Source organism: Ectopseudomonas guguanensis, assembly GCF_900104265.1.
In the GTDB taxonomy this organism is placed as follows: Bacteria; Pseudomonadota; Gammaproteobacteria; order Pseudomonadales; family Pseudomonadaceae; genus Aquipseudomonas; species Aquipseudomonas guguanensis.
This window is the reverse complement of sequence record NZ_FNJJ01000011.1, coordinates 55,922-113,592: the sequence shown is the minus strand read 5'-3', so window position 1 is coordinate 113,592 and position 57,671 is coordinate 55,922. Positions and strand designations below refer to the sequence as shown.

The 57,671-nt window shown below is 64.6% G+C and carries 45 protein-coding genes (2 of these 45 running past the window's edge); 39 read left to right on the top strand and 6 right to left on the bottom strand.

Translation table 11 applies throughout. The features are described 5' to 3' along the window. The 9 genes from BLS61_RS16630 to fhuF form a co-directional block, all read left to right on the top strand. Window positions 1–10,166, top strand: partial view of a non-ribosomal peptide synthetase gene (locus BLS61_RS16630; protein WP_090432701.1) — the 3' portion only. It extends 5,818 nt beyond the left edge of the window; 10,166 of the gene's 15,984 nt are visible here — the last part of the coding sequence; its start codon lies off the left edge, out of view; its stop codon occupies window positions 10,164–10,166. After that, window positions 10,156–11,577, top strand: coding sequence for an aspartate aminotransferase family protein (locus BLS61_RS16625; RefSeq protein ID WP_090432698.1), 1,422 nt, complete (start codon window positions 10,156–10,158; stop codon window positions 11,575–11,577). The genes BLS61_RS16630 and BLS61_RS16625 overlap by 11 nt, the downstream gene beginning before the upstream one ends. Window positions 11,578–11,920: 343 nt before the next feature. Beyond that, window positions 11,921–14,032 (top strand): TonB-dependent siderophore receptor, encoded by a 2,112-nt coding sequence (locus BLS61_RS16620; RefSeq protein WP_090432854.1) that lies wholly within the window; start codon window positions 11,921–11,923, stop codon window positions 14,030–14,032. A 70-nt stretch (window positions 14,033–14,102) separates the two neighbouring features. Continuing rightward, on the top strand, window positions 14,103–16,139 hold the full coding sequence (gene fhuB / locus BLS61_RS16615) for a Fe(3+)-hydroxamate ABC transporter permease FhuB (protein WP_090432696.1): 2,037 nt from the start codon (window positions 14,103–14,105) through the stop codon (window positions 16,137–16,139). A 10-nt stretch (window positions 16,140–16,149) separates the two neighbouring features. Further along, window positions 16,150–17,061 (top strand): iron-siderophore ABC transporter substrate-binding protein, encoded by a 912-nt coding sequence (locus tag BLS61_RS16610; RefSeq protein ID WP_090432694.1) that lies wholly within the window; start codon window positions 16,150–16,152, stop codon window positions 17,059–17,061. 88 nt (window positions 17,062–17,149) lie between these two features. After that, window positions 17,150–17,350 (top strand): MbtH family protein, encoded by a 201-nt coding sequence (locus BLS61_RS16605; protein ID WP_003247048.1) that lies wholly within the window; start codon window positions 17,150–17,152, stop codon window positions 17,348–17,350. A 25-nt stretch (window positions 17,351–17,375) separates the two neighbouring features. Beyond that, on the top strand, window positions 17,376–18,362 hold the full coding sequence (locus BLS61_RS16600; protein ID WP_090432692.1) for a TauD/TfdA family dioxygenase: 987 nt from the start codon (window positions 17,376–17,378) through the stop codon (window positions 18,360–18,362). Further along, window positions 18,359–19,345, top strand: a complete 987-nt coding sequence (locus tag BLS61_RS16595) for a GNAT family N-acetyltransferase (RefSeq protein ID WP_090432690.1) — start codon at window positions 18,359–18,361, stop codon at window positions 19,343–19,345. Before BLS61_RS16600 ends, BLS61_RS16595 begins: the two co-directional genes overlap by 4 nt. 21 nt (window positions 19,346–19,366) lie before the next feature. Beyond that, window positions 19,367–20,110: a siderophore-iron reductase FhuF gene (gene fhuF / locus BLS61_RS16590; RefSeq protein WP_090432688.1), complete on the top strand. Its 744-nt coding sequence runs from the start codon at window positions 19,367–19,369 to the stop codon at window positions 20,108–20,110. A 10-nt stretch (window positions 20,111–20,120) separates the two neighbouring features. Here the strand turns inward: fhuF and BLS61_RS16585 are convergent, their stop codons facing one another. After that, the gene (locus BLS61_RS16585) at window positions 20,121–20,888 is read right to left on the bottom strand and encodes an ATP-binding cassette domain-containing protein (RefSeq protein ID WP_090432685.1); all 768 of its coding nucleotides are present in this window, start codon (window positions 20,886–20,888) and stop codon (window positions 20,121–20,123) included. Window positions 20,889–21,044: 156 nt separating this feature from the next. Then, a complete protein-coding gene (sstT, locus tag BLS61_RS16580; protein ID WP_090432683.1) occupies window positions 21,045–22,268 on the bottom strand; it encodes a serine/threonine transporter SstT in 1,224 nt (407 codons plus the stop codon). Between the two features lie 167 nt (window positions 22,269–22,435). Between sstT and BLS61_RS23515 the strand changes: the two genes are divergently transcribed. After that, on the top strand, window positions 22,436–22,660 hold the full coding sequence (locus tag BLS61_RS23515; protein ID WP_096826195.1) for a hypothetical protein: 225 nt from the start codon (window positions 22,436–22,438) through the stop codon (window positions 22,658–22,660). A gap of 124 nt (window positions 22,661–22,784) precedes the next feature. After that, window positions 22,785–24,101, top strand: a complete 1,317-nt coding sequence (locus BLS61_RS16575) for an MFS transporter (RefSeq protein WP_090432681.1) — start codon at window positions 22,785–22,787, stop codon at window positions 24,099–24,101. A gap of 19 nt (window positions 24,102–24,120) precedes the next feature. Here BLS61_RS16575 and BLS61_RS16570 read toward each other — a convergent pair whose 3' ends face one another. The 4 genes from BLS61_RS16570 to flgA form a co-directional block, all read right to left on the bottom strand. Continuing rightward, window positions 24,121–24,870, bottom strand: coding sequence for a flagellar brake protein (locus BLS61_RS16570; RefSeq protein ID WP_090432679.1), 750 nt, complete (start codon window positions 24,868–24,870; stop codon window positions 24,121–24,123). Between the two features lie 93 nt (window positions 24,871–24,963). Then, window positions 24,964–25,431 (bottom strand): flagella synthesis protein FlgN, encoded by a 468-nt coding sequence (locus BLS61_RS16565; RefSeq protein ID WP_090432678.1) that lies wholly within the window; start codon window positions 25,429–25,431, stop codon window positions 24,964–24,966. 50 nt (window positions 25,432–25,481) lie between these two features. Continuing rightward, the gene (gene flgM / locus BLS61_RS16560) at window positions 25,482–25,817 is read right to left on the bottom strand and encodes a flagellar biosynthesis anti-sigma factor FlgM (protein WP_090432676.1); all 336 of its coding nucleotides are present in this window, start codon (window positions 25,815–25,817) and stop codon (window positions 25,482–25,484) included. 135 nt (window positions 25,818–25,952) lie between these two features. Continuing rightward, complete coding sequence (gene flgA / locus BLS61_RS16555) at window positions 25,953–26,711, bottom strand: flagellar basal body P-ring formation chaperone FlgA (protein ID WP_090432674.1); 759 nt, start codon at window positions 26,709–26,711, stop codon at window positions 25,953–25,955. A gap of 78 nt (window positions 26,712–26,789) precedes the next feature. Between flgA and BLS61_RS16550 the strand changes: the two genes are divergently transcribed. From BLS61_RS16550 to BLS61_RS16415, 28 genes are all read left to right on the top strand, one after another. Further along, window positions 26,790–27,722 carry a chemotaxis protein CheV gene (locus BLS61_RS16550; protein WP_090432672.1) on the top strand — a complete coding sequence of 311 codons (933 nt, stop codon included), beginning with the start codon at window positions 26,790–26,792 and terminating at the stop codon, window positions 27,720–27,722. A 44-nt stretch (window positions 27,723–27,766) separates the two neighbouring features. Beyond that, on the top strand, window positions 27,767–28,594 hold the full coding sequence (gene cheR, locus BLS61_RS16545) for a protein-glutamate O-methyltransferase CheR (RefSeq protein WP_090432670.1): 828 nt from the start codon (window positions 27,767–27,769) through the stop codon (window positions 28,592–28,594). 322 nt (window positions 28,595–28,916) lie between these two features. Continuing rightward, on the top strand, window positions 28,917–29,324 hold the full coding sequence (gene flgB, locus BLS61_RS16540; RefSeq protein ID WP_090432668.1) for a flagellar basal body rod protein FlgB: 408 nt from the start codon (window positions 28,917–28,919) through the stop codon (window positions 29,322–29,324). Between the two features lie 11 nt (window positions 29,325–29,335). Next, window positions 29,336–29,779, top strand: coding sequence for a flagellar basal body rod protein FlgC (gene flgC, locus BLS61_RS16535; RefSeq protein ID WP_090432666.1), 444 nt, complete (start codon window positions 29,336–29,338; stop codon window positions 29,777–29,779). 19 nt (window positions 29,780–29,798) lie between these two features. Further along, window positions 29,799–30,464 (top strand): flagellar hook assembly protein FlgD, encoded by a 666-nt coding sequence (gene flgD / locus BLS61_RS16530; RefSeq protein ID WP_090432664.1) that lies wholly within the window; start codon window positions 29,799–29,801, stop codon window positions 30,462–30,464. A 36-nt stretch (window positions 30,465–30,500) separates the two neighbouring features. Beyond that, window positions 30,501–31,817: a flagellar hook protein FlgE gene (gene flgE, locus BLS61_RS16525; protein ID WP_090432662.1), complete on the top strand. Its 1,317-nt coding sequence runs from the start codon at window positions 30,501–30,503 to the stop codon at window positions 31,815–31,817. Window positions 31,818–32,029: 212 nt separating this feature from the next. After that, entirely contained in the window at window positions 32,030–32,770 is a 741-nt protein-coding gene (locus BLS61_RS16520) for a flagellar basal body rod protein FlgF (RefSeq protein ID WP_090432660.1), read from the top strand. Window positions 32,771–32,816: 46 nt separating this feature from the next. Further along, window positions 32,817–33,602, top strand: a complete 786-nt coding sequence (flgG, locus tag BLS61_RS16515; RefSeq protein ID WP_024307671.1) for a flagellar basal-body rod protein FlgG — start codon at window positions 32,817–32,819, stop codon at window positions 33,600–33,602. Window positions 33,603–33,642: 40 nt separating this feature from the next. Beyond that, on the top strand, window positions 33,643–34,365 hold the full coding sequence (flgH, locus tag BLS61_RS16510; protein ID WP_090432658.1) for a flagellar basal body L-ring protein FlgH: 723 nt from the start codon (window positions 33,643–33,645) through the stop codon (window positions 34,363–34,365). A 286-nt stretch (window positions 34,366–34,651) separates the two neighbouring features. Beyond that, window positions 34,652–35,719: a flagellar basal body P-ring protein FlgI gene (locus tag BLS61_RS16505; protein ID WP_244157972.1), complete on the top strand. Its 1,068-nt coding sequence runs from the start codon at window positions 34,652–34,654 to the stop codon at window positions 35,717–35,719. Between the two features lie 12 nt (window positions 35,720–35,731). After that, entirely contained in the window at window positions 35,732–36,916 is a 1,185-nt protein-coding gene (gene flgJ, locus BLS61_RS16500) for a flagellar assembly peptidoglycan hydrolase FlgJ (RefSeq protein ID WP_090432656.1), read from the top strand. Window positions 36,917–36,925: 9 nt separating this feature from the next. Continuing rightward, window positions 36,926–38,971 (top strand): flagellar hook-associated protein FlgK, encoded by a 2,046-nt coding sequence (flgK, locus tag BLS61_RS16495; RefSeq protein WP_090432654.1) that lies wholly within the window; start codon window positions 36,926–36,928, stop codon window positions 38,969–38,971. A 68-nt stretch (window positions 38,972–39,039) separates the two neighbouring features. Next, window positions 39,040–40,728, top strand: a complete 1,689-nt coding sequence (locus BLS61_RS16490; RefSeq protein ID WP_090432652.1) for a flagellar hook-associated protein 3 — start codon at window positions 39,040–39,042, stop codon at window positions 40,726–40,728. A gap of 205 nt (window positions 40,729–40,933) precedes the next feature. Then, window positions 40,934–41,704: a glucose-1-phosphate cytidylyltransferase gene (gene rfbF, locus BLS61_RS16485; protein WP_090432650.1), complete on the top strand. Its 771-nt coding sequence runs from the start codon at window positions 40,934–40,936 to the stop codon at window positions 41,702–41,704. Further along, the gene (gene rfbG, locus BLS61_RS16480; RefSeq protein WP_090432648.1) at window positions 41,695–42,762 is read left to right on the top strand and encodes a CDP-glucose 4,6-dehydratase; all 1,068 of its coding nucleotides are present in this window, start codon (window positions 41,695–41,697) and stop codon (window positions 42,760–42,762) included. Before rfbF ends, rfbG begins: the two co-directional genes overlap by 10 nt. Beyond that, on the top strand, window positions 42,755–44,077 hold the full coding sequence (rfbH, locus tag BLS61_RS16475; RefSeq protein ID WP_090432646.1) for a lipopolysaccharide biosynthesis protein RfbH: 1,323 nt from the start codon (window positions 42,755–42,757) through the stop codon (window positions 44,075–44,077). Before rfbG ends, rfbH begins: the two co-directional genes overlap by 8 nt. Next, complete coding sequence (locus BLS61_RS16470) at window positions 44,077–44,763, top strand: sugar phosphate nucleotidyltransferase (protein WP_090432644.1); 687 nt, start codon at window positions 44,077–44,079, stop codon at window positions 44,761–44,763. Before rfbH ends, BLS61_RS16470 begins: the two co-directional genes overlap by 1 nt. A 2-nt stretch (window positions 44,764–44,765) precedes the next feature. Then, window positions 44,766–46,130, top strand: coding sequence for a GHMP family kinase ATP-binding protein (locus tag BLS61_RS16465; RefSeq protein WP_090432642.1), 1,365 nt, complete (start codon window positions 44,766–44,768; stop codon window positions 46,128–46,130). Beyond that, window positions 46,127–48,022, top strand: a complete 1,896-nt coding sequence (locus tag BLS61_RS16460; protein ID WP_090432639.1) for an N-acetylneuraminate synthase family protein — start codon at window positions 46,127–46,129, stop codon at window positions 48,020–48,022. The genes BLS61_RS16465 and BLS61_RS16460 overlap by 4 nt, the downstream gene beginning before the upstream one ends. A 10-nt stretch (window positions 48,023–48,032) precedes the next feature. Next, complete coding sequence (locus BLS61_RS16455) at window positions 48,033–49,229, top strand: FkbM family methyltransferase (RefSeq protein WP_090432637.1); 1,197 nt, start codon at window positions 48,033–48,035, stop codon at window positions 49,227–49,229. Window positions 49,230–49,232: 3 nt separating this feature from the next. Next, the gene (locus tag BLS61_RS16450) at window positions 49,233–51,023 is read left to right on the top strand and encodes a thiamine pyrophosphate-binding protein (protein WP_090432634.1); all 1,791 of its coding nucleotides are present in this window, start codon (window positions 49,233–49,235) and stop codon (window positions 51,021–51,023) included. Window positions 51,024–51,025: 2 nt separating this feature from the next. After that, the gene (locus BLS61_RS16445) at window positions 51,026–51,907 is read left to right on the top strand and encodes a sugar phosphate isomerase/epimerase family protein (protein WP_208598813.1); all 882 of its coding nucleotides are present in this window, start codon (window positions 51,026–51,028) and stop codon (window positions 51,905–51,907) included. Then, the gene (locus tag BLS61_RS16440; RefSeq protein WP_090432629.1) at window positions 51,904–52,959 is read left to right on the top strand and encodes a Gfo/Idh/MocA family protein; all 1,056 of its coding nucleotides are present in this window, start codon (window positions 51,904–51,906) and stop codon (window positions 52,957–52,959) included. Before BLS61_RS16445 ends, BLS61_RS16440 begins: the two co-directional genes overlap by 4 nt. Beyond that, window positions 52,952–53,782, top strand: a complete 831-nt coding sequence (locus tag BLS61_RS16435; protein WP_090432626.1) for an SDR family oxidoreductase — start codon at window positions 52,952–52,954, stop codon at window positions 53,780–53,782. Before BLS61_RS16440 ends, BLS61_RS16435 begins: the two co-directional genes overlap by 8 nt. Next, complete coding sequence (locus tag BLS61_RS16430; RefSeq protein ID WP_090432623.1) at window positions 53,776–54,645, top strand: class I SAM-dependent methyltransferase; 870 nt, start codon at window positions 53,776–53,778, stop codon at window positions 54,643–54,645. The genes BLS61_RS16435 and BLS61_RS16430 overlap by 7 nt, the downstream gene beginning before the upstream one ends. 10 nt (window positions 54,646–54,655) lie before the next feature. Next, window positions 54,656–55,699, top strand: coding sequence for an NAD-dependent epimerase/dehydratase family protein (locus BLS61_RS16425; protein WP_167358744.1), 1,044 nt, complete (start codon window positions 54,656–54,658; stop codon window positions 55,697–55,699). Between the two features lie 13 nt (window positions 55,700–55,712). Beyond that, window positions 55,713–56,675: an FkbM family methyltransferase gene (locus tag BLS61_RS16420; RefSeq protein WP_090432619.1), complete on the top strand. Its 963-nt coding sequence runs from the start codon at window positions 55,713–55,715 to the stop codon at window positions 56,673–56,675. 11 nt (window positions 56,676–56,686) lie between these two features. Next, a protein-coding gene (locus BLS61_RS16415) for a polysaccharide pyruvyl transferase family protein (protein ID WP_090432617.1) crosses the window boundary here: on the top strand, window positions 56,687–57,671 show its 5' portion. Its footprint extends 320 nt past the window's final position; 985 of the gene's 1,305 nt are visible here — the first part of the coding sequence; it begins with the start codon at window positions 56,687–56,689; its stop codon lies off the right edge, out of view.

The following is a 57,671-nucleotide window of genomic DNA, read 5'->3' as shown; positions in this document are numbered from 1 at the left end:
GCTGCATCGGTGAACTGCCCTTGCTGGATGAAAGCGAGGTGGCCGAGGTCGAGGACTGGAATGATGCTTCTCCAGCTCCCGATACCATCCAGCTCTTGCCACAGTGCATCGCCGAACAGGCGCGTCTGCGCCCAACGGCCATTGCCCTGGTGCATGGCCAGCAGTGCCTGAGCTTCGCCGAGCTGGAAGCCCGCGCCAATCGCCTGGCCCATCAGCTGACCGCCCGTGGCGTCGGCGCCGAGGTGCGCGTCGGTGTAGCGCTGGAACGTGGCATCGAGCTGTTCGTTGCCCTGCTGGCAGTGCTCAAGGCCGGCGGTGCCTACGTGCCGCTGGACCCGGACTATCCCGGCGAACGCTTGCGCTACATGCTCGAAGACGCCGGGGTGAAGCTGCTGCTGAGCCACCAGGCGGCCCTGCCGCGCCTGCCCGACGTGGCCGGTATCGAGGTGCTCGACCTCAATCAGTTGGAACTGAGCGGCGAATCGTCAGAAGCGCCTGAGGTGGATATTCACCCCGAGCAACTGGCCTACCTGATTTACACCTCCGGCTCCACCGGCAAGCCCAAGGGCGTAGCGGTGACCCATGGTGCGATTGCCCTGCATTGCCAGGCCATTGGCGAGCGTTACGAACTGACCGCTGAGGATCGCGAACTCCATTTCCTCTCGGTCAGCTTCGACGGCGCCCACGAGCGCTGGCTGACGCCACTGAGCCATGGCGCGCGGGTGGTGATCCGCGACCAGCAACTGTGGAGCGTGCAGCAGACCTACGATTGCCTGATCGCGGAAGGCATCAGCGTGGTGGCCTTGCCACCGAGCTACCTGCGCCAGCTGGCCGAATGGGCCGAGCAATGCGGCAAAGCGCCTGGGGTGAAAACCTACTGCTTCGCCGGAGAAGCCTTCAGCCGCGAGCTATTGCAGCAGGTGATCCGCAGCCTGCAGCCGCAATGGATCATCAACGGCTACGGCCCGACCGAAACCGTGGTCACCCCGACCATTTGGCGAGTGCCGGCGGCCACGGCCGACTTCACCACGGCCTATGCACCGATTGGTGATCGCGTCGGCTCGCGCCAGGGCTATGTGCTCGATGCCGACCTCAACCTGTTGCCGGTCGGCGTGGCCGGCGAGCTGTACCTGGGTGGCCTGCTGGCGCGGGGTTACCTGGATCGACCGGCTGCTACCGCCGAACGCTTCGTGCCCAATCCGTATCGCCCCGGTGAGCGTCTGTATCGTACCGGCGACCGCGTGCGCCTGGGCACCGATGGCCAGCTGGAATACCTCGGTCGGCTGGATCAGCAGATCAAGCTGCGCGGTTTCCGCATCGAGATCGGTGAAGTCGAGGCGGCGCTGAAAGCCTGTGCCGGTGTGGGTGAAACGCTGGTGGTGGTCAAGGACAGTGCTGCCGGCAAGCGCCTGGTGGGCTACGTCAGCGGCCAGGGGCTGAGCGAGAGTGAGCTGAAAATGCAGCTCAAACAGCGCCTGCCGGCGCATATGGTGCCGAGCCATATCCTGGCGCTGGAGCGCCTGCCGCTACTGCCCAACGGCAAGCTGGACCGGCAGAGTCTGCCGGAGCCGCAGGTGGAGGCGGGCGAGTACCAGGCGCCGCGCACCGAGCAGGAACGACTGCTGGCCGAGCTGTGGAGCGAGCTGCTGGAGCAGCCGCGTATCGGCCGTGACGATCACTTCTTCGAATTGGGCGGCCACTCGCTGCTGGCGACGCAACTGATCTCCCGCCTGCGCCATGCGCACGGGCTGGATTTGCCGCTACGCGCCGTGTTCGAGGCGCCGCTGCTCAGCGATCTGGCCAGGCAGCTGGAGCAGGCCAATCGTGCCGTCGACCTGCCTCTGCAGGCCAGAGGCGAGCGGGCGCAGGCGCCACAGTCTTTCGCTCAGCAGCGCCTATGGTTCCTCCAGCAACTGGAGCCGAGCAGCAGTGCCTACCACCTGCCGGGCGTGCTGCGTCTGCGTGGCGAGGTGGACCGACAGGCGCTGCAGCAGGCCTTCGAAGCCCTGGCCGAGCGTCACTGGATTCTGCGTACCACCTTCACTCAGGACGCCGAAGGCCAGCCGCTGCAATGCATACAGCCGCAGGCGTCGGTGAATCTGGAGATGCTCCAGGCCAGGGGCGAGCATGCCTTCCAGGCCCTGGCGCGGGCATTTATGGAAAAGCCTTTCGATCTGCAGCAGTCGCCGCCCTGGCGTGTCGCCCTGGTGACCCTGGAGCCGGGCGAGCGGCGCCTGCTGTTGTGTTTGCATCACCTGCTGTCCGATGGCTGGTCCGTGCAGATTCTGCTGGCCGAATTCGCCGCGCTGTACAACGCCGCCTGCACTGGCGCGGCGGCTGCACTGCCGGCGCTGACCGTACAGTACGCCGATTACGCGGCCTGGCAGCGTGAGTGGCTGGCGGGCGGTGAAGGCGCGCGGCAACTGGCCTACTGGCGCGAGCAGCTGGGCGACGAGCAGCCGCTGCTGGAGCTACCTTGCGACCATCCACGACCGGCGCGGCAGAGTTTTCGCGGTGGGCGGGTGCATTTCCGTCTCGGCGCAGCCCTGGGCGAGCGCCTGCGCGACTTGGCCCAGGCGCAGAACGCGACGCCCTTCATGGTGTTGCTGGGCGCCTACAAGGTGCTGCTGCATCGCCTGAGCGGGCAGCGCGATTTGCGCGTCGGCGTGCCCATTGCCGGGCGTACGCGCGCCGAGGTCGAAGGGCTGATCGGCCTGTTCGTCAACACCCAGGTGCTGCGCAGCGAGGTTGCTCCGCAGCAGAGCTTCACGGCGCTGGTCGAGCAGATCAGGCGCACCAGCCTGGAGGCTCAGGCGCATCAGGAACTGCCTTTCGAGCAACTGGTCGAGGCGTTGCAGCCCGAGCGCAGCCTCAGCCACAACCCGCTGTTCCAGGTGGCCTATGACCATCAGCAGGTGCGCCACGAGGCGTTGGGGCAGTTGCAGGATCTGCACGCCGAGGTGCTGACCCTGGCCGATGGCGGCAGCCAGTTCGACTTGGCGCTCAACACCCAGGAAGATCGGCACGGCCGGTTCAGTGGCAACTGGAACTACGCCCTGGATCTGTTCGAGGCAGCCACGGTGGAGCGCCTGCACCAGCGCTTTATCCGCCTGTTGGAGCAGTTGCTGGAACAGCCGCAACTGGCCATTGGCGAGCATCGCCTGGACGATGATCAGGATCGTCTGGCCCTGACGAGCTTCAATGCCACCCGTGTCGATTACGGCGCGGTCGAGCCGGTGCACCGTCAGTTCGAACGTCACGTGCAGGCGCAGCCGCAGGCCATCGCCCTGGTGTTCGGCGAGCAGCGTTTGAGCTACGCCGAGCTGGACCTGCGCGCCAACCAGCTGGCCCACCATCTGCAAAAGCTCGGCGTGACTCGCGACACCTTGGTGGGTGTAGCGGCGCTGCGTTCGGTGGAAATGGTGGTGGCGCTGTACGCCATCCTCAAGGCCGGCGGCGCCTACGTGCCGATGGACCCGGAATATCCGGCCGAGCGTCTGCGCTACATGCTCGACGATGCCGGCGTCAGCCTGCTGCTGAGCCACGACGCGGTGATCGACAGCCTGCCGCAGGTGAGCGGTGTACAGGTGCTTAACCTCGATCATCTGGACGTCAGCGGCGAGCCGCAGACCGCGCCCGAGGTAGCGATTCACCCCGAGCAACTGGCCTACCTGATCTACACCTCCGGCTCCACCGGCAAGCCCAAGGGCGCCGGCAACAGCCATGCGGCGTTGTACAACCGCCTGGCCTGGATGCAGGAGGCTTACCAGCTCACAGCTAATGATCGGGTGCTGCAGAAAACCCCGTTCAGTTTCGACGTGTCGGTCTGGGAATTCTTCTGGCCGCTGATCACGGGCGCGCGCCTGGTCATGGCGCAGCCGGGCGATCACCGCGACCCAGCCAAGCTGGTCGAGCTGATCGCGCGCGAGAGCATCAGCACCTTGCACTTCGTGCCCTCGATGCTGGCGGCCTTTGTCGGTCATGGCGAGCTGCACGGCTGCGAGAGCCTACGACGTATCGTCTGCAGCGGTGAAGCGCTGCCGGCGGAACTGGCCAGCAGCACGCGGCAACTGCTGCCGCAGGCCGAGCTGTACAACCTGTATGGCCCGACCGAAGCGGCCATCGACGTGACCCACTGGCGCTGCACGGGCCAGGAGCGGCGCAGCGTGCCGATTGGTCGGCCAATCGCCAACCTGCAGATCCATATCCTCGACGAGCGCCTCAATCCGCAACCGATTGGCGTGGCGGGGGAGCTGTATATCGGTGGCATCGGCCTGGCGCGCGGTTACCACCGTCGTCCGGGGCTGACCGCCGAACGCTTCATCGCCAGCCCCTTTGGCGATGGCCAGCGCCTGTATCGCAGTGGCGACCTGGCGCGTTGGACCGAAGAGGGCGTGCTGGAGTACCTGGGCCGTATCGACCATCAGGTGAAGTTGCGCGGCCTGCGCATCGAGCTGGGCGAGATCGAGGCCGCACTGCTGGAACATCCGGCGCTACGCGAAGCGGTGGTGCTGGTGCGCGACCAGCAACTGGTGGCCTATGTGGTCGGTGGCGATTACGACGAGGTCGAGCTGCGGGCGCGTCTGAAACAGCGCCTGCCCGAGTTCATGGTGCCGAGCTACTTCGTCCCGCTCGAACGTCTGCCGCTGTCGCCCAATGGCAAGCTGGAGCGCAAGGCGCTGCCGGAACCGCAGCGCGTTCAGCGCGATTACCAGGCGCCGCGCCCCGGGCTGGAAAGCCAGCTCGCAAGCATCTGGCAGGAGCTGCTGGGTGTAGAACGGGTAGGGCGTGAGGATGACTTCTTCGCCCTCGGCGGTCATTCGCTGCTGGCCACGCAACTGGTGTCGCAGATTCGTCGCCAACTGCAGCGTGAGCTGCCGCTACGCGCCGCCTTCGAAGCCAGCTCTCTCAGTGCCCAGGCCTTGCAGCTGGCGGCCGCCGACGCCGCGCCTGGCTTCGGTCTGCAGGCTCGCCAGCGTGCAGCCCGCAGCCCGCAGTCCTTCGCTCAGCAGCGCCTGTGGTTCCTCGCCCAGCTGGAGCCCGACAGCCTGGCCTACCACCTGCACTGTGCCGTGCGCCTGACGGGGGCATTGGATATCCAGGCGCTGCAACGCAGCTTCGATACCCTGGCCCAGCGTCATGAAAGCCTGCGCACCACCTTCACCAGCGGCGAGGCGGGTGAGCCCCTGCAATGTGTGCAGCAGCCGACTGCGGTTGGCATCGAGCGCCTGCAGGCGCAGGACGAGGCGCAACTGCGGCAGCAGATCGATGGCGTCAATCGGCGCCCCTTCGATCTGGAACAGAGCCCGCCCTGGCGTGTGGCGCTGATCGAACTGGGCTCGCAGCAGCATGTGCTGGTGCTCTGCCTGCATCACATCATCGCCGACGGTTGGTCGATCCAGGTGCTGCTCGACGAGTTCGCCGCGCTCTATCGCGGCCATGCCGAAGGACAGCCGGTTGAGCTGGCGGCACTGCCGATCCAGTACGCCGACTACGCCCTGTGGCAGCGTGATCATCTCGCTGGCAGTCGCCTGGCCGAACAGGTGCAGTGGTGGCGCGAGCAGCTCGGCAGCGAACAGCCGCTGCTGGAGCTGCCGGCAGACCGGCCGCGTCCGGCCGTGCGTCTGGGGCAGGGGGCGCGGCATGCCTTCAGCGTGCCGGCCAGCCTGGCCGAGCGACTGCGTGAGCAGGCGCAACTGCACGAAGTGACGCCGTTCATGCTGATCCTGGCGGTCTACCAGAGCCTGCTGTATCGCCTGACCGGCCAGCACGACCTGCGTATTGGCGTGCCGGTGGCCGGGCGTACCCAGGGCGAGAGCGAGGGGCTGATCGGCCTGTTCGTCAACACCCTGGTGATTCGCGGTGAAGTGGATGCGCAGCATTCGTTCGTCGACCTGCTGCGTCAGGTCAAGGCGCGGGTGGTCGGTGCCCAGGCCCATCAGGACGTGCCTTTCGAGCAACTGGTCGACGCCCTGCAGCCGGAGCGCAGCCTGAGCCACAACCCGCTGTTCCAGGTGGCGTACAACCATCAACGGCAGGACCAGAGCGCACTGCAGACGTTGCCCGGCCTGCAGTGCGAAAACCTCGACTGCCAGGGGCAGAGCGCCCACTTCGACCTGGTGCTGGGCACCCTCGAACAGGCCGATGGCCGCATCGAGGCCTACCTGGATTACGCCACCGATCTGTTCGAGGCCGCGACGGTTGAGCGTTTGGCGGGGCAGTTCCTGCGTCTGCTCGATGGGGCGTGCCGTATGCCACAGGCGTCGCTGGCCGATCTGCCATTGTTGAGTGAATCGGAGATGGCCGAAGTCGAGGCCTGGAACGACCCAACACCCGTTCCGCACAGCATCCAGCTCTTGCCGGAGCGTCTCGCCGAGCAGGCGCGTCTGCGCCCAACGGCCATTGCTCTGGTACACGGCCAGCAGCGCCTGAGCTTCGCCGAGCTGGAAGCCCGCGCCAATCGTCTGGCCCATCAGTTGATCGCCTGTGGCGTTGGCGCCGAGGTGCGCGTCGGCGTGGCGCTGGAGCGCGGTATCGACCTGTTTGTCGCACTGCTGGCAGTGCTCAAGGCCGGCGGTGCCTACGTGCCGCTGGACCCGGACTATCCCGGCGAACGCTTGCGCTACATGCTCGAAGACGCCGGGGTGAAGCTGCTACTGAGCCACCAGGCGGCCCTGCCGCGCCTGCCCGAAGTGGCCGGTATCGAGGTGCTCGACCTCGATCATCTGCCGCTGAGCAATGAGCCTATTGCCGCTCCTGAGGTCGAGCTTCACCCCGAGCAACTGGCCTACCTGATCTACACCTCCGGCTCCACCGGCAAGCCCAAGGGCGTGGCCGTGGCCCATGGCGCGATTGCCCTGCATTGCCAGGCCATTGGCGAGCGTTACGAACTGACCGCCGAGGATCGCGAGCTGCATTTTCTCTCGGTCAGTTTCGACGGCGCCCACGAGCGCTGGCTCACGCCACTGAGCCATGGCGCGCGGGTGGTGATCCGTGACCAGCAACTGTGGAGCGTGCAGCAGACCTACGATTGCCTGATCGCAGAAGGCATCAGCGTGGTGGCCTTGCCGCCCAGCTACCTGCGTCAGTTGGCCGAGTGGGCCGAGCAATGCGGTCGAGCGCCTGGGGTGAAGACCTACTGCTTCGCCGGCGAAGCCTTCAGCCGCGAGCTGTTGCAGCAGGTGATTCGCAGCCTGCAACCGCAATGGATCATCAACGGCTACGGGCCGACCGAAACCGTGGTCACCCCGACCCTGTGGCGAGTGCCGGCGGCCACGGCCGACTTCACCACGGCCTATGCACCGATTGGTGATCGCGTCGGCGCGCGCCAGGGTTATGTGCTGGATGCCGACCTCAACCTGTTGCCGGTCGGCGTGGCCGGCGAGTTGTACCTGGGTGGCCTGCTGGCGCGGGGTTACCTGGATCGACCGGCTGCCACCGCCGAGCGCTTCGTGCCCAACCCGTATCGCCCCGGCGAGCGCCTGTACCGCACCGGCGACCGCGTGCGCCTCGGTGCTGACGGCCAGCTGGAATACCTGGGCCGGCTGGATCAGCAGATCAAGCTGCGCGGTTTTCGCATCGAGATCGGCGAAGTCGAGGCGGCGCTGAAAGCCTGCGCCGGTGTGGGTGAAGCGCTGGTGGTGGTCAAGGACAGTGCCGCAGGCAAGCGCCTGGTGGGCTACGTCAGCGGCCAGGGCTTGAGCGAAAGCGAACTGAAAGCGCAGCTCAAGCAGCGCCTGCCGGGGCATATGGTGCCGAGTCATATCCTGGCGCTGGAGCGCCTGCCGCTGCTGCCCAACGGCAAGCTGGATAGGCACAGCCTGCCGGAGCCGCAGGTGGAGGCGGGCGAGTACCAGGCGCCGCGCACCGAGCAGGAGCGATTGTTGGCCGAGTTGTGGCGCGAATTGCTCGGTATTGGCCAGATCAGCCGCGATGCCCAGTTCTTCGCCCTGGGTGGCGATTCGATCCAGTCCCTGAGCCTGGTCACGCGGCTGCGCAAGGTCGGCTGGGAGCTGACGCCCAAGGCGGTGTTCCAGCATCCGCGTCTGGCCGATCTCGCTGCGGCGATGACGCCGCTCGGCACCCAAGCCGTGGCGGTGCCGTGCGCCAGTGGCAAGCTGCCGCTGACGCCTATTCAGGCGCATTTCTTCTCCTTGCCCATGGCCAACCGTGCGCACTGCAACCAGGCCTTGCTGCTGGATGTGCGCCGACCGCTGCACGCCGCCCATTTGCTGAGCGCGCTGCAGGGGCTGATCGAGCATCACGATGCGCTGCGTCTGGCCTTCCGTCAGGATGGAACGGGCAACTGGCAGGCCTTCTACCGGGACGAGGAGCAGGCCGAGCGGCTGTTCCGGCAGCGCCGCATCGACTCGGACGTAGCCCTGCAGGCGCAATGCGAGGCAGCACAGCGCAGCCTGGATCTGCAGCACGGCCCGCTGCTGCGAGTGCTGCTCGCGGACATGGCGGATGGCAGCCAACGCCTGCTGCTCGCCGCTCATCACCTGATCATCGATGGCGTCTCCTGGCGCGTGCTGCTGGATGATCTGGCCCGCGCCTACCAGCAGGCTGTGGCCGGCCAACCGGTCGATCTCGGTGACAGGCCGGGCAGCTACCAGACCTGGGCCGAGCACCTGTGGCGCCACGCACAAGGCGCGCCACTGGCCAAGGAGATGGGCTACTGGCAGGCGCAGCGCGCCAGCCAGCGTGTGCCCGTGGATGACCCGGCCGGCGAAGCCAGCCATGCCCAGGTGCAGACCTGCACCTGGCAGCTGAGCGAAGTGCAGACCCGGCGTCTGCTGCGCGAGACCCTGAAACAGCAGGATGCGCGCATGGACGAAGTGCTGCTCGCCGCGTTGGCCGAAGGCTTGCGTCGCTGGAGTGGGCTGGACGACAGCCTGATCGCCCTGGAAGGCCATGGGCGTGAATGGCTCGACGAACAGGCTGAGCAGGATATCGGCCGGACGTTGGGCTGGTTCACCAGCCTCTACCCGCTGCGCCTGCAGGCGCAGGAGACCTTGCCGCAGACCCTGGCCAACGTGCGTCAGCGCCTGCGCAGCGTACCGAACAAGGGCCTGGGTTATGGCCTGCTGCGCTACCTGGGTAACGCCGAACAGCGGCGCCGCCTGGCCGAGTTGGGTGAGCCGGATATCGCCTTCAACTACCTGGGGCAGTTCGATGCGCAGCTTGGCGATGGTCACTTCATGCCCGCCAGTGGGTCGCCGGGCACTCTGGTCGACCCGGCCACGGCGCTGACCCGCGAGCTGGAGATCAACGGCCAGGTATTCGCCGGTCGTCTGAGCCTCAGCTGTCGATTCAGTGCGCAGCGCCATCGCGTGCAGCGTATCGAGGCGTTGCTGGCGGCGGTGGGTGATGCACTGCAAGCCCTGATCGACGGCACGCCGGAGGCGTCTGTTCCAAGCCAGCAAGTTACGACGACTGCCGCGCCCAGCCCCTTGCTGCGCCTGAACCAGGCGGATGCCGGACGGCCCACGCTGTTCTGCGTTCATCCGGTGAGCGGCACGCTGGTCGGCTACTACCCCTTGGCCCGCGCCCTGGCGCCGCACTGGCAGGTGTTCGGCCTGCAGAACCGGCAATTGCTGCAGCCGGCCTGGCGTGATCAGAGCCTGGAACAGATGGCCCGCGATTACGTCAGGGTGATGCTGGAAACCCAGCCGCAGGGACCGTATCACCTGCTCGGCTGGTCGATGGGCGGCGCCTTGGTGCTGGCCATGGCCCGTCTGCTGGAACGTCTGGGCAAGACGCTGGCCTTCGTCGGGCTGGTCGACGGTTACGTCCCCGGTGCCGGCCTGGCCCGCGCCCCACGCGCTGACGTGGCAGAGGCCTCGGCCACAGGCGACGACTGGCAACAGTTGCTTGCCTTGGAGCGGCACATGCACGCGCTGGCCGCGCAGCATCGGCATATCCAGCCGCTGCGCAGCCCGGTGCAGGCCTGGTGGGCCGCGCATTCGCCGGAGAACAACCGCAATGGTGAGGCGCTGCTACAGAGCGCCCTGGGCCGCGAGCTGCAGCTGTCGAGCTGGGTCCAGGCCGACCACCTGGGCATCGTCCGCGATCCGTCCTTCATCGAACACCTGCGCCGGCAACTGGCCGCGCTCGATCAATCGTCACGGCCGCTGGGCCTGGAGAGTCACGATTATGCAAATTGAACCGCATTACGATCCGCTGCCCATGCCTGTGGCGCTCGATCTCGGCCCGGAAGCGACGTTGCGTGGCGCCGACTACCGCTTCGCCAGCACGGCCAGGCTGCAGCACCAGAGCGAGGTGGAGTCCAATGCGCGCAGTTATCCGAGGCGCATCCCGCTGGAGCTGCGCCGCGCCGAGGGCATCCATGTGCAGGACAGCGAAGGGCGCTGGTTCATCGATTGCCTGGCCGGTGCCGGCACCCTGGCCCTGGGGCATAACCATCCCGTCGTTCTGCAGGCCATTCGCGGTCTGCTCGATGGCAAGCGACCGCTGCACACCCTGGACCTGATGACCGAAGCCAAGGACGAGTTCATCAACGAACTGTTCGCCTGCCTGCCGGGTGAGTTCGCCCGCGACGCGCGCATCCAGTTCTGCGGGCCGGCCGGCACCGATGCGGTGGAGGCGGCATTGAAGCTGGTGCGCACGGCCACCGGGCGCAACCAGATGCTGGCCTTCCACGGCGCCTATCACGGCATGACCCAGGGTGCCCTGAGTCTGATGGGCAGCCTGGGGCCCAAGCAGTATCTGGACGGCATGATCAGTGGCGTGCAGATGCTGCCGTACCCCTATGGCTACCGCTGCCCGTTCGGCCTGGGCGGTGCCGAGGGCGAACGGGTCGGTCTGCATTACATCGAGAACCAGCTAGGCGACCCGGAAAGCGGCGTGCTGCCGGCGGCCGGCATGATTCTCGAAACGGTACAGGGCGAGGGCGGGGTGATCGCTCCGTCCGCCGACTGGTTGCGCGGCATTCGGCGCATCACCCGCGAGGCTGGTGTACCGCTGATTCTTGATGAGGTGCAGTGCGGCATAGGGCGCACCGGCAAGCTGTTCGCCTTCGAGCATGCCGGCATCACGCCGGACGTGCTGGTGCTGTCCAAGGCCATCGGCGGCAGCCTGCCACTGGCGGTGGTGGTCTACCACAAGGATCTCGACCACTGGCAGCCGGGGGCGCATGCCGGCACCTTCCGTGGCAACCAGATGGCCATGGCGGCAGGCGCGGCCACCTTGCGGCTGATCCGCGAAGAGCGTCTGGATCAGCACGCCGCCGCCATGGGCGAACGCCTCTGCGCTCACCTGCAGGCCTTGCAGGCACGTTACCCGCAGATCGGTGAAGTGCGCGGCAGGGGGCTGATGCTCGGGGTGGAGATGGTCGATCCACAGGGCAGGACGGACGCCATGGGCCACGCACCGCACAACCGCGCACTGGCCTCTGCCGTGCAGCAGCAGTGCCTGCGCCGTGGCCTGATCCTGGAGGTGGGTGGGCGTCACTCCAGCGTTCTGCGTCTGCTGCCGCCGCTGATCATCGCGGCGGCGCAGGTGGATCAGGTAGCGGAAATCTTCGCCAGCGCGCTCGACGCTGCGGTCAACCATTAAGAACGCTTCACCGTCACTCCCGCGAAGGCGGGAGCCCATTCGATGTGGGCTGGCTCCCCGACTGAGCGGGGATGACGGCCATTTCAGCGGCTGCCTGATCAATCGCTAGCAGAACGTACCCCTTTGATGGGTGATGGCAAGGTTGTATCAAATTGCCATCTAAATGATAAAAATTACTATTTAGTTTTGCATTGATATTGGTTAGGCTAGCCAGCGTTTTTTTGACAGGCCAGCGGATTGGCTGGCGGTATCGGGGGAGAAGATGATGTCGAAAGCAGTGCAGGGTGCCGGACGTTTTCAACTGAAGTGCCTGGCCGTGGTGATTGCTGCCACATGCCACGGGATGGTTCAGGCGCAAGATGACCAGGTGACGCTGCCGTCGCAGACGGTCACCGGCGAGCTGGACCGCCCGCAAGGCCCGGACTACGGCTACAAGGCCGAGAAAAGCCTGACCGCCAGCAAGACCAGCACACCGCTGTCGGAGACGCCGCGTTCGGTGTCGGTGGTGACCCGCAAGCGCATCGAAGACCAGAAATCGCAGAGCCTCACCGATGTGCTGGGCTACGTGCCGGGTATCTTCGCGCCACCTTTCGCTGCCGGTGACGGCCTGGCCGGTGATCTGTTCTTCATTCGTGGTTTCAACGCCACCGACTACGGCTATGGCCTGCTGCGCGACGGTTTGCGCGTGCAGGGCAACCGCTACGACACCACCAGCGAGCCCTATGGCCTGGAGCGGGCAGAGGTATTCCGCGGGCCGACCTCGATTCTCTATGGCGAGAATGCACCGGGCGGTCTGGTCAACCTGGTCAGCAAGCGCCCGACCGCTGCTTCGCAGGGCGAAGTGCAACTGAGCTACGGCTCCAACGATCGTCGCCAGCTCAACCTGGATGTGTCCGGGCCGCTGAATGACAGCGGCAACGTGCTGGGCCGCGTGGTGATGGTCGGCCGCGAGGCCGATACCCAGGTCGATCACGTGCAGGACGATCGCATCTATATCGCCCCGTCCCTGACGCTTAACTTCGACGATTTCAACAGCCTGACGCTGTTGTCGACCTACCAGAAGGATCGCACCAAGCTGGAGCTGGGCTTGCCGGCAGCGGGCACGCTGCTGAAGAATCCCAACGGCAAGATCGACAAGGACACCTTCCTCGGTAACAAGGACTGGAACACCTTCGAGCGTGAAGTCTGGACCCTGGGTTACGAGTTCACCCATCGCTTCAACGATGATTGGCAGTTCCGCCAGAACTCGCGTTACATGCAGTCGCGCATCCAGCGTAACGAGATCTGGCCGGGCGCACTGAACAACGCGGGCTTCGGCACCAACGTCAGCTCGCAGGCGTACGACCGCCACAACAAGTCCATCACCTATTCGCTGGATAACCAACTCGAAGGCAAGTTCGACACCGGTGCCCTGCAGCACACGCTGCTGGTCGGCGCCAGTTTTGACAGGACTTCCTTCAATCAGGACTGGAGTGCAGGGTTCGGTCCGTCGATCAACGTATTCAACCCGGTCTGGACCAGCGAGCCGACCACGCCGTTCACCATCCAGAACTCGCAGCTCGACCAGCAGATGGCCGGCCTCTACAGCCAGTTGCAGAGCAAGTACGAGAACTGGATCTTCCTGCTCGGCGGTCGTTTCGACAGGGTCGATAGCCAGTACCGCAACAAATTCGACGCGACCAGCCCGGTCAGCAACGCCGCCTCCGACCTGGACTACACCGACCGCGACTTCACCTGGCAGACCGGTGTGATGTACCAGTTCGAGAATGGCCTGTCGCCCTACGTTAGCTACTCCACCTCGTTCGTTCCGGTACAGCAGACCACCAGCGCCAGCGGTCCTCTGGATCCGATCACCGCCGAGCAGTACGAGGTGGGCCTGAAGTACGAGCCCAAGGGCTGGAACACCATGTTCACCGCTGCCGTATTCGATCTGCGTAAGGAAAATGACGTCTATTTCGAAGCGGGCATCAATGACTACCGCCAGGTCGGCGAAAGCCGCTCCAAAGGTGTCGAGTTGGAGATCAACAGCGATATCAGTGCCAACCTGAATGTCACCGCGGCTTATACCTATACCGATGCACGTATTACCAAGGATGCGCCGGGCTCGCTGCTCGAGGGCAACCAGATGACCGGCGTGCCGCGCAATCAGGCTTCGATCTGGGCCAATTACCGTTTCCTCGACGGTGCCTTGCGCGGTCTGCGTCTGGGCGGCGGCGTGCGTCACTTCGACAGCACCTTTGCCTACACCGCCGAAAGTCTCTACGGCAAGCTGGACACCGGCGACGTGACCCTGGTCGATGCCGCCATCGGTTATGACATCGACGAGCACTGGTCGGTCGATCTCAACGCCAAGAACCTCTTCGATCAGGAGTACGTGGCAGGCTGCAACAATGCCGGGCGCTGCTACTGGGGCGATGAACGCACCTTCCTCGGTACCGTGTCGCTGCGCTGGTAAGCGGCAACCGAGTGGGCAAACCAAGGCGAGGGGGCAACCCTTCGCCTTTTTGCATAGGTAAGGACAACGGATGACGAGTTTGAGTCGCCCTGGCCAGCCCGCCGCTGTACGTGGGTTCGGTCACGCTGGCCTGGCGCTGCTGGGGCTCGCGCTGCTGCTGGCCATGCTGCTGTGGCAGGGCGTGTTGCGCCACCCCTGGCCAACGACCGAGGCCTGGCTGGCGCCGCTGTCGTCGCAGCCGTCGCTCGACGGCCTGCTGCTATGGTGGACGCAACTGCCCCGCGCCTTTGCCGGAGTGCTGGTGGGCGCCTGCCTGGGCGTTTCTGGAGCGATCATGCAGCTGATCACGCGCAACCCGCTGGTGTCGCCGGATCTGCTCGGCATCACCGCAGGGGCACAACTGGGCGTGATCCTCGGCATGCTTCTGCCCGGCGCGCTGGGGTTGCCGCTGATCTTCGTCGGCGGGCTGCTGGCGGCCTTGTTCACCTTCCTGATGGCAGGCGGCTGGAACACCTCGCCGCTGCGTCTGACCCTGGCCGGGGTGGCGGTAGCGCAGACCTTCGCTGCGCTGATCGCGCTGTTTCTCAGCCTCAACGACCAGGCCGCGATGGTGGTGTCGCTGTGGAATACCGGTTCGCTGCAGCAGCTGGGCTGGGGCGCGATGCATCCGGCCCTTTACCTGTTGCCGCTGATTGCCCTGGCGCTGCTGGTGCTGATGCGGCCGATGAACCTGGCGGTGCTGGGCGACGGGCAGATGCGCTCGCTGGGGCTTTCGCCGGCCTGGCTCAAAGGGCTGAGCATCGTCCTCGGCAGCCTGCTGGCGGCGCTGGCCATTCATCTGGCCGGGCCGCTGGGCTTTATCGGGCTGATCACGCCGAATCTGCTGCGCTTTGCCTTCGCCGTGGTGCGGCCTTCCCGCTTGATCCCCTTGTGCGCGATATGGGGCGCACTGCTGACGTTACTCGCCGATGCGCTGGTGGCGGCGGTGGAGCCCTGGTTCCAGTTGCCGCTGGGGGTGCTGTCGGCGGTTCTCGGTTCGCTGGCGATCCTCCTGCTGCTGCGTTACGGGCGCCGCGCGCCGGTGGCGGCGGTCACGGCGAGCATGCCAGGCGAGAGCCGCGCCATGCGCCTGCCCTTGTGGTCGTTCGTCGCGCTCGCGCTGCTGATCTGCCTGGCGCTGCTGGTAGCGGGCACGGCGCAGGGCGAATCGGGCATCTGGTCGTTCTGGCAGCGGGTGTGGGCCGGCGAGCCCTTGGCCATGACGCTGCTCGATCTGCGCCTGCCGCGGCTACTGGTGGACATGGCCGCCGGCGCGCTGCTGGCGACCGCCGGGATGCTGTTGCAGGCGGTGACGCGCAACCCGCTGGCCGGCCCGGAAATTCTCGGGGTGAGCCAGATGGCGGCACTGGTGGTGCTGCTGGCACTAATCTTCATGCCCGAGCTGGCCGTTGCCTGGCGGTTCCCGCTGGCCTGGCTGGGCGCCGGCCTGGCGCTGGTGATCGTCATCGGCCTCAACCTGCGTCATGGCCTGGAGCCGCTGCGCGTGACGCTCACCGGCTTTGCCATCAGCGGCGTGGTGCTGGCCGTGGTGAGCCTGCTGATGGCGCAGTTCACCAGCAATATCGCCCAGGCGCTGATCTGGATGGTGGGCAGCAGCTACGGGCGTACCTGGAGCGATCTGCAGGCCATGCTGCCCTGGCTGGTGATCGGCCTGGCGCTGTGCGCGGCGACCACGCGCTGGATGGATCTGCTGCAGCTGGGCGACGGCGTGGCCGGCAGCCTCGGCTTATCGGTGCCGAGCCGGCGGGTGTTGCTGATCGTGCTGGCCAGCGCACTGATCGCAGCGGCCGTGGCGGTGGTCGGGCCGGTGGCATTCATCGGTTTGCTGGTGCCGCATGGCGTGCGTCTGCTGGGCTTTCATCGTGCCCGCCAACGCTTGCTGGCGGCGCCGCTGCTGGGCGCGACCCTGCTGGCCTCGGCTGACTTGCTCGGGCGCGTGCTGCTGGCGCCGCTGGACATCCCGCTGGGAATCGCCACGGCCGCCATCGGTGCGCCGTTGTTCCTGCTGCTGCTCAGCCGTTTCTATTTCAGTGACAAAAGGAGCTAGTGCGGTGGCGATGCGTCTTGTCTGTTGCCTGCTGCTGGTCTGTCTGGCGCAGGGCGCCTGGGCGAGCGATGCACAACTGGTGGCCCGGCAGTCGGCCGGCGTTGGAGAAGCGCCGCAGCGGATCGTCAGTCTCGATGAGCTGAGTACCGAGCTGCTGGTGTCGCTGGGGATCGAGCCGGTCGGCGTGGCCAATCTGGCCAACTATCGCCGTTACATCGGTATCGGCAACGACCTGCTCGAGCGCAGTGTGGCATTGGGCAGCGCGCAGCAGCCCAATCTGGAGGCCATCGCCCGGCTCGAGTCGGACCTGATCGTGGGGGTGGCCTACCTGCACCTGCCGTTGTTCGAGCGTCTCGATGGCCTGGCACCGACCCTCATCTATCAGGTGTCGCTGGCATCGGCAGGCTATGACGGCGTGGCCATCGGCGAGGCCATGCTGGAGCATCTCGGGCGTCTTACCGGGCGCCAGGCGCAGGCCGCCGCAGTGATCCGCGAAGGTCAGCAGGCGCTGGCTGCTGCGCGCCAGTCCGTTCGTGAGCTAGATCTGCAGGGCGAGCCGGTGGCCGTGCTCTATCCGCTGGTGCAGCAGGGCAGTTTCATCGCCCTCAACCAGCAGACGCTGATCGGCAGCCTGATGAACCGCCTGGAGGTGCGCTCGCCCTGGACGCTGCGCTCCGCCCACAGCCTGCACCGGCGCATCGATATGCGCAGCTTCGCCAGCGAGCCGGGACTGCGCGTGCTGTTCATCGGTGGGCAGGAGCGGGCGCCGTTCTTCGCCAGCCCCCTTTGGAAGGCGCTGCCAGTCGCCCAGCAGCAGCGTTACGCCTTTCTTCCCACGCCGTACTGGACCTTTGGTGGCCCGCGTTCGACGGCTGCTATCGCGACCCAGGTGCGCGAGGCGATCGAGGCGATGAATCGTTGAATTTTGCTCTTAGCCATTCGTCCTTTAAGAGGAGCCTGGCGGCTATCACTACCGGCCAGGGGCAAGTCACTTTCACAGAGGTCATCGCATGAGCTTCGACAACGAGAACGCGCGCTTTCTGGTCGTGATCAATCATGAGCAGCAGTATTCCATCTGGCCCGAATACAAGGCTATTCCCGAAGGTTGGTCGGCTGTGGGCGTGTCCGGCGACAAGGCCACCTGCCTGGCCCACATCGAAGAGGTCTGGACCGATATGCGCCCGCTGAGCCTGCGCCAGGCCATGGCGTGAACAGCGACCTGCGGGGAGCGCGACGATGAATCAAGTGACCGATCTGGCGCAGGCCGCCCTGAGCATCGCAGCCGGCCTGCCCATGCGCGTCAGCCCGCTGCAGGCCGGGCAGGGCTTGTACGAACATCTGCCGACTTTGCAGCAACTGGTGGCCGAGCATCTCGAAGTGTGCGGTGGCCTGCTGTTCAGCGGCTTTGCCGATGTTGATGTGGCCAGTTTTCAGCAGTTTGCCGGCGCCTTTGGCCATCCGCTGTTGAGTTACGAATTCGGCTCCACGCCACGTAGCCGGGTCAGTGCAGGCGGGGTATATACCTCCACCGAATTTCCCGCCCATCGCCCGATTCCGCTGCATAACGAGCAGGCCTACACCACCGAATGGCCGCTTCGTATCTGGTTCTATTGCGCCCAGGCAGCCGAGCAGGGCGGCGAGACACCGATTGCGGACAGCCGTGAGGTGTTCCGGCGTATCGATCCGGCCATCCGCGAGCGCTTCGCCGAGCGCGGCCTGCTTTACGTGCGCAACTACGGCAACGGTCTGGATCTGCCCTGGCAACAGGTCTTCAACACCGAAGATCGCCAGGTGGTCGAGCAATATTGCCGCGCCCGCCGCATCGACTTCGAATGGCTCGGCGATGACGAGCTGCGCACGCGTCAGCTTTGCCAGGGGGTTGCCCAGCATCCGCGTACCGGTGACTGGGTCTGGTTCAACCAGGCGCACCTGTTCCATTTGTCGGCCCTGGATGCCGATACCCAGGAGGTGCTGATCGATGCGGTCGGTCTTGAGGGGCTGCCGCGCAACGTCTACTTCGGCGATGGCACGCCAATCGAGGCGAGCCTGCTGGACGATGTGCGCGGCGTGCTGGACGCCTGCACCATCCGCTTCCCCTGGCGCGACGGTGACATCCTGATGCTCGACAACATGCTCACGGCCCATGCCCGCGATCCCTTCAAGGGGCCGCGCAAGGTGGTGGTGGCGATGGCCGAGGCCTACGGCCAGGAGGGCTTCCAATGAATGCATTGCCACTGCCTGATGGGCGCGTGCTGCAAGGCGAGTCGCGCGACTCTGCGATCTGGCTGTCCTGCGACGGTCGGCCGCTGATACAGCTGCGCATTTGCGAAACCAACGCCGTGCAGGTGCAGGAAGTGGCTACGGCCGATCTGGCCGATGCGCTGTGGTGCGCCAGCTACTGGTGGCTCGCCGCTCATCCGCAGGCGCCACGTCTGGTCTGGCAGGGGCTGGATCAGCAGGCGCTGCAGGCCTGTGGCGACTGGCTGCGTGGCGATGCCGGTAGCGCCAGCGCGCAGGTCGAGCGCAGCGTGTTTTGGCAGTTGCCGCAGCCCTGGCTGCGCCAGGCGCTACCGCCTTATCCGCAGCAGATGGTGATGAGCGACGGCAAGCGTCATCCACGGCGCCGCGCCAAGCCCCAGGGCGAGGTCTACCGGCGTTTCGATGCGCGCCTGGGGGCCTGGATATCCCTGCGTACGCTGGACATCGAACAGGACCTGGAGCGCTTCAATCGCTGGCAGAACACGCCGCGTGTTCTGCATTTCTGGCAGGAGGGGGGTGATCTCGCACAGCACCGCAGCTATCTCGAGTCCATCGCTGCCGACCCGCATGTCTGCAGTCTGATCGGCTGCTTCGATGACCAGCCCTTCGCCTACTTCGAACTCTACTGGGCCAAGGAAGACCGCATTGCGCCTTTCTATGCGGTAGACGATTATGATCGCGGCATCCACATGCTGGTGGGTGAGCAGGCGCATCGCGGGCCGCACAAAGTGGCCAGCTGGCTGGCGGCGCTGACCCATTACGCCTTTCTCGACGATCCGCGCACCCGCCTGGTGGTGGCCGAACCGCGCGCCGACAACGCGAAGATGATCGGCTATATGCAAACGCTGGGTTACTACCGGGAAAAGGAATTCGATTTCCCTCACAAGCGCGCCGCGCTGATGGCCATTGGTCGCGAGCGCTTTTTCGACAGCGGGGTACTGTGTTGAACGTATCGGGAATCGCTCAGGGTGATTGAGGCACTGGCGCCGCTGTTCATCGGCGATTTCTCCTCGTACCGGGACACCCTGGTGCTGCACGATGACCCAAGGCCCTCGGTGCCGCTGCGCGAGCTGCTCAGCGCCGAAGGGCTGCCGGCGCTGCTGGCGCGCTTCGGTGAGGCATATCCGGGTGGTGACCGCCGCGCGCTGCTGTCGCAGTGGTCGAAGTACTATTTCGTGCGCCTGATCCCGCCGGTGGTGGCTGCCGCGCTGGTGCTGAACCGGCGCCTGCCGCTAAACCTCGATGACATCGAGTTGGTGCTCGATGAGCAGCATCTGCCACAGGCGTTCAAGCTGCGCGATGCAGGCGAGCCGTTCACCCCTGGCGATCCCTTCGAGCGTTTCGCCCATCTCCAGTACGATCATCTGGCTCCCTTGATCCAGGCCTTCACCGCGCAGGTGAAGATCGCGCCCAAGGTGCTCTGGAGCAATGCCGGCAACTATTTCGAGTGGATTCTGACGGCGCTGGGCAAGGTGCTGCCGGCGCCACTGCTGGCTGATGGTTTCAGCCTCTTGCAGGCGGCCCAGCAGCCTGACGGGCGGCGCAATCCGCTGTATCAGCCGGTGCGTTATGTCGAGCTGCAGGGCGCTGCGTTGCCGTGGCGGCAGCGGCGGGTGTGCTGTATTCGCTATCTGCTGCCCGAACTCGAACTGTGCGAGAACTGCCCGCTACTCGACGAGCCCCCGGCGCAGGCGTCCGGTTCGGCCTCCTGAGACGTGCCGGTCAGTGCAGGTAGCTGATCGGCGAGCCGTCCACCGGATTGGCCATCACCCCCATGGGCACGCCGTAGATGCGCTCCAGGGTTTCGCCGTGCATCAGCTCGGCCGGACTGCCCTGCGCCAGCAGGCGCCCGCTGTGCAGGGCCAGCAGGTGATCACAATAGCGTGCAGCCATGTTGATGTCGTGCAGCACCACCAGCACGCCGAGTCCCAGCTCGCGGCTGAGGTCGTGAACCCGTGAGAGGACTTCCACCTGGTGGGCGATGTCCAGCGCCGAGGTGGGTTCGTCGAGCAGCAGGTAGCGTGTGTTCTGCGCCAGCAGCATGGCCAGCCAGACGCGCTGGCGCTCACCACCGGACAGATGATCCACCAGGCGCTCGGCAAACATGCCGGTGTCGGTCAGGTCCAGGGCGCGCTCGATGTGCGCGCGGTCTTCACTGCCCAGACGGCCAAGGGCGCCATGCCAGGGATAGCGGCCAAAACCCACCAGCTCGCGTACGCTCAGCCCCTCGGTCGGCGGCAACTGCTGCGGCAGGTAGGCCACCTGCCGGGCGAAGTCGCGCTGCCCCCACGCCGGTAACGGCTTGCCGTCGAGCAGGATCTGGCCGCCGCTGGGCGACTGCTGGCGGGCGAGCAATTTGATCAGGGTGGACTTGCCCGAACCGTTGTGGCCGATCAGGCCGACCATGCGTCCGGCATCGATGTGCAGGTTCAGGGGATGCAGCAGGGTGCGTTCAGGAATGCTGAAACTGACGCTTTGCAATTCGAACATGAAGCCGTCCGCGGTCGGTGTGCGAAGGGCGTCAATCTAATTCAAACGCTAATCGTTATCAATTTCGTGGCGTTCTGCCGCGTCCCGATCCATAGGGTGCGCTGTGCGCACCACTTGGCGGATGGAGGGCTCGCCTGAAGGACGAGCCCCTGGGATTCAGGCCTGACGCTGGTCCTCTGCCATGCACGCGGCAGCGGTGAACAGGGCGTCGGTGGAGGAGTTCAGCGCGGTCTCCGCCGAGTCCTGAACGATGCCGATGATGAAACCGATGGCCACCACCTGCATGGCGACGTCGTTGGGGATGCCGAACAGGCTGCAGGCCAGCGGGATCAGCAGCAGCGAGCCACCGGCCACGCCCGAGGCGCCGCAGGCGCTGATCGAGGCCAGCACGCTCAGCAGCAGGGCGGTGGGCAGGTCGACGGCGATGCCCAGGGTATGCACCGCGGCCATGGTCAGTACGGTGATGGTGATCGCCGCGCCGGCCATGTTGATGGTGGCGCCCAGCGGGATGGACACCGAATAGGTTTCCTCGTGCAGGCCCAGGCGCTGGCACAGCTGCAGGTTGACCGGGATGTTGGCGGCCGAGCTGCGGGTGAAGAAGGCGGTGATGCCGCTCTCGCGCAGGCAGGTGAACACCAGCGGGTAGGGGTTGCGACGCAGCTTCCAGTAGACCAGCGCCGGGTTGATCAGCAGCGCTACCAGCAGCATGCAGCCGACCAGCACCACCAGCAGGTGCAGGTAGCCGAGCAGGGCGTCGAAGCCCGACTCGGCCAGGGTCGCGGCGACCAGGCCGAAGATGCCCAGCGGCGCCAGGCGAATCACCAGCTTGACGATGGCGGTCACGCCGTTGGCCAGATCGCCGAGCAGCTGTTTGCTGCCGGCGCTGGCATGACGGAAGGCGAAGCCGAGGCCGATGGCCCAGGCCAGGATGCCGATGAAATTGCCGCGCAGCAGGGCGTTGACCGGGTTGTCGACCACATTCAGCAACAGGGTCTTGAGCACCTCGCCGATGCCGCCGGGGGGCGTCAGCTCGGCCGCCTGACTGCTCAGCACCAGCGATGACGGGAAGGCGAAGCTGGCAACGACCGCCACCAGCGCGGCGCTGAAGGTGCCGATCAGGTACATCAGCAGGATCGGGCGGATATGGGTCTGCTGGCCGTGCTGATGGTTGGCGATGGACGACATCACCAGGATGAACACCAGTACCGGAGCGACTGCCTTGAGCGCCGAGACGAACACGTTGCCGATGAAACCGACGGACAGCGCAGCCTGCGGGGCGATAACGGCAAGGGCGATACCTGCGAGCAGGCCGATGATGATCTGCGTCACCAGGCTGGTGCGGTTGAGAAGCTGCAGGGCAGGGTGGAGGGCTTGGGACATCGCGTGTTCTCTGGTTGCTGGGCGCGTTGCAAGAGGCGTCGTGCCTGGTTCGAGAGGTTTTTCGGCAGTACCTTCGACGGTCAGCCGAAAAAATAGCGCGCGACTCTAGCACAGCCCCGCCGCGCTTCGGGAAGGCTGGAGGCATCTGGGCGACAGGGTGCAAGCCGGTGTCGCATCTCGGTAAGCTTTCCGGTTCGGGCGTTGCGCCGGCTGCACCGAGCCTCTGCGTCGGGCTGCGCAGGCTGGAACGCCACCTGCCATCCAGTGTTACGGCTCAGGGTGAGCTGCTCGAGGAATTGACGCTACCCTGTACCATGCACCCTGCCAGTGAACGTCTGAAACGCAGCGAGCTGGCAGTCGAACTGTTCGGCGCGCAATTCATCGAAGGATAAATCGCCAGCGAGCCCCGTAGCTGACCGGCTTCCGGGATCGATTGGCGCTGTGCAAGCGTCGCGTTGCGGCTGGCCAAGCCTGACGCCATTCATCGTCACCGCGTACAAGGAGCTTTACCCGCCAATGCGACTGATCTGGAAGTCATTCCGCTCGCTGTATTTCGCCACCCTGCTGATGCTGCTCGGCTCAGGTCTGCTCAGCACCTACCTGGCGCTGCGCCTGGCCGATACGGTGGATGGCCTGTGGGTGGGCGCACTGATGGCCGCCAACTATTTCGGCCTGGTGCTGGGCGGCAAGCTCGGCCATCGCCTGATCGGCCGGGTAGGGCACATCCGGGCCTACGTGGCCTGTGCCGGTGTGGTGACGGCAGCGGTGCTGGGCCACGGTCTGGTGGAGTGGCTGCCGTTCTGGCTGTTCCTGCGCATGCTGGTGGGCCTGGGCATGATGTGCCAGTACATGGTGATCGAGAGCTGGCTCAACGAGCAGGCCGAAGCCAGGCAGCGCGGCCTGGTGTTCAGCGGCTACATGGCCGCTTCCTACCTTGGGCTGATTCTCGGCCAGCTGACGCTGGTGGTGCATCCGACGCTGGGGCTGGAGCTGCTGATGCTGGTGGCGCTGTGTTTTGCCCTGTGCCTGGTGCCCGTGGCCCTGACCCGGCGTCTGCACCCGGCGCCCCTGCATCCGGCGCCGCTGGAGCTGCGCTTTTTCCTGCGGCGCGTGCCGCTGTCGCTGACCACCATTTCGGTGGCCGGCCTGCTGATCGGCTCGTTCTACGGCCTGGCGCCGCTTTATGCCACGCGCATGGGGCTGTCCACGGAAGAGGTGGGTCTGTTCATGGGTAGCTGCATCCTGGCTGGCCTGCTGGTGCAGTGGCCCCTGGGCTGGCTGTCGGATCGTCATGATCGCGTGCGGCTGATTCGCGGCTGTGCGGTGTTGCTGCTGCTGGCGGCCCTGCCGTTGGCTGCCTTGCCAGAGGTGTTTCTCAGCCTGTTGATCGCGGTCGGCTTCCTGGTCAGCCTGATGCAATTCAGCCTCTACCCGCTGGCGGTGGCCCTGGCCAATGACCACGTGGAGCCGGAGCGCCGCGTGTCATTGACCGCCATGCTGCTGGTCACCTTCGGGGTGGGGGCGTGCATCGGGCCGCTGCTGGCCGGCGTGCTGATGCGCTTCTACGGCGCCAACATGCTGTACGTGTTCGTCTGCGTCTGCGCGCTGATCCTGGTCTGGCGCATTCGCCCGGAAGTGGTGACGCATCTGCACCAGGTCGACGACGCGCCGCTGCACCATATGGCCATGCCCGGTAACGTCGCCAGTTCGCCTCTGGTGGCGGCGCTCGATCCTCGCGTGGATGAGCAGACCGTGCAGGAGCAGATGCAGGAACCTGCCGCCGCCGCTGCGGCAGCCGCCGAGGAAGATCAGGAGAAAGCCGCAGCCCGTTAGGGCTGTCGGCTGGGTTGGTCTAGAAGGGGCCGTCGCTCTCGGTGCGGCGCGCCTCACGCTGCAGCTGATAGACGAAACGCTCGACCTGGCGCTGCTCCAGGCCGTTCATGCGGTGAAAGCGAGTGCCGACGAAGGTCATGTCGACCTTGTCCTCATACTGCACGTGACGCAGCTCAACGGCGCAGGTCATGTTGCCAAAGGGCAGATGGATGCTAAGACGTTCGTGTACCTGACCGTTGCTCAACTGCTGGCTGAGGTTGCCGGCAAAGCGCAGTTTGCAGCCGGTGGCGGAGATATCCAGCATGTGGCCGAGTAGTGGCTCGCGCAGCTTGTCGCCATTGAGCACCACCTTGACCAGGTCACTCTGCTTCAGCTGGGCGCGGAAGGCACTGCGGCGCTGATGATAGATCACCTCGTTGGGCAGTGGCGCCCAGTAGCAGGGCGCGCCGTCGAGCTCGCCGAGCTGCACGTCGTGGTCACAGGTCCAGGCGACCCGCACGCCCTCGCGAAACGCCTCGACGTTGAAGGTTTCACCCTGCTTGAGAAAGCGTTCGCCGTCGTTCGGGATGACCTCATCCAGCGCTACGCGGGCACGGTCCTTGTCGATTTCGACGAGGTAACTTTGAAAACGCTGGCCACGGTCCTTGAACTGGATGATCAGGGGGTCGTGGTTTTGCTGCAATTGGCGCAGGGTGGCAATGATCTCGACGGATGTCTTGAGGAGCCTGGGCGGTTGAGGACCGCTCTCGTCGTTGAACGCGCTGGACACAGTTCGGAACTCTCCGAGTCATGGACTACATCGGCACCAGCATACTGGCAGAGTGCCTGCATGTCCCTGTGCTTTTTCTTTTTGATGCGGGGCTCAGGCCTGGCTGAGCGGCCGTTGCTGCGCGATTCTAGCGGCAGAGCCACGGCTGTCATAGAGGCCGGGCGTTTCGCCGCCACGCAGGATGCCGAGGACGCTGCCGACCGAGGCCTGGCTGGCGCGAATCAGCCGGCCATTGCGCAGGTTGGCCTGCTGGCAACGCTGCAACAGCGCGGCAAGCTCTTCGCTGCGAGCGAGCAACTGATCACCCAGCGAGGATTTGCCTGCCAGTGCGCCAAGGCCTTCGCGATCGGCGCTGAGGCCGGCGCATTGCAGCAGGCGGCTGCGCTCGTTGCCATGCTGCTGGAGCAGGGCAAGCAGGGGCTGTTTTTCGTTGAGCAGGCTGTCGAGGCGAGGCAGATCGCGTTCGGTGAGTGCCTGGAATTCGTTATCGATCAGCTCAAGCAATTGCTCGGCGGTGCCGATATCGGAGGTGAACAGGTCAAGCAGGGCTGTGTCGTGCATGGCGGGCTCTTGGGGGTCGGGCGTCCAACACCCCCAGCGCAGCCCTGGGACTAGCGCTGGGATTCGAAGTCGAGCAGTTTCTGGGCGACGCGCTTGCTGTCGACCTGGTAGCTGCCGTCGGCGATGGCCTGTTTCAGCTGGGCCACACGCTCCTTGTTGACGATGGGCTGATCGCGCAGCTTGTCGCCGATTGCCTGCAACTGTTGTGCCTCACGGCTCAGTTGCACGGGTTCGCCACTCTTGGCGTTGGTCTGTTCATCGGTACCGGTGACAGGCGCCTTGTTCGGCTGTGCCGACTCATTGCGATTGCCGGCCTGAGTCGCGCCAGTACGCCCCGCGTTGGCGGGCGTGTTGGCATTGTTCAGCCGGTTGAAGTCGATGACCATGATGCAGAACCTCGGACGATATGGTGGACGCTTGCCAGGCTTTTCGGCCGCTGCCGGGAAAACTTTAGGACTAATTTCATCGCGTCTTTCAACAGTGTAGGAAATCGTCGGACCTTTGCGCTACAAGAAACATGCCTACATGGACACTTCCACCTGGCCGGGTCCGACGACACGGGCTCGAACCACGCGCTGCGAGCGCAGGTTGCGAACGTTGATCTGTTCCCCCGGAGCCCCGTCTGTCAGGGCCTCACCGGGCATGCGGACATTGACCGTGGAGCCGCGAGCACTGATGACCACCTGATCGCCACGGCGTATCACCTCGGCGATCTGCAGGTGGCTGGGCGCCAGAACCTGATCGCCGCCCAGTTGCCGCGTCAATTTCTTGCCAATGGCCTGCGACGGGTCCGTCAGGAAGTTTTGACCCAATGGGCCTACGTCGCGTTCCACCATACTCAGATCCGTGGCCTTGACCACGCTCATGCGTTTGAGAGGGCGAGTCAGCACGACGACCGGGCGATACAGGCGTACTTCGGCCGGGACGAACACCGTCCAGGGTGTGCTGCCGTCGCACCGCACGCGCGTGGTGACGCGGCCCAGTGGCTGCGCCGGGCTTTCCAGCGCGGTGCTCAGCGCCTGGTCGCACAGCGGCAGACGCAACCGTGGGTCGAGACGATTGACGCGAATCTCATGGCGGCCCTGAATTTCGCTACGCTGTAGATATTCAGTGGTCGCCTGCTCAAGAAAGGCCTCGGTGGCGCCGATAAGTTGTTCGGTACTGGTGAAGGTTGCCGCCGCCGTACTGCTGTAGCCGCTCAACGGCAAAGCGAGTAAAACGGGCAAAGGGGCAAGGCACTTTGCCAGTAGCTGACGGAATGATGACGTTCTAGGCTTCATGAACGATGTAAAGCAAGCCCCGTGCCGCCTGCTAGGCTGCTAGGGGTAGGCGTTACCCATACGATAAGGAGTCCGGGCATGGCCGGGTTGATGGATTCGGTTAACCAGCGCACGCAGCTGGTGGGGCAGAACCGTTTGGAGTTGTTGTTGTTCCGCCTGGAAGGCCCACAGCTTTACGGCATCAACGTATTCAAGGTGAAGGAGGTGCTGCAGTGCCCCAATCTCACCATCATGCCCAAATCCAGCCGGGTGGTAAGGGGCGTGGCCAACATTCGCGGGGGCACCATTCCGATTCTGGATCTGTCCATCGCCACCGGGCGTGCGCCGCTGGAAGACATCAAGACCAGCTTCGTCATCATCACCGAATACAACACCAAGGTTCAGGGCTTTCTGGTGCGTTCGGTGGAGCGCATCGTCAACATGAACTGGGAAGAGATCCATCCGCCACCCAAGGGGACCGGGCGCGATCATTACCTGACCGCCGTCACGCGGCTCGACCAGCAGCTGGTCGAAATCATCGACGTGGAGAAGATTCTCGCCGAGGTGGCGCCCACCTCCGAAGTGATCTCCGCGGGTGTGATCGATGATCAGGTCCAGAGTCAGGCGGTGACCAAGCACGTGCTGATCGTCGATGACTCCTCGGTGGCGCGCAAGCAGGTGTCGCGCTGCCTGCAGACGGTGGGTGTGGAGGTGACCGCCCTGAACGACGGGCGCGAGGCGCTCAATTATCTGAAGAAGATGGCGGACGAAGGTCGCCATCCCGACAGGGAATTGCTCATGCTGATTTCCGACATCGAGATGCCGGAAATGGACGGGTACACCCTGACAACGGAGATACGTAACGATCCACGCATGCAGAAGCTGCACATACTCCTGCATACTTCGCTCTCCGGTGTGTTCAACCAGGCGATGGTGAAGAAGGTCGGTGCCGATGACTTCCTTGCCAAGTTCAAGCCAGATGACCTGGCGGCGCGCGTGGTCGATCGCATTCGTGTATCGGATGGGGGCTGAGGGAACGTCCTTCGGTAAACGTTATGGTTGGAGAGGCGGCACTAGTGTCTTCAGGTAATTTGGATTTCGAGCAGTTCCGGACTTTCCTGGAAAAGGCCTGCGGTATTCTGCTTGGCAGCAACAAGCAGTATCTGGTCTCCAGCCGTCTGAACAAGCTGATGGAACAGAACGGCATCAAGACCCTGGGCGAGCTGGTGCAGCGCATGCAAAGCCAGCCGCGTGGCGGCCTGCGCGAGCAGGTGGTGGATGCCATGACTACCAACGAAACCCTGTGGTTTCGTGACACCTATCCCTTCGAGGTGCTCAAGAATCGGGTGCTGCCGGAGCTGATCAAGGCTTATCCGTCCCAGCGCCTGCGCATCTGGTCGGCAGCCTGCTCGTCCGGGCAGGAGCCGTACTCGCTGTCGATGTCCATCGACGAGTTCGAGCGCACCAACCTCGGCCAGCTCAAGGCCGGTGTGCAGATCGTGGCCACCGACCTGTCGCCTTCGATGCTGGCCAACTGCAAGTCCGGCGAGTACGACAGCCTGGCCATGGGGCGCGGTCTGTCGCAGGAGCGTCTGCAGCGCTATTTCGACCCCAGGGGGCCGGGGCGCTGGCAGGTCAAGGCGCCGATCAAGAGCCGTGTGGAGTTCCGTCCGCTCAACCTGCTCGACAGCTATGCAGCCCTGGGCAAGTTCGACATCGTGTTCTGCCGCAACGTGCTGATCTATTTCTCTGCCGAGGTGAAGAAGGACATCCTCACGCGCATCCACGCCACGCTCAAGCCGGGTGGCTATCTGTTCCTGGGTGCTTCCGAGGCGCTCAACGGCCTGCCGGAGAAGTACCAGATGGTGCAGTGCAGCCCGGGGATCATCTACAAGGCGAAATAGCGGCACGTACCATGATCGGTGACAAGCGGGAGGCCTCAGGGCCTCCCGTTTTCGTTTGCGTTGCGCCGGGTAGGGTGTGCCGTGCGCACCAATGGTTATGCGATTTCCGCTGGTGCGCGCGGCGCACCCTACGGGCGGCAAGGCGGCAAAGTGGCGTTGCCGCTCGTGGGGGAAAAGCGGAAAGCGCTTGCCGCTTGCCGCTCGGTTGGCAATTGATTTATTCGTAACTCGTTGAAAATAAAGAATAAATTAAATTGGCACAGCCTTTGCTGAATGTCTGGCAGGAAAGACCAGACAGCCCAAGCGGCAAAGGTTGCAGAACATGAGCATCAACTTCGGCAAGGCACTCGGCATCCATGAGCAGGCCCTCGGCTTTCGCGCTCAGCGCGCCGAGGTGCTGGCGAACAATATCGCCAACGCCGACACCCCGAACTACAAGGCGCGCGATCTGGATTTCGCCAGCGTGCTGGCCGAGCAGAACAATCGGATGCAGCGTGGCGGTGTTTCTCTGAACCGTACCGACAGCCGCCATATCCCGGCGGAGGGCGTCAAGAGCGGCGAAGCCGAGCTGCCGTATCGTACGCCGTTCCATGCCTCGCTGGATCAGAACACCGTCGACCTGCAGATCGAGCAGTCGAACTACGCAGAGAACGCCGTGCAGTTCCAGGCCAGCTTCACCTTCCTCAACAGCAAGTTCAAAGGGCTGACCAACGCCCTGCGCGGCGAATAAGGAGCGCGACCATGTCCCTTGCCAGTGTCTTCAACATCGCCGGAACCGGCATGAGCGCCCAGAGCACTCGCCTGAACACCATTTCCAGCAACATCGCCAACGCCGAGACCGTGTCCTCGAGCCTGGATCAGACCTACCGCGCGCGCCACCCGGTGTTCGCCACCGTGTTCCAGCAGGCGCAGGGCAGTGACCGCGGTTCGCTGTTCGCCGAGCAGGACGAAGCCGGCCGTGGCGTTCAGGTGCTGGGCGTGATCGAGGATCAGAGCAGTCTGATGCCGCGCTACGAGCCGGACCATCCGATGGCCAACGCCGATGGTTACGTCTACTACCCGAACGTCAACGTGGTCGAGGAAATGGCCGACATGATCTCTGCCAGTCGTGCCTTCCAGACCAACGTGGAAATGATGAACACCGCCAAACAGATGCTGCAGCGCGTGCTGACCCTGGGTCAGTAAGGTAGCGAGGAGACTAGGGATGAGCACAGTAAGCGGCGCGAGTTCGGTACTCGACCAGTACGAGATAAAACAGAACACCCGGCAGAACAAGGACCTCGGCAAGAACGAGTTCCTCAACCTGCTGGTGGCGCAGTTGAACAACCAGAACCCGCTGGAGCCCCAGGGCAACGGCGAGTTCATCGCCCAGCTGGCGCAGTTCAGTCAGGTCGAGGGCATCGAGAAGCTCAACAAGAGCATGGAGTCGATGCTCTCGTCCTATCAGTCGTCGCAGGCGTTGCAGGCTTCTTCGCTGGTTGGTCGCAAGGTGATCGTGCCGACCGAGAAGGCGGTGGTCGACACCAGCCAGAGCTTCAGGGCCAGCGCCGTGCTGCCGGTGAGCAGCAGCAACGTCTATGTGAACGTCTATGACAGTGCCGGCGCGGTGGTGTCGCGCATCAACCTGGGTGAACAGGCTGCCGGCAACGTCAGCTTCATCTGGGATGGCAAGGACTCCAGCGGCAACCTGATGCCGCCAGGCACCTACAAGTTCGAGGCCCAGGCCTCCTACGGTACCGAGACCAAAGGTCTGTACACAATGCTGCCGGCCAACGTCGACAGCGTCACCTTGGGTGGCAGCGAGTTGATGCTCAACCTGGCAGGGCTGGGCAGCGTTCCGCTTTCGCAAGTGCAAGTCATCGGCCAATAACTATTGCCGCCGGCAGTTCCGGCAAAGGAGTTCTCCATGTCGTTCAATATTGGTCTGAGTGGTCTGCGCGCCGCGACCAAGGACCTCAACGTCACCGGCAACAACATCGCCAACGCCGGTACTGCGGGTTTCAAACAGTCGCGCGCCGAGTTCGCCGATGTCTATGCCGCGTCCGTGCTCGGTTCCGGTTCCAACCCGCAGGGCAGTGGTGTGCTGCTGGGCGATATTTCGCAGTTGTTCAACCAGGGCAACATCAACTACACGCAGAACGCGCTGGACCTGGCGATCAACGGCAACGGCTTCTTCGTCACCAGCAACAACGGCGAGATCAGCTACACCCGCGCCGGCTACTTCGGTACGGACCGCGACGGTTTCATGGTCAACAACTTCGGCTATCGCCTGCAGGGCTATACGGTCGACGCCAATGGCAACCTGCAGAACGGTGTGGTCAGCGACCTGCGTATCCAGACGTCGAACCAGGAGCCGCGTGCCACCGCCAACCTGGCCCAGACCTTCAACCTCAACTCCAACAACGTGGTACCGACCACCGTACCCTTCGATCCGACCGATCCGACCTCCTACAATTCGTCGACATCGACCAACATCTATGACACGCAGGGCAACTCCCACGTGTTCACCCAGTACTTCGTCAAGACCGGGCCCAACAACTGGACCATGAACGTGCTGATCGACGGGCGCAACCCGGACGATCCGACGCTGACCACTCCCTCGAGCGTCAATCTGCAGTTCACCACTGCCGGCCAGCTGGACATACCGGCGTTGGTCGGCTCCACGCCCACCGGCTTCACCGTGGCGGCCGACGGCACCATCAGCCTGAGCACCTGGGTGCCGGCTGCGCCGGACAACTCGGTGCCCCCGGTATGGAGCCCGAACGGGGCCACTGCCAATGCGGCCGGGATCACCATCGATGTGCGCCAGTCCACCCAGTTCGCCAGCTCGTTCGCGGTCAACCGGGTCAGCCAGGATGGCTATACCACCGGCCAGCTGGCGGGTCTGGAAATCGACGACACCGGGGTGATCTTCGCGCGCTACACCAACGGCCAGTCCAAGGTGCAGGGCCAGGTGGTACTGGCCAACTTCGCCAACGTGCAGGGCCTCACGCCGGTAGGCAAGACTGCCTGGGTGCAGTCCTTCCAGTCCGGCGAGCCGGTGGTCGGTACGCCGCGTGCCGGTACCCTGGGGGCTCTGCAATCCGGGGCGCTGGAAGACTCCAACGTCGAGCTGTCCGACCAGCTGGTGAACCTGATCGTGGCCCAGCGCAACTACCAGGCCAACGCCAAGACCATCGAAACCGAAAGCGCCATCACCCAGACCATCATCAACCTGCGTTGATGAGGTCGGGCTCGGCTGAAGCGGCAAGCCTGGCTTGCCGCTTTGCCGTTCCAAGGCCGGCAAAACCTCGCCGCCGGCAGCCTTCTCTGTTTCTCAATACTCAATAAATTTCTTTCAAATCAACATCTTGTGATTGATTTTCGAGTCTGGCACGGCGCTTGCTGTAGAGCATGCAAAGAGCCAAGGGCACGTCGCCCACTCGGAGAATCACCATGGACAAGATGCTGTACGTCGCCATGACCGGAGCGCAGAACAACACCCTGGGTCTGCGCGCCCACGCCAACAACCTGGCGAACGTTTCCACCTCGGGTTTTCGTCGTGATTTCGAACAGGCGCGTTCCATGCCGCTGTTCGGCGAAACCTATCCGGCACGCGTGTTCGCCATGAGCGAGCGACCGGCCACCGATTTTCGTCCTGGCTCGCTGCAGGAAACCGGTCGCGACCTCGATGTCGCCGTTGGCGGCAAGGGCTGGATCGCCGTGCAGGCGCCTGATGGCAGCGAGGCCTATGTGCGTACGGCCAGCCTGAATATCGATGCGCTCGGGGTGCTGCGCACCGGCAACGGTTTGCCGGTGATGGGCAACGCCGGGCCGATCGCCGTGCCGCCGGAGCAGAAGGTGGAGATCGGTCAGGACGGCACCATCAGCATCCGTGCCCTTGGCGAAAATCCCAACGTGCTGGCCGAGGTCGATCGCATCAAGCTGGTCAACCCCGATCCCAGGAGCCTGGAGAAGGGCAGCGACGGCCTGATCCGCGTCAAGGGTCAGGCCGAGGTGGAGGCCGATGCCACTGTGCAGGTGACCTCGGGCTTCCTCGAGGCGAGCAACGTCAATGCCGTCGAAGAGATGACCGCGATCCTGTCCCTGTCCCGCCAGTTCGAACTGTCGGTGAAGATGATGCGCACCGCCGAGGACAACTCGTCGGCCATGGCGCGGGTTTTGCAGATTAGCTAATTACCAGCACGCGGCGCCGTAAAACCGGCACCCGAGGAGAAACGATATGCTTCCGGCACTGTGGGTCAGCAAGACCGGTCTGTCCGCCCAGGACATGAACCTGACCACCATTTCCAACAACCTGGCCAACGTCGCGACCACCGGCTTCAAGCGTGATCGCGCCGAGTTCGAGGACCTGCTGTACCAGATCCGTCGTCAGCCGGGTGGCCAGTCCAGCCAGGACAGCGAACTGCCGTCCGGCCTGCAGCTGGGTACCGGTGTGCGCGTGGTCGGCACGCAGAAGATATTCACCGCCGGCAGCCTGCAGACCACCGAGCAGCCGCTGGACATGGCGGTCAATGGTCGTGGTTTCTTCCAGATCCTGCAGCCTGACGGCACCGTTTCCTACACCCGCGACGGCAGCTTCCACCTCAATTCCGATGGCCAGATCGTCACCTCGCAGGGCTTCGCCCTGGAGCCTGCGATCGTGCTGCCGAACGAGGTGCGCACCTTCACCGTCGGCGAGGACGGTACCGTCTCGGTGACCACCGCCGGCAACCCGCAGCCGCAGATCATCGGCAACATCCAGCTGGCCGATTTCGTCAACCCGGCCGGTCTGGAAGCCATCGGCAACAACCTGTTCCTCGAAACCGGCTCCAGTGGTGCGCCGCAGGTGGGCAACCCGGGCCTCAATGGCCTCGGCACCACCCTGCAGAACACTCTGGAGAACTCCAACGTCAGCGTGGTGGAAGAGCTGGTGAACATGATCACCACCCAGCGCGCCTACGAAATGAACTCCAAGGTGATTTCCACCGCCGATCAGATGCTGTCCTTCGTGACGCAGAACCTCTGATTTCTTTTGACTCTGTTGTGAACGCCGCGAGGTAGTGGTTATGAACCGGCAAATTCTCTGTTTCCCCCTGTTGGCTGGCCTGCTGCTCAGCAGCGGCTGCATGGCGCCGACAGCCAAGCCGGACGATCCCTATTACGCGCCGGTGCTGCCGCGTACGCCGCTGCCGGCCGCGCAGAACAACGGCTCGATCTACCAGGCCGGTTTCGAGAACGGTCTGTACGACGACCGCAAGGCCTTCCGGGTCGGTGACATCATCACCATCACTCTCAACGAGCGCACCCAGGCCAGCAAGAACGCCAACAGCAATATCCAGAAGAACAGCAGCGCCAGTCTCGGCGCACCGAACCTGTTCGGTATGGCGGTCACTCCGGACAACCCCCTGCGCAGCCTCGGCGCGCTAGGCATGACCAACAACAACCTGAGCCTGGAAGCCAGCTGGGATGCCGAGCGTGCGGCCACCGGCTCCGGCCAGGCGGGGCAGAGCAATAGCCTGTCCGGTTCGATCACCGTGACCGTCGCCGAAGTGTTGCCCAACGGCATCCTCGCCGTGCGTGGCGAGAAGTGGATGACCCTCAATACCGGCGATGAGCTGGTGCGTATCTCCGGTCTGGTGCGTGCCGACGATATCGCCACCGACAACACCGTCGCCTCCACCCGGGTGGCCGATGCGCGCATCACCTATTCCGGCACCGGCGCCTTCGCCGATGCCAGTCAGCCCGGGTGGCTGAGCCGCTTCTTCCTCAGCCCCAAGTGGCCGTTCTGATCGCGGGGTGCTGTCGATGAAAACCTGGCTGACTCAATCTCCCGCTGCACTGCTCGATCGCCTGTCCCACTGGTACATGCAGGTCACGGGCAGCGGCTCGGCGCGCAAGGCCTTCGCCGCGACATCGCCCAGCGGGCGCGGCGCGCGAGTGCAGGGTTTCAAGGCTGCCGGCCGGTCTGCATCCATGCAGGGCGGCGCATGCCGCCGCCAGTTCGCGGTTGCCCATCGTGGTTATCGCCATCGCGGCGCCAACGACTGGCTGCTGCTGGCGACCCTGTTGGCGTGCATGTTCCTGAGCCTGCCGACCCAGGCCGAGCGCCTGAAGGATCTGGCCTCGATCCAGGGCGTGCGCAGCAACCAGCTGATCGGTTACGGCCTGGTGGTCGGCCTCAACGGCAGCGGCGACCAGACCACGCAGACGCCGTTCACCGTGCAGACCTTCAACAACATGCTGGCGCAGTTCGGCATCAAGGTGCCGCCGGGCGGCAACGTGCAGCTGAAGAACGTCGCGGCGGTATCGGTGCATGCCGAACTGCCGCCCTTCGCCAAGCCGGGGCAGACCATCGACATCACCATTTCCTCGATCGGCAATGCCAAGAGCCTGCGTGGCGGCAGCCTGCTGATGACCCCGCTCAAGGGCATCGACGGCAACGTCTACGCCATCGCCCAGGGCAACCTGGTGGTCGGCGGCTTCGATGCCAGCGGCGCCGATGGCTCGCGCATCACCGTCAACGTTCCGTCCGCCGGGCGCATTCCCGGTGGCGCCACGGTGGAACGCCCGGTGCCGAGCGGCTTCGATCAGGGCAACTACCTGACCCTGAATCTCAATCGTCCCGACTTCACCACGGCGAAGAATATCGTCGACCAGATCAACGACCTGCTCGGTCCTGGCGTCGCTCAGGCCATCGATGGCGGTTCGATCCGCGTCAGCGCGCCGCTCGATCCCAATCAGCGCGTCGACTACCTGTCGATTCTGGAGAACCTGCAGGTCGAGGCCGGCAAGGCGGTGGCCAAGGTCATCATCAACTCGCGTACCGGCACCATCGTCATCGGCCAGGACGTCAAGGTGCAGCCGGCCGCCGTCACTCACGGCAGCCTGACCGTGACCATCACCGAAGACCCCATCGTCAGCCAGCCCGAGGCACTGTCCGGTGGGCAGACCGCAGTAGTGCCGCGCTCGCGCGTGGGCGCCGAGGAAGAGGCCAAGCCGATGTTCAAGTTCGGCCCCGGTACCAGCCTCGACGAGATCGTGCGTGCGGTCAACCAGGTGGGCGCTGCCCCTTCCGACCTCATGGCCATCCTGGAGGCGCTCAAGCAAGCCGGCGCGCTTCAGGCCGACCTGATCGTGATCTAAAGGACACGCGACATGGATTCCCGACTCTCAGCCGGTCTGCTCGGCAACGGCAAAAGCCCCATCGACAGCGGTGCCTTTACCGACCTGAACCGCCTCAACCAGTTCAAGGTGGGCGGCGATACCGAGCAGAACATCCGCAAGGTCGCTCAGGAGTTCGAGTCGCTGTTCATGAACGAAATGCTCAAGGCCATGCGTTCGGCCAACGCCGCGTTCGGCGAGGGCAACTTCATGAACAGCAACGAGAGCAAGACCTACCAGGACATGCACGACCAGCAGCTGGCAGTGACCCTTTCCAAGGAAGGGCGCGGCATTGGCCTGGCCGACGTGCTGGTGCGGCAGATGTCGAAGATCAAGCAGCCCTCGAGCCGTCCCAATCCCTTCGCGCAGATCGAACAGCCGGTTGCCGCGCAAAGCGAAGCCAAGGCCGAGAAGGTGGCCACATCCGAGGGCTTCCGCGACGATGTCGCGCTGCTCAATCGCCGGCGCCTGGCTGTGCCGGGCAAGCTGGCCGATCGTCTGCTGGCCGGTATCGTGCCGTCGGCGGGGGAGGGCGAGGGCAAGGCGCTGGCGGGTAATGACTGGATCCCGGCGCAGAGCAGCGCTGCGCCCAGGGAGGCAGGGCTGAGCCTGGCCAACAGCGATGCCCTGACCGGCCGCCGCATCGCCCAGCCGCCGCTGGCGCCGGGCAAGGCGGCGTTCAGTTCGCCGCAGGAATTCGTCGCCACCATGCTGCCGATGGCCGAGGCCGCGGCCGAGAAGATCGGTGTCGATCCCCGCTATCTGGTGGCCCAGGCGGCACTGGAGACCGGCTGGGGCAAGTCGATCATCCGTACCGGCGACGGCCAGAGCAGCCACAACCTGTTCGGAATCAAGGCGCATGGCGGCTGGCAGGGTGACTCGGCACGGGTGCTGACCACCGAATACAAGGGCGGCAAGCCGGTCAAGGAAGCGGCCAGTTTCCGTGCCTACGAATCCTACGCGCAGAGCTTCGACGACTACGTCAGCTTCCTGCAGAGCAACGGTCGCTACGACAAGGCGCTGAACGCCACCGAAAACCCCGAACGCTTCGTCAAGGAACTGCAGCAGGCCGGTTATGCCACCGACCCCAACTACGCGCGCAAGATCTCGCAGATCGCCCGCAAGATGCAGACCTACCAGACCATCGCCGCCGCCGATGGCACCACCACGAGGAGCTGAGGCTGAACCATGGCTGACCTTCTGAACATCGGTCTGTCGGGCCTTTCAGCGAACAAGACATCGCTGGCGGTCACCGGCCACAACATCGTCAACGTCAACACGCCCGGCTTCTCCCGCCAGGAGTCCGTGCAGGCGACGCGCATACCGCAGTTCAGCGGGGCCGGTTACATCGGCTCCGGCACCACGCTGGTGGATGTACGGCGCATCTACAACGAGTTCCTCAATACCCAGGTACGCAGCAGCACCGCGCTCAACAGCGACACCCAGGCCTACCTGAGCCAGATCAACCAGCTCGATTCCCTGCTGGCCGGCAGCACCACCGGGGTCACGCCCGGACTGCAGCGGCTGTTCGCCGCCCTGCAGACCGCCGCCGAGGACCCGGCCAACATTCCGGCGCGGCAACTGGCGCTGTCCGAGGCCGAGGGCCTGGCCAAGCGTTTCAACACCATCTACGACCGCCTCTACGAGCAGAACGCCTTCCTCAACAAGCAGCTCTCGGCGGTGACCGACCAGATCAACCAGCTGGCCACCTCGATCGCCGGTTACAACGATGCCATTGCCGTGGCGGCCTCCAACGGTCAGGCGCCGAACGATCTGCTCGACGCCCGCGAAGAGGCGGTGCGCAAGCTGTCCGAATTCATCGGCGTGACCGTGGTGCCGCAGGACGACAACTCCTACAACCTGTTCATCGGCTCCGGCCAGCCGCTGGTGGTGGGCAGCAAGGCCGCCCGTCTGGAGGTCACCCCCGGGCAGTCCGATCCGCTGCGCAGCGAGGTCCAGTTCGTCAGTGGCAACTCGCGCCAGGGCATCACCTCGCTGATCACCGGCGGCGAGATGGGCGGTCTGCTGCGTTATCGCCAGGAGGTGCTGGACCAGTCGTTGAACGCCGTGGGGCGCCTGGCGCTGTCGGTCACTGACCAGATGAATCGTCAGCTGGGCCAGGGCCTGGACCTCAACGGTCAGTTCGGCAACGAGTTGTTCCGCTCCATCAACGATCCGCTGTTGCTCAGTCAGCGCAGCCTGGCGCGGGTGGGCAACAGCGACACCTCGGCCAACCTCGCCGTCACGCTGACCGACACCTCGCGGCTGACCACCAGCGACTACGAGGTGCAGTTCACCAGCGCCACCGAGTACGTGGTGCGCAGGGTGTCCGACGGCACGCTGTTCCCGCCGACCCCGGCGACCTTCGACATCACCACGGTGCCTGCGCCGGAGGTGGACGGCTTCTCGCTCGGCGTATCCAGCGGCACCTTCGCCGCCGGCGACCGTTTCCTGGTGATGCCGACCCGCAACGCCGGTCGCGATATCCGTGCGGACATGAAGAACCCCGAGGAACTGGCCTTCGCCGCGCCGCTCAAGGCCGAGACCAGCCCGGCCAACATCGGCACCGGCAGGATCACCCAGCCCAAGCTGCTGACCGAGATCAACATCTACGATCCGGCAGCCCAGGCGGACCTGGAAACCAGCCTGCGCAACGCGCCGCCGCTGCGCATCGTGATGGGCGCCGGCGGCGGGGCGACGCAAAGCTATGACGTCGTCGACATCAACGGCAACGTGATCGACACCGGCAGCATCGTGCCCGGACAGGACAACGCCCTGACCATCAGCGTACCGGCCAACCCGCCGGCGGTTCCGGCCGCGTTCGATTACCAGGTGACCATCAGCGGGCGGCCCCAGGCGGGCGACAACTTCTCGGTGTCGTTCAACACCAACGGCGTGTCGGACAACCGTAACGCGCTGAACCTGGTCAACCTGCAGAACAAGTCGGTGATCGGCGTCAACCCGGGGGCGCCGACCACCACGGGCTCCAGCTTCTCCGACGCCTATGGCGATCTGGTCGAGCGGGTCGGCACGCTGACCAGCCAGGCGCGGGTCGACAGCCAGGCCACGGCGGCGATTCTCAAGCAGGCCACCGACAACCGCGACTCGGTCTCCGGGGTCAACCTGGACGAAGAGGCCGCCAAGCTGATCCAGTTCGAGCAGTACTACCAGGCGTCGGCGCAGATCATTCAAGTTGCGCGCAGTCTGTTCGATACCCTGATCAATACATTCTGATAGCCACCCTCCCGCAGGCGGGAGGGTGAAGCCTGTTCAACCGACAGGCGTTGCAAGAGGCAAGCCCCATGGTCATGCGCATCTCATCCATCCAGGCATTCAACAACGGCGTTTCCGGCCTTGGGCGCAACTATTCCAATCTGATTCGCACCCAGGAGCAGATCAGCAGCGGCAACCGCATCCTCACCCCGGCGGACGATCCGGTGGCCTCGGTACGTCTGCTCCAGCTCGAGCAGCAGCAGGCCGTGCTCAAGCAGTACAGCGACAATCTGACGGCGGCCAAGAACAGCCTTTCCCAGGAAGAAACCACGCTCAACTCGATCAACACGGTCATGCAGCGCGTGCGTGAGCTGGCGGTGCGCGCGGGTGGTGGTTCGCTGTCGGCCGAAGACCGCAATTCCATCGCCAAGGAGCTGGCCGAGCGCGAGGCGGAGCTGCTCAACCTGATGAACAGCCGCAACGCCCGCGGCGAGTACCTGTTTGCGGGGAATCTGGGCAAGACCGAACCCTTCGTGCGCAACCCGGACGGCACCTACTCCTACTTCGGCGACGAAGGCCAGCGCAGCCTGCAGGTGGCCAGCTCCTCCAGCGTGGCGATTAACGACAACGGCAAGCGCCTGTTCGAAAGCGTCACCAATGCCAATCGTGTGGCCAACGCCAACGGCATCAACAATCCGGCGCTGCCGTCTCCGCCCTTGCCAGCCACTACCATCCCGGCCGTGCCGGCCGATCAGCAGCGGGTTTTCATATCCCCGGGGCTGGTGGAGGACGACCGCTCGTTCAACAGCAACTTCCGCAGCGGCGAGCCGTACTCGCTGGCCTTCGTCAGTGGCAGCGAATTTCGCATCTACGATGCCAGCGGCGCCGACGTGACCTCGGAAATTCCCGGCGGCGGCAAGATCGATCCGCTGGTCAATGGCGGCAACGTCATCAACTTCCGTGGTATGCGCTTTCAGCTCGATGTCGCGCTGAAGGAAGGGGACAACCCCCTGGACCTCGACAATCTGCTGGCCGATATCCAGCCGCCGGCTACCGCCGGTTCGCCCGGCATCGGCACCCACAGTTTCACCCTGCAGTCGGCGCCCACCGAGTTTTCCGTCACCCGGGCTTCCACCAATGGCTCGGCGGCGGTGGTGGCCGGCGGCAATATCGTCAACCAGGCGGTGTTCGACAGCCAGTTCCCCACCTCCGGCGTGGTCCTGCGCTTCACCGACGACAGCAACTACGAGGTGTTCGCCCAGCCCGTCGGGCCGAACAGCCCGGTGCTGACCACCGGTACCGTCACCGGCCCTTATCCGGCCAGCTTCACCGTCTATGGCGCCGAGTTCACGCTGTCCGGCCCTGCCAGTGCCGGCGGTGGCGACCAGTTCGGCGTGCAGCCGCAGTTCCAGGAAAAGCGCAGCATCCTCAACACCATCTCGCGGCTGCGCCAGGCGCTGGAGTCCTCGCCGACCTCTCCGGCAGGCAACCTGGCGGTACGCAACGAAGTGGCCATCGCCCTGAAGAATCTAGACAACGGCATGGGCAACGTCGATGAAGTGCGAACCGAGATCGGCGCGCGCCTCAACCTGATCGAGACCACGAGCATCGACAACGAGGACGTGACCCTGGTGAACAAGTCGGTGCAGGCCGAACTGCGCGAGCTGGACTACGCCGAGGCGCTGTCGCGCCTGTCGTTCCAGACCATCGTGCTGGAGGCAGCGCAGCAGAGCTACGTGAAGATTGCAGGGCTCAATCTTTTCAATCAGTTACGCTAGTTTCCAGCCTAGCCGCCTTCTGCTCGGGGCTGTTACGCTCACGCCCCGGACGGGAGGCCTGCAGGCGTTCATCGCGCGACTTTTCGCTGCGTCGTACACTCGCCAGATCTATCCTGTAAATACGGCATGTATATTGCTCCGAGAGTAATACCAACAGGTTAAGGTCAATGAATTGTCGGTCAGTAAGGACGACCCGGGCGAATCTATGAAAACAGTCATTCTGGCCGGCGGCCTAGGCACGCGCATCAGCGAAGAGTCTCACCTGCGGCCCAAGCCGATGATCGAGATTGGTGGCAAACCGATCATCTGGCACATCATGAAGATCTACTCCCATTACGGTATCAACGATTTCGTGATCTGCCTGGGATACAAGGGCTACGTGATCAAGGAGTACTTCGCCAACTACTTCCTGCACATGTCCGACGTGACCTTCGACATGGCAGAGAATCGGATGCATATCCACAACCGTCATGCCGAGCCCTGGCGTGTGACCCTGGTCGACACGGGCGAGAGCACGGCCACGGGTGGCCGCCTCAAGCGCGTACGCGATTACCTGGGCGATGAAACCTTCTGCCTCACCTACGGCGATGGCGTTGCCGATATCGACATTCCGCAGTTGCTCGACTTCCACCGCAGCCACGGCAAGCTGGCTACGGTGACTGCGGTGCAGCCGCCTGGCCGCTACGGCGCCCTGGACGTACAGGGGCAGCAGGTGCAGGGCTTCCAGGAAAAACCCCTGGGCGATGGTGGCTGGATCAACGGCGGCTTCTTCGTGCTCGAGCCAGGTGTGCTCGATTACATCGAAGGCGACGACACCACCTGGGAATACGAACCGATGCGTCACTTGTCCGAGCGAGGGCAATTGATGAGCCATCTGCATCGTGGCTTCTGGCAGCCGATGGACACCCTGCGTGACCGTGTGCTGCTCGAGGAACGCTGGAAGAGTGGCCAGGCGGAGTGGTGTGTATGGCCGTGAAAGCGGCGTTCTGGGCCGGTCGCCGAGTCCTGCTGACCGGGCACACCGGCTTCAAGGGCGGTTGGCTGGCGCTGTGGCTGCAGCAACTGGGCGCGCAGGTGCATGGCTATGCGCTGCCCGCGTCCACCGAACCGTCTCTATGGCAGGTGGCCCAGCTGCAGGCGCTGACGCCTGGCACCTTCGGGGATATTCGCGATGCCCGGCGTCTGGCCGATGTCGTCACTGACTTCGCACCCGAAGTCGTCCTGCACCTGGCGGCTCAGCCACTGGTGCGTGAATCCTACCGTGCACCTGCCGAAACCTACGCCACCAACGTCATGGGTACGGTCAATCTGCTGGAGGCGCTGCGTCGCTGCGACAGCGTGCGTGCGGTGCTGGTGGTGACCAGCGACAAGTGCTACGAGAACCGCGAATGGCTCTGGCCATACCGCGAAGGTGACGGCCTCGGTGGGCATGATCCTTACAGCAGCAGCAAGGCCTGCGTCGAATTGTTGTGCGCCTCCTGGCGCGAGTCGTTCCTGCGCGAATCCGGCATTGCCCTGGCCACGGCCCGGGCGGGCAATGTGATCGGCGGCGGCGACTGGTCGGCGGATCGCCTGCTGCCCGACATCCTGCGAGCCTGGCAGGCCGGACAGTCACTGACGCTGCGCTATCCGCAGGCCGTGCGCCCCTGGCAGCACGTGCTCGAGCCGCTGCACGGCTATCTGTGCCTGGCGCAGGCCCTGATCGAGCAGGGTGAGGCGGTGGCCTCGGCGTGGAACTTCGGCCCCGACAACGAGGGGTTGGTCAGTGTCGGCGAGCTGGTCGAGCGTCTGGCCCAGCGCTGGCCCGGTGAGGCGCGCTGGACCGTCGAGGCGAGTGGACAGCCGCACGAAGCGGGCTTGCTCGCGCTGGATTCCAGCCAGGCGCGTTCCCGCCTGGGCTGGCGACCACGCTGGACCTTGCAGCAGGCCATCGAACGAACCCTCGACTGGCACCAGGCCTGGCAGGCCGGCGAGGACATGCAGTCATTCAGCCGCGCGCAGATCGCGGCCTATCAGGGCGAACCCCATGAGTGAACAGACGGCGCAAGCGCTGCGTCAGCAGATAGCCGAGCTGGTGGAGCGTTATGCCGAACTGCAACTGGCACCGACCGCCTTCGAGGCCGGCCGCGACGCCGTACCGCCCTCCGGCAAGGTGATCGGTGCTGGCGAGCTGAAAAACATGACCGAGGCGGTGCTCGACGGCTGGTTGACCACCGGGCGTTTCAACCAGGCCTTCGAGAAACGTCTGGCCCGTTATCTGGGGCGCCGTGGCGTATTGACGGTCAACTCCGGCTCCTCGGCCAACTTGCTCGCCTTCTCCGCCTTGACCTCACCGCGTCTGGGCGACCGGGCGATTGGCAAGGGCGACGAAGTGATAGGGGTCGCCGCCGGTTTCCCCACCACGGTCAACCCCATCCTGCAGTTCGGCGCGGTGCCGGTGTTCGTCGACATCGAACTGGGCACCTACAACATCGACCCGACGCTGGTCGAGGCGGCCATCGGGCCTCGCACCAAGGCCATCATGCTCGCCCACACACTGGGTAACCCGTTCAACCTCAAGGTCATCCGCGAGCTCTGTGATCGCTATGGTCTGTGGCTGATCGAGGATTGCTGCGACGCCCTCGGCTCGACCTACGAGGGTCGCCAGGTGGGCAGTTTCGGTGATCTCGGCACGCTGAGTTTCTACCCGGCGCACCACATCACCATGGGCGAGGGCGGGGCGGTATTCACCGACTCACCGCTGCTCAAGCGCATCGTCGAGTCCTTCCGCGACTGGGGCCGCGACTGCTATTGCGCACCGGGCGAGGACAACACCTGTGGCAAGCGCTTCTGCTGGCAACTGGGCGAGCTGCCGGAAGGCTACGACCACAAGTACACCTACTCGCACCTGGGCTACAACCTCAAGATCACCGACATGCAGGCCGCCTGCGCCCTGGCGCAGATGGATCGCCTCGACGACTTCATCAATGCGCGCAAGCGTAATTTTGCCTGGCTCAGTGAGCGCCTGGCCGGCTGCGCCGAGCAGTTGATCCTGCCACGCGCGACGCCCGGTAGCGATCCGTCGTGGTTCGGCTTCCCGCTGACCCTGCGCGACGGTTGCGGCATCGAGCGGGTCGGGCTGCTGCGCCATCTGGACGAGCAGCGCGTGGGTACGCGCCTGCTGTTCGCCGGCAACCTGACGCGTCAGCCTTACATGCAGGGGCTCGAGTACCGGGTGTCCGGCGAGCTGAAGGTGACGGACAAGATCATGCACGACACCTTCTGGATCGGTCTGTGGCCAGGTCTCTCCGAGGACCATCTGGAGCATGCGGCGCGCAGCCTGGAAGCTTATGTGCGGAGGCTGCGCTGATGCGTGCCTACGTGCTCTGCGGTGGTTTCGGCACGCGCCTGCGCAGCGTGACGGACACGCAGAAGGCGCTGGTGCCGGTGCATGGCGAGCCCTTTCTGGCGCGCGTACTGCGCCAACTGGCGCGGGCCGGCATCAGCGAGGCGGTGCTCTGCGCCCACTACCGGGCCGAGCAGGTGGCGGAACAACTGGCGGCTCTGGCGCACGACGCCGGGCTGCGGCTGACGCTGGTGGTCGAGGCCACCGCGATGGGCACCGGCGGTGCCTTGCTCAATGCGCTGCGTGAGCAACCCGCGCCGGGCCGATACCTGGTACTGAATGCCGATACCTTTCTCGACGCCGAGGGTTATCGGCTGATGGTGCAGGGGCAGGGCAACGCGCTGCTGGGCGTGCAGGTGGATGATCGCAGCCGTTACGGCAGCCTGGAGGTGGATGCCGCTGGCCGGTTGCTTGCGCTGCGGGAGAAGGGCCGAGAAGGGCCGGGCCTGATCAATGCGGGCGTCTACGCTTTTACCTGCGAAACCTTTGCGAGCGCCACCGTGCGCGCGTGCTCGATGGAGCAGGAGCTGCTGCCCGAGTTGCTGGCCCGCGAAGCTGTGGGTGTCATCGAATACGGCGGTCGCTTCATCGATATCGGCACGCCGCAGTCGCTTGACCGATATGCCAATGATTTCCGCATGGAACCCTGATCATGAGCCTGCTCGTGCAAACTCTCAGCATCCGCGAACAGCAGAGCATCCTCGACGCCGTCGAATGCATCGAGGCCGGTGCCCTGCAGATCGCCTTCGTGGTGGATGAGAGCATGCGGCTGCTGGGGGTGGTGACCAACGGTGACGTGCGCCGCCATCTGCTGCAGGGCGGCAGAACCGACGAGGCGGTGACCGCCTGCATGAACCAGGAGTTTCGCTCGGTGCGGATCGGCGCGCCGCGTGAGGATCTGCTCAAGGCCTTCGACCTGGGGCACAACGCCCTGCCGGGCCTGGACGAGCAAGGCCGCCTGGTGGAGGTGTATACCCGGCAGATGGCCGCCAGCGCCGAGGTGCCCGTGCTGGCCCGTGCCCGTGCGCCGGTGCGCATGAGCTTCTGCGGTGGCGGCGCGGATCTCACCTACTTCTTCATCGATCACTCGGCGGCGGTGCTCAGCTGCACCGTGGGCCTGTATGCCCATGCCACCCTGATCCCGCGTGACGATGGGCGTATCAGCATCTATGCCGAAGACCTGAGCCGCGAGGAGCACTACAGCTCCCTGGCCGAGTTGCTGGCCGCGCCGGAGAAGAGCCTGCTGGCCACCATCGTCGCGGTGATCAAGCCCAAGTACGGCTTCGATCTCTACCTGCGTTCGGACTTTCCCGTGGGCTCTGGCCTGGGCGGCTCCTCGGCCGCCACCACCGCGACCATCGCCGTGTTCAACGAGCTGCGCCAGGATCGCTGGAATACCTACGAAATCGCCGAGCTGGCTTTCCAGGCCGAACGCCTGTGCTTCGGCATCGCCGGTGGCTGGCAGGATCAGTACGCCTCGGCCTTCGGTGGTTTCAACCTGATCGAGTTCGAGAACCAGCGCAACCTCGTCCATCCCATTCGTCTGGAAGACTCCATCCGCAACGAGCTGGAGTCCTGCCTGGTACTGTGCGATACCGGCATCTCCCATGACTCCGGGCGCCTGCACGAACTGCAGCGCGAGGAGATCGAGGCCGAGTTGTCGCAAACCGAGCTGCTCAGCGCCAGCGTCACCCTGTGTCGACGCATGCACCATTTCCTCATCCGCGGCGAACTCAAGGCGTTCGGCACCTGCCTGGACGAGGCCTGGCAGTTGAAGAAGCGCTTTTCCTCGGCCATCAGCGATGGTCGACTCGATGAAATCTATGCGGCCGCACTGGCCGCCGGGGCCTGTGGCGGCAAGCTGCTGGGCGCCGGTGGCGGCGGCTTTTTCCTGTTCTACGTCCAGCCCCAGCACCGTCAGCGCGTGGTCAGCGCCGTGGCCGCGCTGGGCTGTCAGACCCAGAACTTCCGCTTCGAATCGAGCGGCGTGACCTCATGGCGAACGAAAATCCAATGACCCACTTTCTCATCGACGGCTTCCCGCTTGGCGGCGAGCGCGTCTACGTCATCGCCGAAGTCGGCAACAATCACAATGGCTCGCTGGAGCTGGCTCGGCAGCTCGTCGATGCCGCCATCGACGCTGGTGCCGATTGCGTCAAGTTCCAGCTGCGCAACCGTGACGCGCTGTATCGTCGCAAGGCAGACGGTTCGCGTGCCGAAGACCTTGGCGTCGAGTACATTCAGGACCTGCTGGACAAGGTTGAACTCAGCCTCGACGAGCACCGCCAGGTGCGCGCCTATTGCGCGCAGAAGGGCATCACCTACCTGTGCACGCCCTGGGATGAACCCAGCGTCGATGCGCTGGCCGAGTTCGACGTGGCGGCGCTGAAGATCGCCTCGGCGGATCTGTGCAACCCCTACCTGATCGCCAAGGCCGCCAGCCTGGGCAAGCCGCTGATCCTCTCCACCGGCATGTCCTTCGAGCACGAGATCGTGCGCGCCATCGAGCAGCTCAAGGCCCTCGGCACGCCCTTCGCCCTGTTGCATTGCAACAGCGCCTACCCCGCGCCCGAGGCGGATATCCAGCTCGGTTACCTGCGGCGCTTGCAGGAACTGCACGGCCTGATCGGCTATTCCGGCCATGAACGCGGCATCGCCATTACCCTGGGTGCGGTGGCGCTGGGTGCCAAGCTGGTCGAACGCCATATCACCCTGGATCGCGGCATGGAAGGGCCGGATCACCTGGCCAGCCTGGAGCCGGGCGAGTTCCGCCAGCTTGTTGAGGGCATCCGTCAGTTGGAGCTGGCATTGCCCTGGCAAGGCCCGGGCCGCCATGCCAGCCAGGGCGAGCTGCTCAACCGCGAGAACCTCGGCAAGAGCGTGATCGCCGCCCGTGACATCGCCGAAGGCACCGTCATGGACGCCTCGATGCTGCGTATCGCCAGCCCTGGCCAGGGCCTGCCGCCGTATCGTTTGCCGGAGCTGCTGGGCAAACCGGCGCAGCGCGATATCGCCCTGGGCGATTTCCTTTTCGAGAGCGATCTGCAGGAGCAGCAGGCCGAGCAGACGCTGCACTTCCAGCTGCCGATTCGCTGGGGCGTGCCGGTGCGCTATCACGATTTCCTCGATTACCGTGGGCGCATCAGCCCGGATCTGTTCGAGTTCCACCTGTCCTACCGCGACCTCAGCCTCGAGCCGCAGCCGTTTCTCGCCGAGGTCGCCTGTTCGCGCCTGGTGGTGCACGCGCCGGAGCTGTTCGAGAACAGCGAGCTGCTGGATCTGGCATCGGACGACCCGGCCTATCGCCAGCGTTCCATCGACAACCTGCAACGGGTGGTGGACGCCACGCTGCAGATCGGCGAATTCTTCCCTCAGGCCGATGCGCGCCTGATCGTGGCCAACATCGGCGGTTTTTCCGCCGACGAACCGCGTCCGCTGGCCATGCGCCCGGAGCTCTACGAGCGCTTCCACGAGGCCTGCCGTCAGGTGGATTTCGCCGGTACCGAGCTGATTCCGCAGAACATGGCGCCGTTCCCCTGGCACTTCGGCGGTCAGCGCCACCAGAACATCTTCATGATGCCCGATGAGCTGGCGGCTCAGGCGCGCGAGCATGGCCTGCGCCTGTGCCTGGATCTGTCGCACCTGCAGATGACCTGCTTCCACTTCGGCCTTGATTTCCAGCAGGCACTGGCGCTGCTGTTGCCGCATTCGGCGCACCTGCATGTGGCCGATGCCAAGGGCATCAACGGCGAGGGCGTGCTGATGGGCACCGGCGACATCGACTGGCCGGCCACCTGGGCGCAGATTCGCCAGTACCCGCAGGTCAGCTTCATCCCCGAGGTCTGGCAGGGGCACAAGGACCACGGTGCGGGCTTCTGGTCGGCCTTGCACTATCTGCAATCACTCTGAGGCCGCAGTCATGCATGCCGATCTTATCTCCCAGCGTCTGGAACGACTCCTGAGTGAACCCCTGGAGTCCGTGCGTGATCGTCAGGCCAATACCCTGGAGCGTCTGATCGGCTCGCTGGATGGGCCTCTGGTGCTGTTCGGGGCCAGTCATCTGGGGCGCCGCGCGCTCGCGTTGCTCAAGGAGCTGGGCTGCCCGCCCTGCGCCTTCCTCGACAACAATCCCGCCCTGTGGGGGCAAAGTATCGAGTCGGTGCCGGTATTCAGCCCGGCACAGTTCGTCGCGCAATACACCGGCGAATTGCCGGCCGTGATCTGCACCATCTGGAGCGGGCACATTCACGATTGCATGGCTGATCGCCTGATGCCCCTGCAGCAACTGGGCTTTCAGCGCATCGCCCTGTTCGGCCACCTGGCCTGGCGTTATCCGGCCCAGTTGCTGCCGCATTACTGCATGGATCTGCCCGAACATGTTCTCGAGGAGACCGAGGCGATCCGCCGGGCATTCGCTCTGCTGGACGACCAGCCGTCACGCCAGCTGTTCGTCGATCACATCGAGTGGCGCCTGCATCTGAATCACGATCTGCTGCCGGTTTCTTCTGCGCGGCAGATCTATTTCGACGCGTCCTTCAGCACGCATTTCGCCGATGAGGTGGTCTTCGATCTGGGTGCTTTCAATGGCGATACAGCCGAAGGTTACCTGGCAAGCGGACGCAGTTTTCGCGAGTACCACTGTTTCGAGCCAGTGGCCCGCAACTTCGCCGCACTGCAGGCCACTCTGGCGCGTCTGGCGCTGCCTGGTCTGTACGCTCATCGTCTGGCGGTCGGTGACCGCCGTGGCGAGGTGCTGATAGAGGCGGGCAATGGCCCCTCGTCCAGGGTTGGCATGGGTGACGAGCGCGTACCCATGACCACGCTGGATGACCTGGCTGCGCAGGGTACGCGCCCGACCTTCATCAAGATCGACATCGAAGGGTTCGAACCACAGTGCCTGGCGGGCGGCCGCAAGCTGATCAGCGAGCACCAGCCGCTGATCGCCGTGAGCGTCTACCACGAGCAGAATCATCTGTGGCGTATCGCGCTGCAGTTGCACAACTACAACGGGGCCTACCGTTTCAGGCTCTGCCCTCACGTCAGCGATGGTTGGGATCTGGTGCTGTATGCCGTCCCGGCTGATCGTGTTCCCGCCATTTCCAGTTGTGAGCCATGACCCATGCGTGTCGCTGATTACATCTTCGAATTCATCGCCAACCAGGGCGTCGGGCATGTGTTCTTCCTGCCCGGTGGCGGGGCCATGCACCTCAACAACGCCTTGCTGCGTCAACCACGGCTGACTGCCGTGAGCATGCTCCACGAGCAGGGCGCCGCGATTGCCGCCGAAGGCTATGCGCGCACCAGCGGTAAGTTCGGTGCCTGCCTGGTGACCTCCGGCCCGGGTGCGACCAACGCCATTACCGGCCTGGCCGGTGCCTGGTTCGAATCGACGCCGGCGCTGTTCGTTTCCGGCCAGGTCAAGCGTGCCGACCTCAAGGGCGACAGCGGCCTGCGTCAGCTCGGCACTCAGGAACTGGATATCGTCAGCGTGGTCACGCCCCTGACCAAATATGCGGTATGCCTGCTCGATCCATTGCGGGTGCGCTACGAGCTGGAGAAGGCGCTGCACCTGATGCTCAGTGGGCGCAAGGGCCCGGTGTGGCTCGATGTGCCGCTGGATGTGCAGGCCACCGAGATCGTGCCTGAGCAGTTGATCGGCTATGCGCCTGAGGCGGACGAACAGCCGTCAGCGCCGGACGAAGCCGCCGTGCTCAGGTTGCTGCAACGCCTGCGCCAGGCCCAGCGTCCGGTGCTGTTGGTGGGCAATGGCGTGCATGCCGCTGGGGGCGAAGCCGCCATGCGCGAGCTGATCGAGACGCTGGGGCTGCCGACGCTGACCACCTGGATCGGCGCCGATCTGCTCGAGTACGAGCACCCGCTCTACGTCGGCCGCTGCGGCACCGTGGCCCAGCGTGGCGCCAATTTCAGCGTGCAGAACGCCGATCTGGTCCTGGCCATCGGTTGCCGCATGGACTTTTCCATCACCGGCTTCAACCGCAGCCACTTCGCGCGCCAGGCCGAGATCGTGGTGGTGGACATCGATCCGGCGGAAATCGCCAAACTGGGCGACATGCCCGACGAGCGCTTCGTCTGCGATGCGCGGGTGTTCATGCAGCAACTGCTGGCCGCCAGCGCTGCGCAGGCGCTGGATTGCCAGAGCTGGCGCGAGCGCTGCCAGGCCTGGAAGGCTGCCTACCCGGTGGTGTTGCCCGAGTACCGCAAGCCCAGCGACTACGTGAACACCTACGTGTTCAGCGAAACCCTGTCCGAGGCGATGGCCGAGGGCGACCAGATCATCCCCGGCAGTTCCGGGGCGGCGCTGGACACCTTCTGGCTGTCGGTGCGTCTCAAGCGTGGTCAGCGCGCGGTGGCAACCGGTGGGCTGGGCTCGATGGGCTATGGCCTGCCGGCGTCAATCGGTGGCTGCCTGGGTAGCGGTAGCCGACGCACCATCTCGGTCGATGGCGACGGCGGTTTCGTGATGAACATCCAGGAACTGGAGGTGGTGCGCCGCCTGCGCCTGCCGATCAAGTACTTCGTACTGAACAACAACGGCTACGCCTCGATCCGCGCTTCGCAGGGCGGCTACTTCAAGCAGACCATCGGCTGCGACCCGGATTCCGGACTGACCCTGCCGGATATTTCCGCCCTGGCCACGGCCTTCGGCCTGCCGGTGCGCCGCATCGACGGCAAGGCCGACCTGCGTCAGGCCATCGATGAGGCGCTGGCGCTTCAGGGACCGGTAGTCTGCGAGGTGATGGTCGAGCCCGACCAGGCCATCGGCCCGCGCATCACCTCGAAGATCGGTCAGAACGGGGTGATGGTCTCCAGCCCGCTGGAGGACCTGTTCCCCTTCCTGGAGCGCGACGAGTTGCGCGCCAACATGCTGATTCCGCTGGTGGATGATTGATGATGAGCGACTACCTGAGCCAATACGCCGACGCCGGCCTCTACACCATGCAGGGGCGTCTGGGCGCACCGGAAGAAGGGCGCTTCCAGTCCTTCCCGCGTCAGGGCTGGCGCCTGGAAATCGCTCGCGCCGCCGAGATCGGCCTGCGCGGCATCGAATGGATCTATGACCTGTTCGGCGAGGGCGCCAACCCGCTGGAAACGGCGCAAGGTCGCGAGGAACTGCGTGGCCTGCTGGCCCAACACGGCGTCGCCGTCGTGTCGATCTGCGCCGACTACTTCATGGATCGTCCGCTGCTGCGCTGCAGCCAGGCGGAGAACGCCGAGCTGCTCGAACGCCTGCAGTGGTTGCTGGGTATCTGCCCGGAGATGGGCGTGGGCCGCGTGGTGCTGCCCTTCGTCGATGCCTCGCGCATTCGTGACGAAAGTGAGCGCGATCAGGTGGTGGCCAACCTGCGCCAGGTGCTGCCACAGGCCGAGCGCCATGGCGTCGAACTGCACCTGGAAACCGACCTGGCGCCGCAGGCATTTCGTGAGCTGCTCGATTTGCTCGATCACCCGCTGGTCAAGGTCAACTACGATGCCGGCAACAGCGCCTCGCTGGGCTATCGCCCGGCGGATGAATTTTCTGCCTATGGCGCGCGCGTCGGCAGCGTGCACATCAAGGATCGCCGCCTGGGCGCCACGACCGTGCCGTTGGGGCAGGGCGATACCGATTTTCCCAGCTTGCGTGAGCAACTGATCCAGTACGACTACCGTGGCGACTTCGTCCTGCAGGTCGCCCGTGGCAATGCCGGTGACGAGGCGCGCTGGCTCGCCAGCATGGCAGCGCTGGCGGCCGGCTGGCTGCGCGGTACGGCCCTCAACGAGAGAAAAACATCGTGAAGATTCTGTTCTGTGGCCTGGGCGGCATTGGCCAGCGCCACTTGCGCAACCTGCGCCAACTGCTCGGTGATGAGCTGCAGGTGCATGCCTACCGTGTGCGCGGCCAGCGTATCAAGCTGCGTGACAACCTGACTGTCGACGAAGGCGCCGACCTCGAGCGCGACTATGCCATCGTCGTGCATCACGACCTGGCCGAGGCGCTGGCGGAAAAGCCGGCTGCCGCCTTCATCTGCAACCCCAACTCGCTGCATGTGCCGGTGGCGCTCGAGTGCGTGCGTGCCGGCGTGGCGGTGTTCATGGAAAAACCGCTGGCCAGCGATCTTGCCGGCATCGGCCAGTTGCTGGCCGAGGTGGAGCAGCGCCGCCTGCCGTTCCACGTTGGCTACAACTTTCGCTTCCATCCCGGATTGCAGCGCATCAAGGGCCTGCTCGAAAGCGGTTTCTTCGGGCGCCTGCTTAGCGTGCGTTCGGAGATCGGCGAGTACCTGCCCAACTGGCACCGCTACGAGGACTACCGGCAGATGTACGCCGCGCGTGCCGACCAGGGCGGCGGCGTGATCCTGTCGCAGATACACGAGATGGACCTGATCTACTGGTTCTTCGGCCTGCCACGCAGCATCGTCACCCATGGCGGCCAGCTCAGCCACCTGGAGATCGACGTCGAGGACACCGCCTCGTCGCTGATGCGCTGCGACGGCGCCATGGGCAGCTTCCCCATCCTGTTGCATCAGGACTACCTGCAGCGCCCGCCGGTGCGCTGCTTCAAGATCGTCGGCGATGCCGGCTATGCCGAGATCGACCTGCTGGCCAACCGCTTGCGCGTATATGGCGCCGAGGGCGAATTGAGCGAAGCGAACGACTTCCCCGGGTTCGTGCGCAACGACATGTTCCTGGCCCAGGCGCGGCATTTCCTCGATTGCGTGAACGGTTCGGCCACGCCGCAGGTCAGCCTGCACGACGGCCTGCAGAGCCTGCGCCTGGCATTGGCGGCCTTGCGCTCGCTGAAGGAGGGCAGGGAAGTGGCACTGAGCGAGGTGAATGTGCATGGCTAGCGTGGACAGTCTGTTCCGTCTGGACGGCCGCGTGGCCGTCATCACCGGTGGCGCGGGCCTGCTGGGTTATCAGCATGCCGCGACCATCGCCGGGCTTGGCGGCATTCCGGTACTGCTGGACATCAACGGCGAAGCCCTGGCTGCCAACGCCGCCAGGCTGGCCGAGGAAACCGGCTGCCAGGCGCCGACCCGGGTGGCTGACATCACCGACCTGCAGGCGCTCGAGGCGGTCGGGCAGCAATTGTTGGCCGAGCATGGCCGGGTGGACATCCTGATCAACAACGCCGCGCGCAACCCCAAGGTGGAGAGCGCCGGCGACAAGGATTTCTCCCGTCTGGAGCATTTTCCCTGGGAGCAATGGCAACTCGACCTGAACGTCGGCCTCGGCGGCGCATTCAACTGCGCCAAGGTCTTCGGTGCGCAGATGGCGCAGCAGGGGCGTGGGGTGATCGTCAATATCGCCTCCGACCTGGGCGTCATCGCGCCGGACCAGCGCCTGTACCGGGTCGAAGGGCGTGAGGCCGAGCAGCAGCCGGTCAAGCCGGTGACCTACTCGGTGGTCAAGCATGGCCTGATCGGCCTGACCAAGTACCTGGCCACCTACTGGTGCGAACAGGGCGTGCGCTGCAATGCGCTCTCGCCCGGTGGCGTCTATGCCGGGCAGAACGATGTGTTCGTCAGCAAGCTGACGCAACTGATCCCGCTGGGCCGTATGGCCGAGGCCGACGAGTACCGGGGCGCCATCGCCTTCCTCTGCTCGGATGCTTCGGCCTACATGAACGGTGCCAATCTGGTGATGGATGGAGGGCGCAGCACATGGTGAGTCGAGAACTCATCGCCCGCCACTGCATCTGCTGTGCTGGCGAGCAACTGCAGCGTTCCCCGGCGGTGCTGATGCCCTTCGTCGCCCTGCGCGTATTCGGCCATGAACCGGTGGAAATCACTCCCGAATGGGGCCTGCGCGACCTGCGCCAAGGCATGGCCTATACGCTGTGCAACTCGTTGCAATGCCAGGAATGCGGCGCCCTGTTCCTCGACTATCGCTTCACCGACGAGCAGATGGCGGCGCTCTATCACAACTATCGTGACGAGCTGTACAACGCCCAGCGAATCCGCTTCGAGCCGAACTATGTCAACGTGATACCTCACTATCACGAGCGTGCCGCCTACCTCGACGAAGTCGAAGCCTGGCTCGCACCGCATCTGCCCGATGCTCCCGCGGTGCTGGACTGGGGGGGCGACAGCGGCATCAACAGCCCTTTCCGCGAGCGCAATCGCCTGCTGCACATCCACGATATCTCCGGCGTGGAACTGGTGCCCGGCGCCGAGCGTATCGAGCCGCAACTCATTGGCCAGCATCGTTATGACCTCGTGTGCTGTAGCCAGGTGCTCGAGCATGTGTCCTTCCCCTATGACCTGGTGCAACGGATGCTGCCGGCCCTGCATCCGACCTCCCTGCTGTACCTCGAGGTGCCGCATGAAGCACTGATTCGTGAGCATCCCGGTAGTCTGGAGCTGGCACCGCTGAAGCGGCACTGGCACGAGCACGTCAATTTCTTCACCGAGACCGCGATGCGCCGCCTGCTGGGGCGCCTTGGCCTGCAGGTGGTGGACGTATTGCGCCTGCCGGTGGACGTCGGCTGGACCCGAGGCGAGGTCATGGGCGTACTGGCGAGGCTCGCCTGAGATGGGGCGCATGACTCGCCATCCGGTGATTGCCGAGGACCTCGAGCTGATCTTCTCTCGTCCCGAGGACTGGCGGCGTTTCGCGGGGCGTCACATTCTCATCGCCGGCGCTACCAGCTTCCTGGCGAGTTATCTGGTGGAGTTCTTCGCCTCGCTGAGCGAGCGCTGGCCGGAGTCCCCGGTGGTCATCCACGCCCTGGCGCGCAATCAGCAGAAGCTGCATCAGCGCTTTGCGCATCTGGCCGGGCGAGACTGGTTCCGGCCGATCATTCAGGATGTCTGCGCGCCGATGCCCGTCTTGTCGCAGCTCGACTTCATCGTCCACGCCGCAGGCGCCGGCAGCCCCCGGCAATATCTTGCGGACCCCGTCGGCACGCTGCGTTCCAATGTTCTGGGGGCATTCAATCTGCTGGAGTTGGCCAGGGAGCATGGTGCGCGCCTGCTGTTCATGAGCAGTGGCGCGGTCTATGGCCATGGTCACAGCGAGGAGGCCATCGGCGAGAGCGATTTTGGCGCCCTGGACCCGCTGGATGTCTCGGCCTGCTACGGTGAAGGCAAACGGGTGGTGGAAACCCTGTGTGCCGATTATCACCGCCAGTACGCCGTACATGCCGTGATTGCGCGCATTTCCCACACCTACGGCCCGGGGATCGCGCTGGACGATGGTCGCTCCTTCGCCGATTTCGTCGCCGACGCCCTGGCCGGGCGCGACATCGTGCTCAGCAGCGACGGCTCCGGGAGTCGTCCGTTCTGCTACGTGGCCGACACTACTGCGGCGTTCCTGATCCTGCTGTTGCGGGGGGAGGGCGGCAGTGCCTACAACGTCGGCCTGGATCAGGAGACCACCATCCTCGATCTGGCCAGGCTGATCGCGCGGCTTTCTCCAACGCCTGGTCTCAAGGTCAGGCACCTGCCACCCAGTACGGAGCGACAGGCGCTGTTTCGCGCTGGCGGCCATTTCGACCTGGCGCGGATGGAGCGCCTGGGCTGGCGGCCGGTTATCCTGCCCGAGGAAGGTTTCGAGCGAACCCTGCGTTATTTCATTGAGCCCTGAACGGTAAACCGACATGGAAAAGACACTTCATAATCGCTTGATCCTGGCTCGGGACCGCTACAGGGCCGGTGAGATCGACAAGTACCAGTACGCCGGGTATCTGAACGACCTGCATGCCGGGCTGTTCGACTACGTTGCCTTCCTGGCCGACAGCGATGTGGCCGAGATCCGCATCACAGCCCAGGGCGTCGAGATTCGCTCTGCCCTTCATCAGATCAGCATGCTGATGGACCCGGTAGATCTGCATTCCACGCCCTACACGCTGCTGGACTTCGGCAGCTACGAGACGGATGAGACCCGTTTTCTCAAGTCGGTTTTCGGCAATGGCGACGTGTTCCTCGACATCGGTGCGAACCTCGGCTGGTACTCCCTGGTTCTTGGGCGCAATTGCCCGGACTCGCGGATCTTCGCCTTCGAACCCATTCCAAGCACTGTCGAAGCGCTTGAAAGGAACATTGGCCTCAATGCCCTGCACAACGTGGAGCCGATCTGCATGGGCATGTTCAACGAGGAAGACGAATTGAATTTCCTCTACGCGCCGGATGTGTCGGGCGCCACCTCGCTCAAGGTCACCGGGCAGACCCGGGGGCGTACAGAGATCCAGAGCGTGACCTGCCGCACCACCACCCTGGATATCTTCTGCGCCGAGCGCGATATCGTTCCCACATTGCTGAAGATCGACGTCGAGGGTGCCGAGCTGATGGTGGTGCAGGGGGGGCATGAGACTCTGCAGCATACCCCGATCATTCTGATGGAGCTGTTGCGCAAGTGGTCGCGGGAATTCGGCTATCACCCCAATGACGTGTTCGCCTTGTTGGCGCAATACGGCTACGGCGCCTGGGTATTCAGCGCCGACGGTTCGCTGCAAGCCTGTGATCAGGTGACCGAAGAGACCGTCCAGACCAACTACGTATTCCTGCATCCGCACAAGCACGCCGAAGTGATTGCCCGCTGGGCGGTCGCTTCCACTCGATAGAGGTTCAACCGATGCTCGCGCCTGCGGCCATGAAATATGGCCTGATCACCAATGTCATGACGTTCGGCCACCTCACGTCGGGAAGCCGGAGCAACCTGGGCGACGATATCCAGACCCACGCCGTGGAACACCTGTACGCCAGCATGGGCATCGCGCCTGAGCAGATCGTGCGGCTCAATCGTTACGAATTCCAGCAATACGACGGGCGTCACGGCTACATCCTGATGCCGATGTGTGGCTACTTCACCCTGGGCAACGCACAAAGCCCCTTGCCGCTGTCACCCTACATCATCCCCGTCTACTTCAGTTTCGGTCTGTCCAGCGATGTCGACGATCCCGTGCAACTGGATCATTTCCGCCGACACGAACCCATCGGCACTCGTGACGAGCGCGTCATGCACATGTTCCGCTCGCGCGGGGTGGCGGCCTTTCTGTCGGGGTGCCTGACCATCACCTTTCCCCGCCGCGAGCGCGCGCCCACCGACGGCAAGGTGTTTCTCGTCGACGTACCGGATGAGGTACTCGAGCACATGCCCCGGGCGCTTCTCGACAAGTCCGAGCGTCTGACGCACGTCTACCCCTACGAGCGCATCCCCTCCGATCAGGAAGAAGCCGATCGGCTCGATGCCCTGGCGCGCGAATTGTGCAGGCGCTATGCCGACGAGGGGGCGCTGGTCGTGACCAGTCGCCTGCATTGCGCGGCACCCTGCATTGCAATGGGTATCCCGACCATCGTCGTGGCTCACAACATCAGCGATCGCTTCGCCTGGCTGGACCGTTTCGTGAAGATTCATACCCGGGAAACCTTCGCCGAGATCGACTGGAATCCGAGCGTGCCCGACCTCGAAGAGGTCAAGCAGAAGATCCGCAGTGCAGCCGCCCGGCAGATAGAGTTCGCTCGCGAGCGGTGGGCGCCATGGGCTGAAATCAGCGCGTTCTACGAAGAGCGCGAGCGCAGCCGCTACAACCACCTGATGGAGCAGGCGTTGCGCCGCT

Excerpts from the sequence above, each read along its gene's own strand:
- BLS61_RS16625 (WP_090432698.1), top strand. The coding sequence starts at position 10,156 with ATGCAAATTGAACCGCATTACGATCCGCTGCCCATGCCTGTGGCGCTC.
- BLS61_RS16620 (WP_090432854.1), top strand. The coding sequence starts at position 11,921 with ATGGTTCAGGCGCAAGATGACCAGGTGACGCTGCCGTCGCAGACGGTC.
- fhuB (WP_090432696.1), top strand. The coding sequence starts at position 14,103 with ATGACGAGTTTGAGTCGCCCTGGCCAGCCCGCCGCTGTACGTGGGTTC.
- BLS61_RS16610 (WP_090432694.1), top strand. The coding sequence starts at position 16,150 with ATGCGTCTTGTCTGTTGCCTGCTGCTGGTCTGTCTGGCGCAGGGCGCC.
- BLS61_RS16605 (WP_003247048.1), top strand. The coding sequence starts at position 17,150 with ATGAGCTTCGACAACGAGAACGCGCGCTTTCTGGTCGTGATCAATCAT.
- BLS61_RS16600 (WP_090432692.1), top strand. The coding sequence starts at position 17,376 with ATGAATCAAGTGACCGATCTGGCGCAGGCCGCCCTGAGCATCGCAGCC.
- BLS61_RS16595 (WP_090432690.1), top strand. The coding sequence starts at position 18,359 with ATGAATGCATTGCCACTGCCTGATGGGCGCGTGCTGCAAGGCGAGTCG.
- BLS61_RS16585 (WP_090432685.1), bottom strand. The coding sequence starts at position 20,888 with ATGTTCGAATTGCAAAGCGTCAGTTTCAGCATTCCTGAACGCACCCTG.
- sstT (WP_090432683.1), bottom strand. The coding sequence starts at position 22,268 with ATGTCCCAAGCCCTCCACCCTGCCCTGCAGCTTCTCAACCGCACCAGC.
- BLS61_RS16575 (WP_090432681.1), top strand. The coding sequence starts at position 22,785 with ATGCGACTGATCTGGAAGTCATTCCGCTCGCTGTATTTCGCCACCCTG.
- BLS61_RS16565 (WP_090432678.1), bottom strand. The coding sequence starts at position 25,431 with ATGCACGACACAGCCCTGCTTGACCTGTTCACCTCCGATATCGGCACC.
- flgM (WP_090432676.1), bottom strand. The coding sequence starts at position 25,817 with ATGGTCATCGACTTCAACCGGCTGAACAATGCCAACACGCCCGCCAAC.
- flgA (WP_090432674.1), bottom strand. The coding sequence starts at position 26,711 with ATGAAGCCTAGAACGTCATCATTCCGTCAGCTACTGGCAAAGTGCCTT.
- BLS61_RS16550 (WP_090432672.1), top strand. The coding sequence starts at position 26,790 with ATGGCCGGGTTGATGGATTCGGTTAACCAGCGCACGCAGCTGGTGGGG.
- flgB (WP_090432668.1), top strand. The coding sequence starts at position 28,917 with ATGAGCATCAACTTCGGCAAGGCACTCGGCATCCATGAGCAGGCCCTC.
- flgC (WP_090432666.1), top strand. The coding sequence starts at position 29,336 with ATGTCCCTTGCCAGTGTCTTCAACATCGCCGGAACCGGCATGAGCGCC.
- flgD (WP_090432664.1), top strand. The coding sequence starts at position 29,799 with ATGAGCACAGTAAGCGGCGCGAGTTCGGTACTCGACCAGTACGAGATA.
- flgE (WP_090432662.1), top strand. The coding sequence starts at position 30,501 with ATGTCGTTCAATATTGGTCTGAGTGGTCTGCGCGCCGCGACCAAGGAC.
- BLS61_RS16520 (WP_090432660.1), top strand. The coding sequence starts at position 32,030 with ATGGACAAGATGCTGTACGTCGCCATGACCGGAGCGCAGAACAACACC.
- flgG (WP_024307671.1), top strand. The coding sequence starts at position 32,817 with ATGCTTCCGGCACTGTGGGTCAGCAAGACCGGTCTGTCCGCCCAGGAC.
- flgH (WP_090432658.1), top strand. The coding sequence starts at position 33,643 with ATGAACCGGCAAATTCTCTGTTTCCCCCTGTTGGCTGGCCTGCTGCTC.
- BLS61_RS16505 (WP_244157972.1), top strand. The coding sequence starts at position 34,652 with ATGTTCCTGAGCCTGCCGACCCAGGCCGAGCGCCTGAAGGATCTGGCC.
- flgJ (WP_090432656.1), top strand. The coding sequence starts at position 35,732 with ATGGATTCCCGACTCTCAGCCGGTCTGCTCGGCAACGGCAAAAGCCCC.
- flgK (WP_090432654.1), top strand. The coding sequence starts at position 36,926 with ATGGCTGACCTTCTGAACATCGGTCTGTCGGGCCTTTCAGCGAACAAG.
- BLS61_RS16490 (WP_090432652.1), top strand. The coding sequence starts at position 39,040 with ATGGTCATGCGCATCTCATCCATCCAGGCATTCAACAACGGCGTTTCC.
- rfbF (WP_090432650.1), top strand. The coding sequence starts at position 40,934 with ATGAAAACAGTCATTCTGGCCGGCGGCCTAGGCACGCGCATCAGCGAA.
- rfbG (WP_090432648.1), top strand. The coding sequence starts at position 41,695 with ATGGCCGTGAAAGCGGCGTTCTGGGCCGGTCGCCGAGTCCTGCTGACC.
- rfbH (WP_090432646.1), top strand. The coding sequence starts at position 42,755 with ATGAGTGAACAGACGGCGCAAGCGCTGCGTCAGCAGATAGCCGAGCTG.
- BLS61_RS16470 (WP_090432644.1), top strand. The coding sequence starts at position 44,077 with ATGCGTGCCTACGTGCTCTGCGGTGGTTTCGGCACGCGCCTGCGCAGC.
- BLS61_RS16465 (WP_090432642.1), top strand. The coding sequence starts at position 44,766 with ATGAGCCTGCTCGTGCAAACTCTCAGCATCCGCGAACAGCAGAGCATC.
- BLS61_RS16460 (WP_090432639.1), top strand. The coding sequence starts at position 46,127 with ATGACCCACTTTCTCATCGACGGCTTCCCGCTTGGCGGCGAGCGCGTC.
- BLS61_RS16455 (WP_090432637.1), top strand. The coding sequence starts at position 48,033 with ATGCATGCCGATCTTATCTCCCAGCGTCTGGAACGACTCCTGAGTGAA.
- BLS61_RS16450 (WP_090432634.1), top strand. The coding sequence starts at position 49,233 with ATGCGTGTCGCTGATTACATCTTCGAATTCATCGCCAACCAGGGCGTC.
- BLS61_RS16445 (WP_208598813.1), top strand. The coding sequence starts at position 51,026 with ATGAGCGACTACCTGAGCCAATACGCCGACGCCGGCCTCTACACCATG.
- BLS61_RS16435 (WP_090432626.1), top strand. The coding sequence starts at position 52,952 with ATGGCTAGCGTGGACAGTCTGTTCCGTCTGGACGGCCGCGTGGCCGTC.
- BLS61_RS16430 (WP_090432623.1), top strand. The coding sequence starts at position 53,776 with ATGGTGAGTCGAGAACTCATCGCCCGCCACTGCATCTGCTGTGCTGGC.
- BLS61_RS16425 (WP_167358744.1), top strand. The coding sequence starts at position 54,656 with ATGACTCGCCATCCGGTGATTGCCGAGGACCTCGAGCTGATCTTCTCT.
- BLS61_RS16420 (WP_090432619.1), top strand. The coding sequence starts at position 55,713 with ATGGAAAAGACACTTCATAATCGCTTGATCCTGGCTCGGGACCGCTAC.